Source organism: Ruegeria sp. C9, assembly GCF_056537585.1.
This window is the reverse complement of the sequence record NZ_JBQFRU010000007.1, coordinates 57672-113494: the sequence shown is the minus strand read 5'-3', so window position 1 is coordinate 113494 and position 55823 is coordinate 57672. Positions and strand designations below refer to the sequence as shown.

Here is a 55823-nt window from a genome sequence, read left to right as displayed (position 1 = left end):
ATAGAGGTCCGTCAGATCCCATTCCGGCAAATTGCCCAGATCATCGGCACCGCCGCCTGCATTTGCATCACGGACGGGAAAGGGAAGGTCGCGCATGGAACACCTCGAATAAACTGCGTTGGCAAACATTTAGGCGCGGCACGTCCGGATCACAAGCAAGCTGTCTGGTCAAACCTTAATGACAGGGCTCGGGTTTTGGTTTCGCCGCGGCTGCCGCGAAATGTGCAGCAAGTTGATCAAAGACCGGCCCGCGCACCTCGGGTGCCTCCATCAGAACTTCGTGTTCGCCGTCGGGGATCTCGACCAGAGTACCGCTAGGCCAGTTGGCCATACGTGCCCGAATGGCCTTGCGGTCTACGATCTGTTCATGGCTACCCAAGAAGGTCAGGGCAGGGATCTCGGGCGCGGTCTGCTCCATCAGCCAGGTGCATTCATCCAGCGCCTCGCGCAGCCAGATGGTAGACGGTGCGCCCAAAGCAAGTTCAGGGTGTGCGGCCAACTGATCCTGCATCATTCGGTACATCGCCGGATCGCGTGTCAGCACGTTTCCTTCGAAGGGCTGTGAGGCCACATAGCTCTCCAGCGTGGTGGTGGGCGGTGTTTTCTCGCCCAAGCCCAAGCGTGGCCCCCAATAGGCAGTTAGCTGGCTGAGCGGCTTCATGATTGGTGTAAAGAAAATCCCCCACATCGGGCCCGTAAAGGCGCAGGCCGCAAAATCAGCCCCCTCCAGAACGGCGCGAAGCCCGATAGCCCCGCCCATGGAATGGCCTATGACGTACCAGGGCTTGGGCAACTCCAGTTTTTCGGCCAGTTTCAGTATTGAGCGAACGTCGTGCTGGTAATCCGTGAATTGTTCGATATGACCGATCCGCGGATCATCCAGCAGGCGATCTGCAAGCCCTTGCCCGCGCCAATCGACCGCGAGGCTTGCAAAGCCCCGGTTCACAAATTCCTTGGCGGTATCACCATATTTTTCGATGTATTCCGTGCGACCGGGGAACAGCATCACCGTGCCGTGCGTATCGCCTCCGGGCAGCCAATGTGCCACGCGGATACGTTTGCGATCTTCGGTGATCAGCCAATGCGCCGCACCATCGGCAGGGCCGCCGGCCACGTCTTCGAATAAGGGGGCCGGCGAAAACTCCATCAGGCCAGCACCGAGGCGAGTTTCATGGCGATACCCATGTCTCCGTCAACGCTCAGCTTGCCGGACATGAACGCACCGGTTGGGTTCAGGTCACCGCTGAGGATCTGTTCAAAGGTGTCCGCATCGGCGCTGAGGGTCACATCAGCATCTTCGTCGCTTACCCGCGCACCGCTTGCATCCAGAATGATAGAACCCAGATCGGCAATGGCAAATTTGGCTGACGCATCGAAATCGCCGCCCGACAGTTTCTCATTCAATGCCGCCGCGGCTTTTTCCAGAATATCGCTCATGGTCTTCCTCATATTGTTCATGCGCCGTGAATGGACATCCCCGGTCGCTACGCTACACTGACCATTGTTATGGGTATTGCAATCACCAATCTCAAACGTACCGTCGCGGCACTTGCCGTCATAGTCACGTTTTCCACCAGTTGCATCGCGCAGCAGGCGGATTCGCGGGACGAGGCATCACTGTTGCAGCAACTGGCGCAATCGACGCCCGAACAGGCCATCGGATTGGATCGGCAATTGCAGGCGCTGTGGTCACAATCAGGTTCGGCTTCGGCGGATTTGCTGTTGGAACGCGGACGCGAAGCGCTGGATGACGGGGATGTCGAGGCCGCGCTTGATCATTTGACGGCGCTTACCGATCACGCACCCGAATTTGCCGAGGGTTGGCATGTGCGCGCTTCGGTTTTCTTCGGCATTGACAGGTTTGGCATGGCTGCGGCGGATCTTGAACAGGCATTGACGCTGAATCCGAACAACTACGACGCTATCTACGGCCTTGGCCTCATCTTTGAGATCGTGGGCAAGCCAGAACAAGCACTTGAGGCCTATTCACGTGCGCTGGCTATACATCCCCATCATGAAGAAGTAACCAATGCCGTGAATCGGCTGAAGCCTCAGGTTGAAGGCAAGGCGCTGTAAGTCTTAGGGCGCAGGGGGCAAAGGTGAGCGGGTCATCCCGAATCGTGGCCGTACTTGGCCCGACGAACACAGGTAAAACTCATTACGCGATTGAACGTATGCTGGGGTACCGGACCGGTGTCATCGGTCTGCCGCTGCGACTGCTCGCGCGCGAGGTCTATGACAAAATTGTCGCTATTCGCGGTCCGTCTGTTGTGGCGCTGGTGACAGGCGAGGAACGGATCGTACCGCCGCGCACCCAATACTGGGTCTGTACAGTTGAGGCGATGCCAGAAGGCATGGGCACTGATTTTGTGGCGATTGACGAAATTCAGCTTTGCGTGGACCCCGAACGCGGCCATGTCTTTACTGACCGCCTGTTGCGGTCGCGCGGCACCAATGAAACGCTATTCCTCGGCTCTGACACCATGCGCGGCCCCATCGCGGCCCTTGTGCCCGAAGCGCAGTTCATCCGGCGTGAACGGATGTCTCAGCTGGTCTATTCCGGTTCGAAAAAGATCAGCCGAATGCCTGCGCGCAGTGCGATCGTCGGATTCTCGGTCGACAATGTCTATGCCATCGCCGAGCTGCTTCGTCGCCAAAAGGGCGGGGCGGCGGTCGTCATGGGGGCGCTCAGCCCTCGCACGCGGAATGCGCAGGTTGACCTCTATCAAAACGGTGAGGTTGATTATCTGGTGGCTACGGATGCCATCGGAATGGGGTTGAACCTGGATGTGAACCATGTGGCGTTCTCATCTCTGACCAAATTTGATGGCCGCCGAATGCGGCCCCTGGCCCCCAACGAGTTGGCCCAGATCGCAGGACGGGCCGGGCGCGGAATGTCGGATGGCACGTTTGGTGTGACGGGCGAGGCTCCGCCGCTGGATGAGGGCGTAGCCCAAGCCATTATGGACAGCCGGTTCACGCCTATGAAAAAGTTGAATTGGCGGAATGCCGCTTTGCGGTTCGGCTCAATCGACGCACTAATCGACTCGCTTGAGGTCAGCCCAGACAATGAGCACCTGATCAAAGCGCGGCCAGCTGACGATCTGAACGTCCTGAAATCTCTGTCCCAAGTCACCGAAGTTGTTGCCCGTGCCAGCGATGGACCGTCGATCCGTTTGCTATGGGATGTGTGCAGAATCCCCGATTTTCGTGGCATCAGCCATGCCGAACATGCCAGCCTGCTTGAGGTGATCTATGGCCATCTGCATGAGCGCGGAAGTATCCCCGATGATTTCATGGCGCGGCAAATCCGCCGTATCGACCAAACCCATGGCGACATTGATGCATTGTCCAAAAGGTTGGCATATATTCGCACTTGGACATATGTTGCGCAACGAAACGGTTGGGTGCGTGACGAATCCCATTGGCGCGAGGAAACGCGCACTGTAGAAGACAGGCTGTCGGACGCTCTTCACGACCGTTTGACTCAGCGATTTGTGGACCGGCGCACGTCAGTGTTGCTGCGCCGGCTCAAACAGAAGGAGGCCCTTTTGGCCGAAGTAAATGACAAGGGTGAAGTGACCGTCGAAGGTGAATTCGTCGGTCGTCTGGAAGGGTTCCGGTTTACCCCGGACAAAAGCGCGCAGGGGACTGAAGCGAAAGCCTTGAAGTCAGCCTCTCTGCAAGCACTCGCGCCGCAATTCCATCTGCGTGCCGATCGCTTCTACAATGCGCCCGATACCGAAATTGATTTCACCGATCAGGGTGGCCTGATGTGGGGCGAGTATGCCGTGGGCAAACTTGTTGCCGGTGCCGAGCCTCTCAAGCCTGTGGTCGAGGTTTTTGTCGATGAGGCCGCCGGGCCGGACGTGGAACAGAAGGTTCAGCGCCGCCTGCAGCATTTCATCGACCGCAAAGTGGCAGCCCTGTTCGAACCGCTTCTGAACCTGTCGCGGGATGAAGAATTGACGGGCCTGGCGAAGGGCTTTGCCTTCCGTATGGTCGAGTCGTTGGGCGTGCTGCCCCGTGTGCAGGTTGCGCAAGAGGTCAAGGATCTGGATCAGGACGCCCGTGGTGCGCTGCGTAAACATGGCATCCGGTTCGGTCAATTCACCATCTTCATGCCGCTGCTGCTGAAACCCGCGCCAACGCGCCTGCGTCTGGTACTATGGGCATTGTCCGGCGGCTTGCAGGAGTTCCCCGAAGCACCACCTCCGGGTCTGGTTACCGTTCCGGTCGCCAAGGATGCGCCGCAGGGCTATGACACCATGTGCGGCTACCGCGATGCGGGCGAACGCTCAATCCGGATCGATATGCTGGAACGGCTGGCCGACATGCTGCGGTCCGAGGATAGCCGCGGTGGGTTCGAAGCCAAACCCGACATGTTGTCAATTACCGGCATGACCTTGGAACAGTTTGCAGACCTGATGCAGGGACTGGGTTACAAGGCCGAACGCGGCGAACGTGAGAAGGCCAAGCCGGTCCCCACGGAGCAGCCTGTGGCGGAAGCTGAGGAACAACCCGTCGTCGATGAGACACCGACCGCAAATGCCGAAGCGGATGACGTCGGTATAACCACCGAGGCAGTAGCCGAAGCCTCCGAAAGCACCGAGGCGGCAGCCGAGGCTGCGGCCACTGAGAAATCAGCAGAGTCCAAATTGGATGAGCCCGAAATTGAGGTGTTCTACACCTTCACTTGGGGCCGCCAACGTCAGCAAAACCGTGGTCCGCGTCGCGAGCAGGGGCAGGGCAAGGGCAAGCCGCGTGGTAAACCTCAGGGCAAGCCGCATGGCAAGAAGGGGGGCAAGCCTCAGGGCGCCAAGACCTTCTCGTCACGGCCGCCCAAAAAGGAAAAGGCAATCGATCCCGATAACCCATTTGCGGCAGCGTTGATGGGTCTGAAGGACGGCAACTGATCCGCGATGGCCGAGGCCAAGCTGCGGATCGACAAATGGTTGTGGCAGGCGCGGTTCTTCAAGACCCGTAGCCTGGCCGCCAAACAGGTCAGCGGCGGCCATGTGCGTCTGAACGGAAATCGGGTGCTGAAACCGGCGCAAGCCGTGGCACCCGGAGATGTCCTGACCTTTCCGCAGGGGCGTATTGTTCGGGTTGTACGTATCGAAGCGCTTGGCGTGCGTCGCGGCCCGGCCCCCGAGGCGCAAGCTTTGTACTTCGATATGACCGAAAAGCAGGACGTATCGCCCAAGAATCCTGCGTTTGAGGGAAAAGGTCGTCCAACCAAGAAAGAAAGACGCGCGCTTGATCTTTCTCGCATCCCAAAGGGGTGATCTGACCTTGAAGCGGCGGTCAGACTGGATTAGCTAGTCGCCAAAGCGCAAACGGGAAATCCAACATGACCTACGTTGTCACCGAAAACTGCATTGGCTGCAAATACACCGACTGTGTCGAGGTTTGTCCGGTGGATTGTTTCTACGAAGGTGAAAACACATTGGTCATTCACCCCGACGAATGCATTGACTGCGGTGTCTGCGAACCCGAATGCCCCGCCGACGCCATCCGCCCCGATACCGAGCCGGGGATGGAGCAGTGGGTCGAGTTCAACCGGAAATACTCGGAAATGTGGCCGGTGATCGTGACCAAAAAAGACCCCTTACCCGAGGCCGAGGAACGCGACGGCGAAGAAGGCAAGATGGAGAAATATTTCTCGGAAGCCCCCGGCGAGGGCGGTTGACCGATTCGGCAGCCGGTTACCGTTCATTTGGCATCAATCTGTGCATTAATTAGTTGAGGTAGAAAGGGAATTTCCCATTTACCTTGGCGCGGTCTTTTGAGTGTCGCAAATTTGTGATATACTTAGGACCGAATGATGACTGTGATTGGGATGTGCTCCGTAAGTATGCTCGCTTTGGAGTTCTGAATTTATGACAAATAAGCCGCCTGACGGGGCCATGCAGGGCCTCGGCTGTGGTGCTTTTGTCGTCTCATGTCCCGATCAGAAATGAAGGATGAATATGAATGTCGAAATCGAAAAAGCTTGAGTTCCGCCCGAACGATTATGTCGTCTACCCGGCTCATGGCGTAGGTCAGATCGTATCAATCGAAGAGCAGGAAGTTGCAGGCTTCTCACTTGAGCTGTTCGTGATTTCTTTTGAAAAAGACAAAATGACCCTGCGCGTGCCGACTAACAAGGTCACTGAATCGGGGCTTCGGTCGCTCAGCTCACCGGATGTGATCAGCCAGGCAATGAAGACGCTGAAGGGCAAAGCCAAGGTCAAGCGTGCCATGTGGTCGCGCCGGGCGCAGGAATACGAGCAAAAGATCAACTCGGGCGACTTGATCTCGATCGCCGAAGTGGTCCGCGACCTGCACCGCACCGACGACCAGCGCGAGCAGAGTTATTCCGAGCGGCAGCTGTACGAAGCCGCGCTGGAACGTCTGACACGCGAAGTGGCCGCAGTTTCTGGCGCCGATGAGATTTCGGCTGCCAAACAGGTCGATGAGGTTCTGACCTCACGCGCAGCCTGATTGCGTTCGAGCCAATTTAAGGGTCGTCCCGATATCCGGGGCGGCCCTTTTTCGTGACTAGGCGCTTGGTCTTGTGGTGTGTGTCGGGTATTTTTCTGTAACTGCAGGAAGATACGGGGACATGATGAAGCAAACTGTCAAGTTTCTCTACATCAGCCACGAGCCGATCTCGGTCTGGTTTCGCTATGGGCTGATCCTGTTCGATATCGCCTCGATCATCTTTTTTGTCTCCACGGCGAATATCCCGCACGGGCCTGGGCTGACGGCGGCAAGTCTGGGTGTCGGGCTGATCATCCTAATGGATTTCTGCGCGCGGATGTGGATTTCCAAAGACCGCTGGAAACTGCTGCGTCAGATTTACACGATGGCAGACATCGTTGTGATCGTGTCGCTGCTGCTTGACCCGTTCCTAACCGGCAATCTCGCGTTTCTTCGGATATTGCGCGCATTGCGGCTGATCCATTCCTATCATCTGCTGCGGGATTTGCGCCGAGATAGTCCTTTCTTCCGAACCCACGAGGACGCGGTGATTGCGGCGATCAATCTGATGGTCTTTGTTTTTGCAACCTCGACTGCAGTACTGGTCTTTTTCGTCCCCGAAGATGCGCAGACCCCCTATATCGACGCACTTTATTTCACTATGGCGACCCTGACGACAACGGGGTTCGGAGATATCACGCTGGGCACACCAGCGGGAAAGCTGTTTTCCGTTTTCATCATGGTTGTTGGCGTGGCGTTGTTTGTCCGTCTGGCGCAGGCGATCTTCATGCCGCAGAAAGTGCGCTACAAATGCCCAAGCTGCGGCCTGTTCCGGCACGATCCGGATGCTGTGCATTGCAAACACTGTGGCGCGACGCTGCGCATTGAAACCGGTGGGGCGTCTTAGATTGAGGCTGTCAGCGCCAGGAGGAAGGTGATTTCCGAGGTCTGCTGCGTGGCCCCCAGAATATCACCGGTTTGGCCACCGATCTTGGTCTTGGCGATGCGAGCGACAAAAGCCGCTGCAAGCAGGGCGCAGAGCATCGGCGTGATGGCTGATCCACCCAGCAGCAATAGCGACAGGACGATAGCCAACACGATACCGGCCAGCACCGCAGACAAGGGGGGCGCACCAACCGAATGGCTCAGCCCCGATTTGCGAGCGTTGGGTAGCGCGCGCATCAGCACGGGCATCACGGCGCGTGAGAACAGGCAGGCGGCCAATATGCCCGTCAACAGACCCGCACCGATCAGTGCCATGACAGCAGCAATTCGAAGCAGTTGGCCCAGCAACAGGGCCAGTACGCCGTAAGTGCCGATATGGCTGTCCTTCATGATCTCCAGTCGACGTTCGGTTGTGAAGCCGCCCCAAAGCCCGTCGGCCGTATCGGCTAGCCCGTCTTCGTGCATCGCTCCGGTTGCGATGATCAACGTGGCGACCAGTAGGGCGGCGGTGGCAAGGGTTGGCAGCTGCGCCCAGATTGCAATCCAGGCGACGCCGCAAGCCAGCGCCCCCACAACAAGCCCGGCAAGGGGATAGGCCCAAGTCGCACGCGACTGGCGGGTGAACGCTTGATCGGGCAGGGGTGGCAGGGGCAGGCGCGTCAAAAGGACCAGAGCCAGTGGGATATCCCACAGGGAAAACGGGGCGGTGTCGTTTTTGGTCACTCCCAGGCCTTTCCGGGTCTTGTTGCTTTGCCAGCATTGGTTAAACACACACAACCACTCTGATGCAACGAGGCTTTCCATGCTGCCCGAACTCAATGACCTGAACAGTTTCCGCAATGCGCTGACCGGCGCACCCGGTCCGGACACCGCTGCCAAGCAGGGCGCGGAAGAGCGCAACGGTCAACTAACCAAACCGCCCGGCGCGTTGGGGCGGCTTGAGGATCTGGCGATCTGGTATGCAGGTTGGCGCGGGGATGCGCGGCCTCGGATCGATGCGCCGCAGGTCATCGTGTTTGCGGGCAACCATGGCGTAACTGCTCAAGGTGTCTCGGCGTTCCCGCCCGAAGTGACGGTGCAGATGGTCATGAATTTCGAACATGGCGGCGCGGCGATCAACCAGTTGGCAAAGGCTGCGGGCGCGAAGATGGACGTGCACGCGCTGGAGCTGGACCGTCCGACCGCAGATTTTACCCAAGCCCCCGCGATGAGCGAAGAGGAATTTCTAAGCGCACTGCGCACAGGATGGCAGGCGGTTGATCCGCAGGCCGATCTGCTGGTTGTTGGAGAGATGGGGATCGGAAATACCACGCCGGCTGCCGCCATCGCTTGCGCGCTATTTGGCGGGGATGCCGCCGACTGGACCGGGCGCGGGACCGGTGTGGATGATGCCGGACTGGCGAACAAAACCCGGGTTGTTGCGGAAGGCGTCGCTCTGCATGGTCAGGGCGATGGACTTCATATTCTAAGGTGTCTCGGCGGACGCGAGATTGCGGCTATGGCTGGCGCGATAGCCGCCGCGCGCGTATTGCGGATACCGGTTATTCTGGATGGATTCATCTGCACCGCAGCTGCAGCCTGTCTGGCGCAGATTTCGGAAACAGCGCTTGATCACACCATCGCGGGCCACCAAAGCGCCGAGGGCGCACATGCCGCGATGCTAGACAAGCTGGGCAAAGAGCCGTTGCTGACCCTCGGCCTGCGCTTGGGCGAGGGCTCGGGCGGGGCGTTGGCGATCAACATTCTGAAAAGCGCGGTTGCTTGCCATTCCGGCATGGCGACATTCGCTGAAGCAGGTGTGTCGGACGCCTAAGGCAGGGGCAGGGGGCGCTGCCCCCTTCGTAGCTGGCTAAAAATCACCCAAATTATTTTGGAACAGACGAACGCGGGGGAGATTGCTTGCCTGTTGCGGGGCAAAGCCGTCGGAATGGCGGGTCAGGCAGATTTCTTGGCATGTTCTTCGGCCAATTCCAGCAGGGCGGTTTCAAGATCCTTTTCCAGTTGCCGCGCACGTTCGATATATTTCTTGTTCTCAGCGGTTGGCATGCCGGGGATCCACAGTTCTGCAAGCTCGCGCACCGATCCCCGGTCGTGGTGATAAAAGGTCTGCTCGGCCTGTGCGGCCTCGTATTCACTGAGGCCGATATTCTCCAAAACATAGCGGCCCGCGCGTAGCGACCCGTCGAACATCTCGCGGACAATGTCGTTGGCCCCGGCCTGATACAGTTCATAGACATGGTTGCGGTCGCGGGCGCGGGCGATGATGTGCAGATCGGGCCGCTGGCGGCGGGCATATCCGACGAGACGGGTGACCTGTTTGTAGTCATCCATGGCCGCGACAAGGACCGCTGCCTTTTCGATTCCAGCAGCGCGCAGCAATTCGGGGCGAGTGGGGTCGCCAAGGAAGCCTTTGACACCGAACCGTCGCATCAGCTGGATCGTTTCGATATCGTGGTCCAGAACAACTGTTTTAAACCCACTTGCCTGTACCAGCCGGTTGACGATCTGCCCGAAGCGACCGATCCCGGCGATGATGACAGGGCCTTTTTCGTCGATCTGATCGGGTTCAACCTGCGGATTGCTCTCGCCGAGAAAGCGCGAAAGTACGTCGTAGACGATAAACAGAAGCGGTGTGATCAACATGGTCAGCGCGATGATCATCAACAGTTTTTGCGACAAGCCCGGCGGAATCACGTTCTGCTGCGTAGAAAACGCCAACAAGACAAAGCCGAATTCGCCGGCCTGGGCCAAACCCAGCGTGAACAGCCAGTGATCGCGCCCGCGCAGCTTGAAGGCGCGCCCGACGATGAACAGGATGATCCCCTTGGCCAGTATGACCAGCAAGGCCAAACCGATCAGGTCAAACGGGTCGGCGAAGAAATACCCGATATCGATCCCAGCGCCCACGGTGATGAAGAACAGGCCCAGCAACAGCCCCTTGAACGGCTCAAGGTCGCTTTCCATTTCGTGTCGGAATTCCGAACTGGCCAGAACCACTCCGGCGAGAAACGCGCCAAGAGCGGGCGACAGGCCCACAAGGGTCATCAGGAACGAGATGCCGACCACGATCATTAGCGCCAGTGCCGTATACATTTCGCGCAGGTGGGTGGCGTGGATGAAACGGAACAGTGGGCGGGTCAGGTAGATGCCGGCCAATACGACAAACGCGACGGCGCCAATGGTGACAAGCGTAACGGCCCAGCCGGGCAGACCTTCGACCAGCGAGAGTTTGGCGTGATAATCCGCGTCTTTGGCTATGCCTACGCCACGGCTGATGGAGCCGTCATCTTCGATGTGGATGCTTGCGGGCAGGGCAAGCAGCGGCAGGAAAGCTAGGATCGGGATTACGGCAATGTCCTGCGTCAGCAGGACCGAGAAGGTCGCTCGACCTCCGTTGGTTTGCATCAGGCCCTTTTCGGACAGGGTCTGCAGCACGATTGCAGTGGAAGAAAGTGACAAGGTTAATCCAACCGCCAGCGCCACCGACCACTGATGACCCGCATAGAACGCCACAGCTGCGATTGCGGCGGTCGACAGGCCGACCTGCAGCCCGCCCAAGCCTAACAATTTGTCCCGCATATCCCACAAGGCACGGGGCTCAAGCTCGAGCCCGATCAGGAACAGCATCATCACGACGCCGAATTCGGCCACATGCTGTAGGCTTTCGGTCTCTGCGCCAACTAGCCCCAGAATTGGTCCAATCGCGATGCCTGCGGCCAGATAACCCAGCACCGATCCCAGACCCAGACGGGCGGAAAGCGGCACCGCGATCACCGCAGCTGCCAGATAGATCGATGCCTGATAAAGGAACTCGTTCATTATTGTCCTCTTAAATCCGCTCAGGTTGGGAGCGGCGCGTCGCGTTTCAATTGGTCCATTACGATCTGGCTTTGCACCCGTGCAACTGCAGGATGCGGCAGGATCACTTCGTGAAGCAAGGTATTGAGTGCGGATAAGTCGTCACAATAGACGTGAAGCAGATAATCTGCCTCACCTGTCATCGTCCAGGCGCTGGTGATCTCGGGGCGGGTGTTGACCATGCGGGCGAAGCCTGCGGATTGTTCGGGACCATGAGTGCCCAGATGCACCTGAATGAACCCCTGAACCTGTAGCCCCAGCCTCAGCGGGTCCAGTCGTGCGGTGTACCCAGTGATGTAACCCTCGGCCTCAAGGCGCTGTCGGCGACGGCCCGCCTGACTGGCGGATAGATTCAGCACATCACCCAATTGCTGCGACGTCAGATGCGCGTCGCGCTGCAAAGCTGCGAGTATTCCGATATCAATCCGATCCAGCACGTGCGGCGTTTCCTCAAGATTTGCAATCAATATGCGGAAAGTACGCATCTAAACTTAGTTTATACGAAAACAATGCGCAGAAACAGCACTCATTAAGGCGTATTTTTGAATCAGCAAAGAAATTCCTGTTTTCCGAGGAGACGCGCCATGGGTCCTTTCCCGCATAACGCCCCGAAATCTGTCATCAGCGAAGAAAACCCAGCCGGTACCGACGGGTTTGAGTTTGTTGAATTCGCACACCCCGAGCCGCAAGAGCTGCGAGACCTGTTTGCGCGAATGGGCTTCGACTATGTCGGCTATCACCGCAACACCCCCAAGGTCGAGCTTTGGCAACAGGGTGATGTAACCTACATCCTGAACGCGGATCCTGATAGTTTTGCAGCCAAATTCGTGGCCGAGCACGGCCCCTGCGCCCCTGCCATGGGCTGGCGCGTTGTTGATGCTCAGAAGGCTTATGAGCACGCGATCGCCAAAGGGGCTGAGCCCTATGATGGCGCGGACAAGACCATGAACGTTCCGGCGATCAAGGGCATTGGTGGTTCGCTGATCTACTTCATCGATCAGTATTATGACACCTCGCCCTACAATGAGGAATTTGAATGGCTGGAGCAGTCAAAACCGCGCGGCGATGGGTTCTACTATCTCGATCACCTGACCCACAACGTGTTCAAGGGCAACATGGACAAGTGGTTCAAATTCTATGGCGACCTGTTCAACTTCCGTGAAATCCGCTTTTTCGACATTCAAGGTAAGTTTACCGGGCTTTACAGTCGCGCGTTGACTTCACCTTGTGGTCGCATCCGCATTCCGATCAATGAAGATCGTGGAGAGACCGGACAGATCGTCTCCTACCTGAAGAAGTACAACGGCGAAGGCATCCAGCATATCGCGGTGGGCAGCGACGACATCTACGCCTCGACCGATGCCATTGCCGAGAAGGGTCTGAATTTCATGCCCGGTCCGAACGAGGCCTATTATGACATGTCTTACGACCGTGTGTCCGGCCATGATGAGCCCAAGCATCGGATGATGAAGCACGGCATTCTGATCGACGGTGAAGGTGTAGTTGATGGCGGTGAGACCAAGATTCTGCTGCAGATCTTTTCGAAAACAGTCATTGGCCCGATCTTCTTTGAGTTCATTCAGCGTAAAGGGGATGACGGGTTTGGTGAAGGCAATTTCAAAGCCCTGTTTGAATCGATCGAACGTGAGCAGATCGAGTCGGGTGAAATCTCGGCAGCCTAAACATGAATCAATGAAATCAACCGAGCGCCGTGTCTGACCGACATGGCGCTTTTTCTTTACCCGCGCGGCATCTTGAGCGTGATGTTCTTGCCGCGCTTCTGATAGCGCAACTCGCTGTCGCCGATGGCGATGACATTACCTCCGTCGATGCGATCGCCCACCTTCAGCTTTTTGTAGCGTCCGCTGGGCAGGCGGACCAAAGCACGGCGGTTTGCCGGGGTGCCGTACACGCCGATTAGGTTCAACTTGCGCAGGTTAATCGCGTTGTCGATGGTTGCTTGTCTCGCAACTGACGCGGAAGACGGAATTTTGGGATTGACCGTTCTGGGCTGGAACGAACCAACTTCATCGGCATTACTGGCCACATTTGCGGTCGAGGCCAGCGCTGCACTCCCAGAACTAGGTTGCCGTGTCGCGCGCGCCGTGATGCTGGCAGGCCTGATTTTTGGACGGGGTACCCGTACAACAGCCAGCGCAGTCGGGGTTTCATCGACCTGCGGAGGGGTTTGCAGAGACTCGGGCCGCAGCTTAGGCCGGACCGAGGCCAGCTCTTGCCGGGATCGACCGCCAAGTTGCTGGCGTTCGAATTGATCCACCAGATTTTCCGGGCGTGGCCGTGGGCGAAACGCCGCGAGTCTCTCATCGACCTCTTCTATGACAACGGGTTCTGTTTCGAACCTGGTTGGGGGTTCGGGGGGCACGGATGCGGGACGACCCAGATAAACCATCACACCGGCCGGGTTCAGCGTGCCTTCGGCACTTGGCGTCACAAGTCCGCGTTCATCCAGGTTGAACCGCTGCCCCGCTTGGCCTGGCAAAGAGATCGACTCAAAAGACGCATCTGTGTCGAGGCTGGCAAGTTCGGGTAGTGCGACGGAATCGGTCGACAGGTCCGAGCGATCGACCGATGTGAGATATTGATTATCCACGCCAGCCACAGGCGCTGGCTCCAGGCCTGAAGGTTCAACGGGGGCGGTGCCGGTAAACTCACGAAACTCGGTTCTGCTCTCTGGCAGATCAGCGATGTCTTCGACCTGCTCCGGTTCAATCTTCAGTGCTTCGAGAATGGCCTCGTCCGTGGGGGTGCGCACCGGTTCTTCCTCTGCCACTTCAGGTTCTTGTGGGAGGCTTGCGATCTCGGTTTCCTGAGGTTCGGGTTGTGCCTGCGGTTCTGCCGTCACAATTTCTGGCTCTGGCTGCAGCTCGGGCTCTAACGGTTCGGCCACTTCGACAATTTCGGGGTCAGAGCTGTTGTAATACCAGACACCCAGCAACATTCCAACCACAACCGACGCTGCGATCGCAGGAATTGCAAAGCGTTTCAGATCCGTTCCTGTTTTGGCAGACGAGGGCAGTGTTTTGGTAACAGGCTCAAATGCAGGGGGGGCTGCATCTTCAGCGATGGCGTGAACCGGTATGTCCGGCGTATCAACGGGTTTGGGGGCCGCAATCACAGCGTCCTCATCCACAATGATCGGCAGTTCCAGAAATGGCGCGTCCAAAGTATCGTTGCCGGTTGCGCTGACCCAGAATGCCTCGGGGATAAAGCCATGATCGGTGGCAAATGCGCTGGCTTCGTCCAGCGTTTGCTGGGCCACAGCGGCAACCGGGGTCTCAGTCCCCACGTCGCCCGCGACATAAGCCAGCTCTGATAGCTCATAGGGCGTGGCTGCGGCCAACGTATCCTTGACCTTTTTCGCCGCTGCATCGGTGTCCAAACCATCGGTGTCGACAACCAAGAGGCGCACCTGATCGGATGGAATCACAAGCTTGCAACTCAGGTCATTTTCCAGCGCGAATCCCTGATCCCGAAGGGCCTGCATCTGGTCCGCGAAATCCGACGCATCTAACGGAACGGTTCCAATGCAGTACCAGTCTCCATCCGACTGATGATGCAAGGAAATGCCGTTTTCAGAAAATGACAGCGCAAAGGCGGGTTTCATAATCGCGATGAACCATAATTGTCGGCTTTTATGCAAACGCTTAGATGTCTGCCCGCCGAGATTAGAGCAGGAACTCGCCGAGGGAAAGAAAAAGGCACGTTTCCCCCCTTGCCGTGTACGGGCCCGACCACCCATCTTGAGAGCAAGCATCAAGGAGGGATCATCTTGAAGACACTTGCTTTTTTGGCCGCCATGGCCGCTGCCACCGCGACTCTGCCCGCCCATGCGGAAGAACGTCGCATCTCGGTCAGCGGGACCGGTACGGCTCTGGTTGCACCCGATATGGCAACGATAACACTGGGCGTGACCAATCAGGATGCGCAGGCATCGGTAGCGATGCAGGCGACCTCGGACGCGGTGACGCAGATCCTCAAACGACTGGACGAAATGGGATTGGAGGCGCGCGATGTTCAGACGCGCGATCTTTCGCTTTCACCGGTCTGGTCGGGGCGCAGCAATTCCAGCATTGAGCCACCCAAGATCACTGGGTTCACCGCGTCCAACCGCGTTTCGGTACGCGTGCGGGATCTGGATAATCTGGGCCAGATCATGGATGCGGTCATCAAGGACGGTGCCAATGATTTCGGCGGTCTGAGCTTTGGCGTGCAAGAGCCCAAACCGCTTGAGGCTGAAGCACGGGCCAAGGCTGTGGCAGATGCGACCGAGAAGGCGCAGCAACTAGCGCAGGCGTCCGGGGTTACGCTGGGTCCCGTCCTATCGATCAACGACCACGGCGGAGGTGTTCGCCCGATGGCTCAGATGCGCGAGATGGCTATGTCGGACGCCGGTGGCGTGCCGGTCGCAGGCGGAGAGATTTCCGTTTCGGTCAATATCGCGATGGAATTCGAAATCGCGGAGTAATCTACGATCCTACCCGGGCTTGCAGCGGTTGGCGCTGCCGGCCCGATGCATCGAAATTCCCCGGCGCAAGCCAGTTCTCGAATGCCGCGCGAATGCGCGGCCACTCGCTGTCGATAATCGAAAACCACGCCGTATCCCGGTTGCGTCCTTTGTAATGTGTCGCCTGCCGGAAGACGCCCTCGAACGTGAAACCCAAACGTTCAGCTGCGCGTTTTGATGGCGCGTTCAGGGCGTCGCATTTCCATTCATAGCGGCGATAACCAAGCTCATCGAACACACGGCGCATCATCAGATACATAACCTCGGTCGATTGCGGTTTGCGCTGGAGCAGGGGAGAGAAGTGGATATGGCCTACCTCGATTGAACCCGCTGCTGGTTCGACCCGAAGGTATGAGGCCATCCCCACGGGTACCTCATCCGCGTCGAGCACCGTATGGAACATCGGGTCCGCATCCATGCAGTTTGACTGCGCCCATGCGGTGAAATCCGCCTCAGAGTCGAACGGGCCGTAGGGCAGATAAGTCCAATTGTGGCCGTCCATGTCATTGGCAAACGCCCGGTACAAGCCGGGCGCGTGCCTGTTTACATCCAATGGCACAACGGAACAGAACCGGCCCTGCATCGGTGTGTAAGGTGGCGTGGGGCGAGGAAACTCGCCCGTGACCGAAAAACCGATGGGTTGACCCAGTTCATTTGTGTTGTGCCCGGTCATCGGATCAGGCGCTGGCTTTGGACAGAGCCTGATCGAGATCAGCGATCAGATCGTCTGCATCCTCGATCCCGATGGATACGCGGACCACTCCAGGGCCTGCGCCTGCAGCTTCCTGCTGCTCGGGCGTCAACTGACGGTGGGTCGTCGAGGCCGAGTGGATGATCAGCGACCGTGCGTCGCCAAGGTTGGCCACGTGGCTGAAGATCTCAAGCGCGTTCACCAGCTTTACGCAGGCGTCATAGCCGCCCTTGACCGCAAAAGTGAACAGGGCACCCGCGCCGCGCGGGTAGTGCTTTTTTACCCTGTCGCTATAGGGCGAGGATGGCAGGCCAGCATATGTCACGTAATCCACACGGTCGTCTGCCTCGAGCCACGCTGCTATTTTCTGCGCGTTTTCGACATGGCGCTCCATCCGTAGCGATAGCGTTTCTATCCCCATCAGTGTGTAATGCGCCGCCTGAGGGTTCATCGTCATGCCCAGATCGCGTAGACCGATCGCGATGCCGTGGAATGTAAAGGCGAGCGGGCCGAAGGTCTCGTGGAATTTCAGGCCGTGATAGGCGGATTCGGGTTCGCTGAGCGAAGGAAACTTGTCATTTGCCGACCAGTCGAACTTGCCCGAATCCACGATGCAGCCGCCGGTCACGGTGCCGTTTCCGGTCAGGTACTTGGTGGTCGAGTGAACGACCAGAGTCGCGCCGTGTTCAATCGGGCGGCACAGGTAGGGCGTGGCCGAGGTGTTGTCGACGATCAGCGGAATGCCTGCTGCATCGGCTAAATCCGCCAGCGCACGGATATCGGTGACATAACCGCCCGGGTTGGCGATGGATTCGCAGAACACCGCGCGGGTGTTTTCGTCGATAGCGTCCTTGACGGCGTCCAGATCATCGGTGTCGACAAACTTGGCCGACCAGCCAAAGCGTTTGATCGTCTGGCTGAACTGCGTGACCGTGCCGCCGTACAGACGGGTCGAAGCCACCACGTTGCAGCCCGGTCCCATCAGCGGGAACAGCGCCATGATCTGCGCCGCGTGACCCGAGGAACAGCACACCGCGCCAACGCCGCCCTCAAGCGTCGCCACACGTTCCTGCAGCACCGCAACAGTCGGGTTGGTCAGGCGGGAATAGATGAACCCCACTTCCTGCAGATTGAACAGCGCGGCGGCGTGGTCAGCGTCGCGGAAGACATAAGCGGTGGTCTGGTAGATCGGTGTCTGGCGCGCGCCTGTGGCAGGGTCGGGGCGGGCCCCGGCGTGAATTTGCAGCGTGTCAAAACCGTAGGTGGGTCCGTCAGACATCGAGGAAATCTCCTGTTGGAATGTGTGTTGCTGAATCTCTAGGACATTGGCTCGCCCGGCACAATGTCCGCGTCACCGTAGCCAAAGCCCCTTGGACTTGATCGTTTTGCGAATGACCTGTTCGCGTGCGGGCAGGTTGTTTCGGTCGAACAATGCCCGGATCTTCGCACCCTTGCGCTGTATCACCAGCTTCTTCAGTGGATCATAGCCTTTGAGCACTTTTTTGATCTTGTTCGGGGCCACGACGGTTTCCAATACCTCGACCACATGATCACTTTCGCGGGCGTAGAGCATCGGGAACAGGCGATAGTGGCAGCTGACCGACCCATCCAGCAGGCCCTCGGGCAGGGCATCCCGTCCGCCACCGAAGGAATGGATGACCAGCGGCAAGGCGATCTGATCCAGCCACGGGTTCAGAACTTGCCCGGTCAGTTCGGGGATTTCCTCGTCGCGAATGGCGCGGGCATAGCCCATAAACCGCTCACCAAATTGGCGGGGGCATTTGTAGAAGAAATAACCGGCGTTAAAATACAGGTAGCGCCGCCAATAACCCTCGGGCTGGCTGGGATCGAGAGAGCTTTCGAAATCTAGCCCGAACCGGTCATACAGTGCGCGCCAGATACCCTCATATCCTGGGCCGTAGAGCGTGGGTTTGGGCCATGTTCCCTCGACCCGAAGTGAGGCGCCGGGCTGTTCGAAATCGAACGGGACGTCGGAAATTTCGCCGGTGATCAGAGTGTCGGAGTCGAAAAAGACAAAGGGCTCACCCTCTGGCATCGCCAGCAAAGCTTCGATCTTGTTGCCATTGGGATAGCTCGAGCCAAAAGCATGAGATTCAAAAGGCAGAATCTCGGCACCCAGATGCTGCAGGGCTTCAAGAACTTCCGCATCCTGAATGCTGGGGTTCTGAGGCCAAAGAGGGCCGGGCTGTGGCACCCCCACGAACAGCCGACCTTTGAACCCTGATGAGCTGTGGCGCAGCGAGGCGGCGAAAAGCAATGCCTCGTATTGCAGCCGGTTGTTTTGCCCGATGATGAGGATGTTGAATGTCGCCGGGCTTGCCTGCATCGTGTTGCGCTTTCTGATCGGGCCGGTATTCGGCCGCTGCCTCAACCGGAAGTACAACAAGCTGTGAAGGGCGTCAAAACCCCAAACATGACCGGTTTGCAAATCCGGCTCGTGCTCCCATCTAATGTGACAGCAACGCAGGAGGATTGCATATGCGGGTCAATGCAGATTTCACACAGCGGGTCGCCGTTCACTTTGATCAGACCGAATGGGTCGCGTCACCGGCTGCTGGCGTCGAACGCAAGATGCTGGACCGCATTGGCGAGGAAGTGGCGCGTGCCACAACCATCGTGCGCTTTGCCCCCGGCAGCGCGTTTTCGTCGCATACTCATGACGGGGTGAGGAATATCTAGTGCTGGACGGAGTGTTCCAGGATGAAACCGGAGATTTCCCTGTCGGCAGCTATGTACGCAATCCCCCGACGTCCTCCCATACACCCTCGGCCAGCGAAGGCGCGACTATTCTGGTCAAATTGCATCAGTTCGACCCCGATGACCGCACCGAGGTTCGGCGCTCGATCAACGGGGGCGGAGATATCGATTTGCTCAAGGATGTGCATGAGGATGTCCAGGTGCAAACCTGGGGCGCGGGCGAACATATTGAATTGGACGCCGATAAGGGGTTTGAGGTCTTTGTTATTGAAGGTGGCTTTGCCGAGGCGGGCGAAGAATTTGGCACTTGGGACTGGTTGCGCTTGCCGCCTGGATCACGCTTTGCTGCTGTAGCAGGAGAGGGCGGAGCCCGTGTTTGGATCAAATCCGGCCACCTGGGCGGGATGGTCTGAGCCGCCGCTGCCAACAAAATAGGCAATTTCTGACTGAATCCGGGCCATTCCGCCCGGATTTTTCATTTTTTGACCATTTGGCAAATTTTACCAATTGATAAAAAATCAGATTGTGGCAAGCTGGGGTCCATAACAAACATATCTACAGGGAGTAGAGTGATGGCACAGGGCCAGATGGCACCCGGGATCGTCTCCGGGCGGCTTTCCAGCGATGAGCTGACCTCGAATTTCACCGATCTGCATCCGCCACTGGCCCCGCACGAGGCCGCTGTGGCCGCCGATCGATGCTATTTCTGCTATGACGCGCCATGTGTGACGGCATGTCCTACGGATATCGATATTCCGTTGTTCATTCGCCAGATTCAGGCCGGGCAACCGCAGGCGGCAGGGCAGACCATTCTGGAGCAGAACGTTCTGGGCGGCATGTGTGCCCGGGTTTGTCCGACCGAAACTTTGTGTGAAGAGGCTTGCGTGCGTGAGACGGCCGAAGGCAAGCCGGTCGAGATCGGACGCCTGCAGCGTTATGCAACCGATGATGTGATGGCCTCGGGTGCGCATCCGTTCGAGCGCGCCGCATCAACCGGCAAGACAATTGCCGTAGTTGGGGCAGGGCCCGCCGGTCTGGCCTGTGCGCATCGTCTGGCGATGCAGGGGCACGATGTGGTGATCCACGAAGGCAAGCCCAAGCCAGGCGGTCTGAACGAATACGGGATTGCGGCGTATAAATCTACCAATGATTTTGCACAGGCCGAGGTCGATTGGCTGCTTAAAATAGGCGGGATCGCGATCGAGACCGGTTCGATTCTGGGAGAGACGATTTCTCTGGAAGGGTTGCAGGAGAACTATGACGCTGTTTTCCTGTCAATAGGACTTGCGGGGGTGAACGCACTGCGGGCTGATGGGGTCGATAAAGACGGGGTGCGCCCGGCGGTCGACTTTATCTCGGATGTGCGACAGGCCAGCGATCTGGTTGATCTACCTGTGGGTCGCAATGTCGTTGTGATTGGCGGTGGTATGACTGCCGTAGATGCGGCAGTGAAATCGAAACTGCTAGGCGCTGAGCACGTCACCATCGCCTATCGCCGAGGTCGCGACGCGATGGGTGCCAGCCGGTACGAACAGGATTTGGCGGCGTCGCATGGTGTTCGGATTCTCTGCAATGTTCAGCCGGTGGCCATTCACGGAAATGGTGCCGCAGCAGAGATCGAGTTGGAGTATACTGCGAGCCATGATGGTCGACTGACCGGAACGGGTGAAACTGTCCGTGTGCCGGCCGATCAGGTTCTTAAGGCCATCGGTCAGACGCTTGACGGTGCGCCGGAAGGCCTAACGCTGGATGGCAATAAGATTGCCGTGACCGGGGCGGGACGCACTTCAATGGCTGGTGTGTGGGCTGGCGGAGACTGTGCGGCAGGAGGCGAAGACCTGACCGTGACCGCCGTAGCCGAAGGTCGCGATGCCGCGATGGATATCCACGCTGCTCTGAGCGCGTGAAACTCAAAGACAAAGATGCAGAACTGCATCAGGGAGGCCGGATAAATGGCTGATTTAACATCAAACTTTCTTGGAATATCAAGCCCGAACCCGTATTGGCTGGCCTCCGCGCCACCGACGGATAAGGAGTACAATGTTCGCCGCGCCTTCGAGGCCGGATGGGGCGGCGTAGTGTGGAAGACCTTGGGGGCCGAGGGGCCTCCGGTCGTGAATGTGAACGGCCCACGCTATGGCGCGATTTATGGCGCGGACCGCCGGTTGTTGGGACTCAACAACATCGAACTGATCACAGATCGACCGCTTGAGGTGAACCTTGAGGAAATGGCCCGCGTAAAGGCGGATTATCCAGATCGCGCCCTGATCGCCTCGATCATGGTGCCCTGTGAAGAGGCTGCTTGGAAGGCCATTCTGCCGCGTGTGGCTGAAACCGGTGCGGACGGGATCGAGCTGAATTTTGGCTGTCCGCACGGGATGAGTGAACGGGGTATGGGGTCTGCCGTCGGGCAGGTGCCGGAATACATCGAAATGGTGACCCGTTGGTGCAAACAGTATTACGACCGCCCAGTTATCGTGAAGCTAACGCCGAACATTACGGATATCCGCAAACCTGCGGCGGCAGCGAAGAATGGGGGCGCGGATGCGGTGTCGCTGATCAATACGATCAACTCGATCACCAGCGTCAATCTGGACACCTTCAGCCCCGAACCCTCGATTGACGGTAAAGGCAGCCATGGTGGCTACTGCGGACCGGCGGTGAAACCAATCGCGTTGTCGATGGTGTCCGAGATTGCGCGGGCTGAAGCCACGCATAGGCTACCGATCTCAGGCATCGGTGGCGTCACCACTTGGCGCGATGCAGCAGAGTTTATCTCGCTGGGTTGCGGCAATGTTCAGGTCTGCACTGCAGCGATGACCTATGGGTTCAAAATCATCGATGAATTGACGGCTGGCTTATCAGAATGGATGGATGAGAAAGGCTATGCCAATATCGACGAAGTGATCGGACGCGCAGTGCCCAATGTGACGGATTGGCAATATCTGAACCTCAACTTCATCGCCAAAGCGAAGATCGATCAGGATCAGTGCATCAAATGCGGTCGCTGTTTTGCAGCCTGTGAAGACACCAGCCATCAGGCGATTTCGATGTCGGAGGATCGGGTGTTCGAAGTGATCGACGAGGAATGCGTAGCCTGCAATCTTTGCGTGGATGTGTGCCCTGTAGAGGGGTGTATTTCCATGGAGCCGATGGCCGCCGGAGCGGTTGATCCGCGCACAGGCAAGGTCGTTGATCCTGAATATGCCAATTGGACGACACACCCCAACAACCCCATGGCGAAAGCGGCGGAGTAGTCAGAGATTTTTCGTCGAAAAATCTTGGCGTAGAAAATTCGACGAATTTACTCAGAACAGAATGTCGATGGGTCCGTTGTGGCAGATGATGACATATTGATTGGCGGTGCGGATCAAATGGTATCCGCGCCGTTTCACTTCTGCCTGAAAAGCCGCGTGACCAACCTCCCGTTCGATCCAAGCAACTAAGCGTCGCACAACAGCTCCCGTTCGAGCAGATCGGGACGAGAAAAGCTGGGTGATCCAAGGCTCGGGATCTGAGCGATACGTCATCATGCTCCGAGCTTTTCTCAATAGGGTTAAGTGTCTCTTAAGGTGTAAGCAGTTTTCGATAGAGCGTTTCCACGAACGGAACTGCGCCTTCGAATGGGTCTTCTTCCCCAAGAATTGCCCGGACTTGAACATCGAAATCCGCATAATGCTGTGTCAGTGCCCAGATCGAGAAAATCAGATGATAGGGATGGACTCGTGCAATTTTGCCCTGAGCCATCCAGCTTGTCAGAATCGTGGTTTTTTCATCGACCAGTTTTTTGAGATCGCTGGACAAAGCTTCATGAATGCGCGGCGCGCCCTGAACAAGTTCATTGGCAAAGAGGCGGCTCTCGCGCGGCAGGTCGCGGCTCATCTCAAGTTTGCGTTGGATATAAGACAGTATTTCTTCCAGCGGGTCGCCATCCTCATTCAACGCGTGCAGGGGAGCGAGCCAGACTTCAAGCAGACCCGACAACAGGGCTGTATGGATCGCTTCTTTCGATGGAAAATAATAGAGCAGGTTGGGCTTGCTCAGCCCCGCCTCGGCTGCAATTTGGTCGACGGTTGCGCCGCGAAAACCGTGGGCTGAGAACACATTCAGGGCCGCCTCGAGAATCGCTGCTCGGTTCTTTTGCTGAATCCGGGTTGGGGCGCGGTCTTTGGGCATGTTCACCTGTTGTCCTTTTTTCGGCCAGTTGGGCGTCAATTATGTCGAAAATTCCGGCAGGCCACTGCAATTTCTTGACTGATGTCGAACCCGTGATAGCGTGAGTTTGACCAGATGGTCAAATCAAGACACCAAAAGCGAGCCAAATCGCAAGCAACAGGGAAGAACATGATGGCAGCTCCGGCGCAGAATCTCAGGATCAATGGCGACAGGTTATGGGACAGCCTGATGGAGATGGCCAAGATCGGCCCAGGCGTCGCGGGTGGCAACAACCGTCAGACGCTAACGGACGAGGACGCCGAAGGGCGCGCGTTGTTTCAGAAATGGTGCGAGGATGCCGGTTGCTCGATGGGGCTGGACCAGATGGGCAACATGTTTGCCCGACGAGAGGGAGCGGACCCCGAGGCACTGCCGGTTTATGTAGGGTCGCATTTGGATACGCAGCCCACAGGTGGCAAGTATGATGGCGTTCTTGGCGTGCTTGGTGGGCTGGAGATCATTCGCACGCTGAATGACCTGGGCATCAAGACCAAGCACCCTATTGTGGCCACCAATTGGACCAACGAAGAAGGGACGCGGTATGCCCCGGCGATGTTGTCTTCGGGGGTGTTTGCCGGAATGCACACTCAGGACTGGGCTTATGCACGTGAGGATGCCGAAGGAAAGAAGTTCGGAGATGAGCTGAACCGCATCGGTTGGCGCGGCGATGAAGAGGTTGGTGCGCGCAAGATGTACGCTTTCTTTGAGTTGCACATTGAACAGGGCCCGATTCTGGAAGCTGAGGGTAAGGATATTGGCGTTGTTACCCATGGTCAGGGTTTGAGCTGGACCCAGGTTACCGTGACCGGCAAGGATGCGCATACTGGGTCTACGCCGATGCCGATGCGTAAGAATGCCGGGCTGGCGATGGCGCGTATTCTTGAGAAAGTGGACGAGATTGCATGGTCGCATGCACCTCATGCCGTGGGTGCGGCGGGGCATATCGATGTCTATCCGAACTCACGCAATGTGATCCCCGGAAAGGCAGTGTTCACGATCGATTTTCGCTCGCCCGAGTTGGACGTTATCACTGATATGGAGAACCGTCTGCGAGTCGCAGCTGAAGATATCGTCGAAGAGATGGGGCTGCAGATCGAATTCGAGAAAGTGGGCGGTTTTGATCCGGTGAAGTTTGATGAAGGTTGCGTGGCGGCGGTGCGCGATGCGGCTGAGCGGTTGGGGTATTCGCATACGGATATCATCTCGGGCGCCGGTCATGATGCCTGCTGGATCAACCGGGTGGCGCCAACAGCGATGGTGATGTGCCCATGCGTTGATGGGTTGAGCCATAATGAAGCTGAGGAGATCAGCAAGGATTGGGCTGCAGCTGGGGCGGATGTTCTACTGCATGCGGTCGTCGAGACGGCTGGGATCGTGGAATAGGGGGCTCTGCCCCCGTCGCCCGATGGGCGGCTCCCCCGGGGTATTTTTAGCCAGATGAAGCAAGCGGCGCAGACCGCATCAGGGAGTTTAACATGAGCACTGTAATCAAGAACGGAACCGTTGTGACCGCTGATCTGACCTATAAGGCGGATGTAAAGGTCGAAGGTGGTGTGATTACTGAGATTGGGCCGGACCTGCGAGGTGATAAGGAACTTGATGCATCGGGCTGTTATGTCATGCCCGGAGGGATCGACCCGCACACGCATCTGGAAATGCCGTTTATGGGAACCTATTCCAGCGATGATTTCGAAAGCGGCACGCGCGCAGCGCTGGCAGGCGGGACCACGATGGTTGTGGATTTCGCGTTGCCTAATCCGGGCGAAAGCCTGTTGGACGCCCTGAAGCGTTGGGACAACAAGTCTACGCGCGCGAATTGTGATTATTCGTTCCATATGGCGGTGACCTGGTGGGGCGAGCAGGTGTTTGATGACATCAAAACCGTCATCGAGACGCGTGGCATCAACACCTTCAAGCATTTCATGGCCTATAAAGGCGCGCTGATGGTGAACGACGATGAGCTGTTTGCTTCGTTCAAGCGTCTGGCCGAGTTGGGTGGCACCGCGATGGTCCATGCCGAGAATGGCGATGTGGTCGCTGAACTGAGCGCGAAGTTGTTGGCCGAAGGAAACACAGGGCCAGAGGCGCATGCCTATTCCCGCCCACCACAGGTGGAAGGCGAAGCAACCAACCGCGCGATCATGATCGCGGATATGGCGGGTGTGCCGCTCTATGTGGTGCATACTTCCTGTGAGGAGGCGCATGAAGCCATCCGGCGCGCCAAGATGCAAGGCAAGCGGGTTTGGGGCGAACCTTTGATCCAACACCTGACATTGGATGAGAGTGAATACTTTCACCACGATTGGGAGCATGCGGCACGGCGGGTCATGAGCCCTCCGTTCCGGAACAAACAGCATCAGGATAGCTTGTGGAACGGTTTGCAATCCGGAACACTGAGTGTGGTGGCCACGGATCACTGTGCCTTTACGACCGAGCAGAAACGCTATGGCGTTGGGGATTTCACCAAGATCCCGAACGGCACCGGCGGGTTGGAGGACCGGATGCCGATGCTTTGGACGCATGGGGTGAACACAGGTAGGTTGACACCGAATGAGTTCGTGGCCGTGACTTCAACTAATATTGCCAAGATATTGAATTGTTATCCGAAAAAAGGTGCGGTTCTCGTGGGAGCGGATGCTGATCTGGTGGTTTGGGATCCGGATAAGGCCAAGGTGATCTCGGCCGATACGCAGCAGTCGTCGATCGATTACAACGTGTTCGAAGGCAAGGAAGTGCGCGGGTTGCCCCGGTTCACGCTAACTCGTGGGGCGGTGGCCGTACATGATGGCGAGATTCAGACTCAGGAAGGGCACGGGAAGTTCGTGGCACGTGAGGCCAATACCCATGTGAACAAGGCGCTGAGCACCTGGAAAGAGTTGACAGCGCCCCGGCCTGTTGAGCGGACAGGTATACCGGCAACGGGTGTATAAACCCCTTGGGTCGCCTTTCCGGCGATCCGGGTCTGAGCTTCTTCAAGGCAATGGAATGAATACAGAAAATACTACTCAGCCCGTTATTGAGGCAAGGCAGCTGGATCTTACATTTCAGACGAATGATGGGCCTATTCATGCGCTGAAAGATGTGAACTTGTCAATTGGCAAGGGGGAGTTCGTTAGTTTTATCGGCCCCTCGGGCTGCGGCAAGACGACGTTCCTGCGCTGTATCGCAGCGCTGGAAACACCGACCGGCGGGACCCTGACCGTGAATGGCATGACGCCTGACGAAGCACGGCGAAAGCGCGCTTATGGGTATGTGTTTCAGGCGGCCGGGCTCTACCCGTGGCGGACCATTGCAAAGAACATCAAGCTGCCGCTTGAGATCATGGGCTATTCCTCCTCCGAGCAGGAGGAACGCGTTAGAAAGGTTCTGGAACTTGTTGATCTTGATGGATTTGGCAGTAAGTTCCCCTGGCAGCTCTCGGGCGGGATGCAACAGCGGGCCAGTATTGCGCGGGCCTTGGCATTTGATGCGGATATTCTGCTGATGGACGAACCGTTCGGTGCGCTGGATGAGATTGTGCGCGACCATCTGAACGAACAGCTTCTGGCATTATGGGCGCGCACCGAGAAGACCATCGGTTTCGTAACACATTCGATCCCCGAAGCGGTGTATCTCAGCACCAAGATCGTGGTAATGAGCCCTCGGCCTGGCCGGATCACGGATGTGATCGATAGCCCTCTGCCGAAAGAGCGGCCTCTGGATATCCGTGACACGCCCGAGTTTATCGAAGTCGCCCACCGCGTGCGAGAAGGATTGCGAGCGGGTCATGGGGATGATGTGTGATGGCGGATAAAGGCATCAGACGGGCATCCCGCGAAGATGTGGGGGATTGCGCGCGCATCATCGCGACCTGGGCCGCGCAGACCGATTGGATACCCGAGGAATTGCCAGAAGAAAAGCTGGCGGATCTGATCCTTGAGGCGTTTCCGAACAGGGACATCTGGATCGCAGGTGATCCGATTGATTGCTATATGTCTGTCGATCCGGTCGAACATAAGGTTGGTGCGCTGTATTGTTTGCGCACTGGGCAGGGCATTGGCAAGCAATTGCTGGATAAGGCGAAGGAGGGGCGCGACCATCTTTGGCTGACCACACATGTGCCAAATGTCGACGCGCAACGGTTTTATCGGCGCGAGGGCTTTGTTGAGACGGGAAGAGAGCCTCCGGTGCCACCTGACACGGTGCCTGTCATTCGGATGGAGTGGCACGCATGAAGCAGATCATTGCAGTCCTCACCGTGATCGCCGCCATTGTCGTTGTCTGGTACGCGGCCTGTATTCCTATGAATATCAAAGGGGTTCTGACCGAACAGGAGCGCGCGGGTGCTGAAGTCCAACCACCTTCAGCCAAGGATCGCCGGGACATGGGGGAGATCGGTCTGGCTTTGAACAACGCGTTTGCAATCCCAGCCACATGGGAGCAGGACCGCCCCCGCCTGCCTGCACCCCATCAAGTTGGGATTGAGTTGTGGGAAACCACGATTGAGAAAAAAATCACCTCGAAACGCTCTCTGATTTATCATGGCTGGGTCACGCTGAGCGCTACGATGCTGGGTTTTGCTATCGGAACCGGGTTGGGCATCCTGCTGGCGGTGGGGATCGTGCACAGTCGGGTGATGGATCTGTCGGTGATGCCCTGGGCGATCGTCAGCCAGACCATTCCTATCATTGCGCTGGCTCCGATGATTATCGTTGTTCTGTATTCTGTTGGGGTTCAGGGGATCATTCCTAAGGCGATCATTTCGGCGTATCTGAGTTTCTTCCCCGTCGTCGTAGGCATGGTAAAAGGGCTGCGCAGCCCGGATGCTATGCAGTTGGATTTGCTGCGAACCTACAATGCCAGCCGTTCGCAGGGGTTTTGGAAACTGCGGCTGCCGGCCTCGATGCCCTATCTGTTTACATCGCTGAAAATTGGCGTCGCTGCTTCGCTGGTCGGGGCCATTGTTGGAGAACTGCCGACCGGGGCTGTTGCCGGGTTGGGTGCACGGCTGCTGGCCGGTAGCTACTATGGCCAGACGGTACAGATCTGGTCGGCGCTGTTTGCTGCGGCCATTCTCGCCGCCTGTCTCGTCGGGTTGCTGGGGCTGATCGAGCGGACCGTCCTGAAACGAATGGGGATGGCACAATGATACCTATTGTTGGTGCAATCGCTGTCTGGTTATTGGGTTGGTGGTTGAACAGCCGTCTGGCCAGCGGACCCTATTCTGACACACGGATGGTGCGGTTTCTTGCGCCCCTGATCTTCGGTCTGACCGTGATTGGCATCTGGGAACTGGTGGTGCGTGGACTAGAAGTGCCCTTGGTCATTCTGCCCGCGCCATCAGTCATCTGGGACCGTTTCTGGGACAGTTTGCCAACACTTTGGGCTGACTTTGTTCAAACGATCATCAAGGGAGCACTCAGCGGCTACATCATCGGCTGCGGTTCGGCCTTTCTCATGGCAATTGCCGTGGATAGATGGGATTTCCTGCGCCTCGGGCTTCTTCCCGTCGGCAACTTTGTTGCAGCGCTGCCTATCGTGGGCACCGCACCCATTTTAGTGATGTGGTTCGGGTTCGACTGGCATTCCAAGGCGGCGGTCGTCGTAGTGATGGTGTTCTTCCCGATGCTGGTGAACACGGTGGCAGGGCTGCGCGAAGCCACAACGATGCAGCGCGATCTGATGGAGACCTATGCCGCCACCTATTGGCAGAGCTTCCTGAAACTTCGCCTCCCCGCCGCGATGCCGTTTATTTTCAACGGGCTCAAGATTTCTACCACGCTGGCGCTGATCGGCGCTATCGTGGCTGAGTTCTTTGGCTCCCCCACATTGGGCATGGGCTTTCGGATATCGACCAGCGTCGGGCAATTGTCGCTGGATATGGTGTGGGCCGAGATTGTAGTGGCCGCGCTGGCGGGGACGGCCTTCTATGGCGTAGTGGCGATGATCGAAAAGGCGGTGACCTTCTGGCATCCGTCGCAGCGAGGATAAAGGAATAACTCAACAGACCCCATAAACGGGGCAAACATAAGCAACTAGGAGATATGAAGATGAAGAAGCTACTCAGTGGGGCGGTTGCGGCCTTTAGCCTGGCAGCCAGTGCGACACTTGCTGCGGATGAGGTGACACTACAATTGAAGTGGGTCACGCAAGCGCAGTTTGCGGGCTATTATGTGGCAAAAGACAAAGGGTTCTACGAAGAAGAGGGGCTGGACGTCACCATTCTGCCCGGTGGTCCTGATATTGCGCCCACACAGGTGATCGCAGGTGGTGGAGCAGACGTTACGGTGGAATGGATGCCGGCTGCACTTGCCGCGCGCGAAAAGGGTCTGCCTCTGGTGAACATCGCGCAGCCTTTCAAGAGCTCGGGCATGATGCTGACCTGCTGGAAAGATGCGGGGATTGCCTCGCCTGAAGATCTCAAAAATCGCACGCTGGGAGTCTGGTTCTTCGGCAACGAATTCCCGTTCATGAGCTGGATGAGTCAGCTGGGAATCGGTACCGATGGCAAAAGCGACAGCGGTGTCGAAGTGCTGAAACAAGGCTTTAACGTCGACCCGCTGCTGCAGCGTCAGGCCGATTGCATCAGCACCATGACCTACAATGAGTATTGGCAGGTCATTGATGCCGGTGTCACGCCTGAAGAACTGGTAACCTTCAAATACGAAGATCAGGGCGTCGCCACGCTTGAGGATGGTCTATATGTGCTTGAAGAAAATTTGAGCGATGCGGCCTTCACCGACAAGATGGAACGGTTTGTCCGTGCCTCGATGAAGGGTTGGAAATACGCCGAAGAGAACCCGGATGAAGCCGCCGAGATCGTTCTCGAAAACGATGCGACCGGCGCCCAGACCGAAGAGCATCAAAAGCGCATGATGGGCGAGATTGCCAAGCTGACCGCAGGGTCGAACGGGGCGCTGGACCCAGCCGATTTCGACCGCACGGTTGATACCCTGCTGGCGGGCGGATCTGATCCGGTTATCACCAAAAAGCCTGAAGGGGCATGGACACATCAGATCACCGACGCTGCGCTGAACTGAACCAGCTACAGCAAAAGACGTGCCAATCAAACGCGGCCCCGTCAGGGCCGCGTTCTTAGTTTTGAATGTCGAATTTGTGCCTGTACTTGCTGGCCAGAACCTTTAGTATTTCTCTGTAATTCATAGCATTTTGTCACAGCATACGGCATGAATGGTAGAATATGCAGGGATTTGCATCAGAATTCACTCAGGCGCTCTCGCTGATCCTCGAAGGGGATGCAGAGCTGTGGGCAATTGTGTTGTTGTCGCTGCGTGTTTCGATCTTTGCTGTTCTGATTTCGGCGGTCATCGGGATGCCTATTGGGGCAGCTTTGGCCGTCGCGCGGTTTCCGGGACGGCGGGCGTTGATTATCCTTGTGAACGCTCTGATGGGGTTCCCACCAGTCGTCGTCGGTTTGCTGGTCTACCTGATGTTGTCCCGATCCGGTCCTCTGGGGGTGCTGGAACTTCTCTACACCCCCACCGCAATGATCATAGCGCAGGTGGTGCTGGTGACGCCGATCATGGCCGCACTTACCCGGCAGGTAGTCGAGATGCTGGCCGAGGAGTATTCTGAACAGCTCCGCTCGCTCGGCGTATCGCGGTTGGCTTCGATCCCGGTGCTGTTGTGGGACGCGCGTCTGGCACTGGTCACCGCATTACTGGCCGGGTTTGGCCGGGCAATCGCCGAGGTTGGGGCGGTGATCATCGTCGGCGGCAATATCAATCACGTGACGCGTGTGATGACGACCACGATTGCGCTTGAGACTTCGAAGGGGAATTTGGCGCTGGCGCTGGCCTTGGGTGTGATCCTGATCGGTTTGGCCGTGGCGGTAAACGCGATGGTCAGCGCGTTGACCCTGCGGGCCGAGCGGGAAGGGCTGCGCCATGCGTGATGTCGTGACCGAGGCGCCGGGTATGTTGGAGGTCCAAGGGTTGCACATTGCACGCGAAGGCAAGGTGCTGCTCGATGTCCCGCATTTGTGTTTGGATGGCCCGGGTCCGACCATGATCTTGGGCCCAAACGGCGCTGGCAAAAGTCTGTTGCTGCGTTGTCTGCATGGTCTGATTCAACCCGACAGCGGGCGTGTCTGTCAGGACGGTGTTGTGTTGAATGCAGCCCACAAAGCGCGGCAGGCGATGGTGTTTCAAAGCCCCGTGCTGCTGCGCCGCTCGGTCGCGGCCAATCTGGACTTTGTGCTAAAGCGGAAATCGATGCCCCGTGCCCTGCGCAAGCAACGTATCGAAGCTTTGCTGGCCGAAGGTGGACTGGATGGCAAGGCACGTCAGTCCGCGCGTTCGCTGTCTGGTGGCGAGGCGCAAAGGTTGGCGATCCTGCGCGCGTTGGCCTTAGACCCCAAGACCTTGTTCCTGGACGAACCCACCAGCGCATTGGATCCAAGCGCCATGCAGATGATCGAGCGGATGGTCCTGCGTGCCTCGGCCCGGGGTGTGCGCATCGTGATGGTGACGCATGACATCGGGCAGGCGCGGCGCCTGGCATCTGACATCGTGATGATGCAGGCAGGGCATGTGGTTGAACATGGGGGGGCACAGCAGGTGCTGGAAACCCCAAAAAGCAACGAGTCGCGCCGGTATCTGGCTGGCGGTCTGGTAACCTGATTAACAGAGATGGAGACTTCGAATGATCCCTGATTTTGTTCGGGCTTCAATTGTTGCGCTTGGACTGACCACAGGCGCAGGTTTGGCGGAAGAACCCTTTATCGTCGTGCAATCCACGACCTCGACGCAGAACTCGGGTCTGCTGGACTATATTCTGCCAGGGTTTGAGGCTGAAACAGGTATCGATGTACGGGTTGTGGCCGTCGGGACCGGTCAGGCGATCCGGAACGCAATCAACGGCGATGGCGATGTTCTTCTGGTTCACTCCAAGCCCGCTGAAGAGCAGTTTGTAGCGGACGGTTGGGGTGTCGAACGGTTCGATGTCATGTACAATGATTTTGTATTGGTTGGCCCAAAATCTGATCCGGCCGGAATTGCCGGGGGCAACGACATTGTAACCGCTTTGACCGCTTTGGCCGAAGCGAAACTGCCGTTTGCCTCGCGCGGTGATGATAGCGGCACTCACAAAGCCGAGATGCGCTATTGGGAGGCGAACGGCGTTGACCCGACGGAGGCCTCGGGGACTTGGTATCGCGAGACCGGATCGGGGATGGGGGCAACGCTGAACGTGGCCAGCGGCATGGACGCGTATGCTCTGACCGACCGGGCGACTTGGTTGTCTTTCGGAAACCGGGGCAATCTGGAGGTCTTGGTCGAGGGCGATCCGCGCCTGTTTAACCAATATGGTGTAATCCTTGTGAACCCTGAAAAGCACACAGGCGTCCGCGCCGCTGCCGGGCAGAGGTTCATCGACTGGCTGACCGGTCCTGATGGGCAGGCGGCGATTGCGTCTTACACGCTGGATGGTGAGCAGTTGTTTTTTCCAAACGCACAGTAAGTTCGCCTTGGGTTGGCGCAACAAGGAATGGACGACGGATCAGCCACTGGCGCCGTTGTGGTGGATCCGACCCAGATTTGCGAGATCATAGCCGCCTAGTTCATCAGCGCGTTCGATAAAACGCTCGGATTTCAAAAACTGGGTCAGCGTCTGCATGGGGACCTCGAAGAAGGCGCGGCGCCAGATTGCAAGGTCCAGACGCTCGGAATGGGTGGGCACGAAACTTAGCCCGTACGGGCGCGCCAGTGCACCGAGGCCAAAACCAACCTCTGCCTTGCCGTCACGCAGGGCGGTGGCCAGCTCTTCTTCTGTGCGGGCGCAAACAGGCAGGGTGTTCAGATCATCACGACCCAGACCGTGGGCGCCGAGCAGTGCATCGAACAGACGCTGGCTGGCGGCGCTGTCTTGCCGCAGAATGATCCGTCTGCCTTTCAGATCCTGAAACCCCGAGATGTCCGAGGTGCCGGGTGCCAGCAACAGGCCGCGCTGCCGGTTGGCAATCTGATAGAGGATCACAGGTGCTTCGCCCATCGTGTCGCGCAGGGTCTGAGTGTTGAAGCTTTCTGGTTCGTGGATATGCAAAGCCGCCGCCTGTGCGCTGCGCTCCGCAAGACGATTCAGCCCGTCGAAAGACCCATCATAATAAGTCGCAAGCCCAGAGCCGCTTTCCCGCAAAGCCCAGTCCAGCAGGGGATCGTGGCTACCTGCCACGATCGGCGGCAGGGGTGGTTCGACGACATCGGGGCCAGAGCGTGAGGCGTTGAGCCACGCTATGATCTCGGCTTTTGGGAACAACAGCTTGCCCATGGCGCGTACACACGGGATTTCGCCCGAGGATGCCAGATCATAGGCCTTCCGCTCACCAATGCGCAGCAGATCCGCCAATTCGCGGGTGGTCAGGTATTGCGGCATTCAGTCGAGGCGTACAGCCGAACCGGACGTCTTGTCGGCGGCGCTGAAACCGAATTGATCCAGCGTGTAAGGAGCGGCGACAGTGATCACGACCATCGCGGCGACGGCGGTCAGAAAGGCTTTCATGTTCTCCTCCGGCTCAATCCTGCGGTGCGGTGGCGCTGCGCAGGAACGCGACCAGATCTAACCGGTCCTGTGCTTGCGTGATCCGCTGCATTGGCATCTTTGACCCCGGAATGTAGTGGTCCGGGCCTTCGTCGAAAAGAGCATTTATTGTCTCTTCATTCCAAATAATATCAGAGTCTTGCAGCGTATCCGAGTACAAATAATCGGGCAATGTGCCCGCCTTCCGCCCAAAGATGTCGTGCAAGGTAGGGCCCGCACGTCGACCTCCATCCGGCGTCAGGCTGTGACAGATCGAACACTTGCGTGCAAATTGCCGTTCTCCGTTGCCCATCTCGCTTGGGTCTTTCAGAAAGCTGGGTTCGGCAGCGGCCATCTGTTCGCTATCGCCCAGCGCTGAAACGGGCCAGCTGTACATTGCCTCATCAATGCCGCCTGCGTGAAGATTTTGACCATCTGCAGAAAAAGCGAGCGCCCAAACCGGACCGCGCAGGGTGGCACGGAAATCTTGTGCAATGCGCCATTCGAAAGTGTCGATGACCATTATAAAGCCTTCACCATCGCCGACAGCCAACAGCTTGCGATCGGGGCTCAATGCCATGGCGAGGATCGGGCGCCGATCCAACGTAAAGTCATGTTCTTCTTCGGTGGTGAGGCTCAGGATGCGTGTCACTCCATCGACGGTACCGTAGCCGATCCAGTTGTCATGTGCGTTCAGGACCAATTCATTGATGCCAAAACCATGCTCAATCAGGCGATTTGTTTCCTGAGCGCTGGCGACATCCCAGATACGCAACGCTCCGTCGACACCTGCCGAATAAAGCTGCTTTCCGTCCGGCGTAAAAACAACTGCATTCACCCCGCTGCCGATTGGCCCAAGCAGGGTCGGCTCGGACCCGTCCACCGGCCACAGGCCGATGGTGCCATCCCAGCTGGCCGTCGCGATATGAGTTTTCGACGCTGCAATGCCGATAATCTTGCCTTTGTGCTGCCCGACTACATCCCCGCCGGGCCAGCGGCGGAGGGTGAAGTCATCCCCGGCAGAATAGATTGCAGTGCCATTGAAAACGACCGAGTTCACTGCCGCTTCGTGCCCCTCCAGCCATTCCGGTGTCTGTCCGGTCCAGAGACCGACCGAATTGTCGAAACTGGCCGTTGCGATACGCCCATCCGGCGCCGAAGCGATCCCCATGATCGGCCCGCCATGGCCTTTGAGCGTGAAAAACTCGGACCAGGCGGGCAGGGGGGTCAAAACAAGCGCAAGAGCGAGCCAGCGCATCTATTCTGCAGGTGAGGCCGCTGCCTTGCCCGCCTCTTTTTCTTGCACCTCTTCCAGCCACAGCGAGTGGTGCTCGCGTGCCCATTGTTCTTCGACTTCACCGGTGCCCATGGCGTCAAACGCACCCTCCATGCCAACCGAGCCAAGGTAGATATGGGCGATGATGATGGCGATGAACACGTAGGCGACCATGACATGCCAGACTTGGGCATATTGCATCTCTTCCTGCGGTGACATCTGCACTGGCAGGTTCAGACCCAACGCCTGCGGAATACCTGTCGAGTTGGCGATTGAGAAGGTTTTGGCGAACATCGGCAGCTCGAACGGGAATAGCAGCGACAGGCCTGACAGGCTGATAGAGACACCCAGTAGAATGCAAGCCCAGAAGATTATCTTTTGACCCGCATTGAATTTCTTGGCTGGTGGATGGCTGTCTTTGGTGAACAAGCCCCCTCCGGCGGCCAACCATTTCAGGTCGGTCTTGTTGGGGATGTTATGGGCAATCCAGTTTATGGTGATGATTATCAGACCCAACATGAAGGCCCATGCGAGGTTGTTGTGAAGCCACTTGCACCCTTGCGCGATAGTGGCGAACCCTTCTTTGCCAAAGACCGGGATCAAGAAATCGCGGCCATAAAGGGTCAGTAGGCCTGTGATGCCGAGCACAAGGAACGACCCGGCAAAGAGCCAGTGACCGAAACGTTCGAAACTATTGAAACGAAGGACCGTGCGGCCGGTTTTTTCTCCGTCGATGCGGATTTTTCCTCGGATCAGAAAGAAAAGCACAATGATCGCAAGCATTCCGCCCAGAATGTAGGTTCCATATTCACGCAACGGGCCAGTTCGGAAGTTCAACCACCACATGCCGCCGTCTTGAATCAGCACGCTGTCCGCAGGTCCCTGGGATGAAACGGTGACGTCCGCAGATCCGTAACGCAGCGCGCGGTAGACGTCACTGTCAGAGGCAACACCGCGGGTGCCGAACTGTCCCAGCAGGCCTTCAACATTGCCCTGACCGGTGTTTTCAGACCTGTAGCTGTTGTCGACCTTCTCGCCACGCTGGCGGGCCAGAATGTCCTCAAGCGTGGTCGCGCCGCCGGTTGTAGACCGGTCGGTCGAATCCGCAGGGGCGGCCCCCTCACTGGTTTGAGCGCCCGCAACTTGGGTCAGCGTTAGCGAAAGCAGGAAAGCGATGAATAAGCGCAACATCGGAACCTCAATAAAAATCCAATGCAGGATGACCCACATCTGCGGGTCATCCGTTTTGCTTTAGTAGACGGGGTCAGCCGTCTTTCTGATCGTAGGCCGTGCCCCAACCCCAAGCGCCCGAACCAAATCCGCGCGCGACGACACGCTCACGGTAAATAGCCGAGACCACGTCGCCATCGCCGGCGAGCAGGGCCTTGGTAGAACACATCTCGGCGCAGATGGGCAATTTGCCCTCTGCGATCCGGTTGCGTCCGTATTTGGCGAACTCTGCGGTCGAGTGCGTTTCCTCGGGGCCGCCAGCACAGAAGGTACATTTGTCCATCTTGCCTCGCGATCCGAAGTTGCCCGCCTGCGGGTATTGCGGCGCGCCGAAGGGGCACGCATAGAAGCAATAGCCACAGCCAATGCACAGGTCCTTGGAGTGCAGGACGACCCCTTCTTCGTTCTGATAGAAGCAGTCGACCGGGCACACCGCCATGCAGGGCGCATCCGAACAATGCATACAGGCCACCGAGATCGAGCGTTCACCCGGATTGCCGTCATTGATCGTCACCACCCTGCGGCGGTTGATGCCCCACGGCACCTCGTGCTCGTTCTTACACGCGGTTACGCAGGCATTACACTCGATGCAGCGTTCAGCGTCGCAGAGAAACTTTGCTCTAGCCATTATCGTCCTCCTTACGCTGACCAGATTTTGCAGAGAGTCGCTTTGGTCTCTTGCATCTGGGTCACTGAATCATAGCCATAGGTCTGGGCGGTGTTGGTACTTTCACCCAGCACATAGGGGTCTGCACCGGCAGGATACTTGTGCCGCTGGTCTTCGCCCTGGAAATGGCCGCCAAAGTGGAAGGGCATGAAGGCGACACCGGCGCCGACTCTGTTAGTCAGCATCGCCATCACCTTGACCTTGCCGCCCTCAGGACCTTCGACCCAGACCTGTGATCCGTCCCGAATACCAAGGTTGTTGGCATCGCGCGGATTGATCTCGACGAACATGTCCTGCTGGAGCTCAGCCAGCCACGGGTTCGACCGCGTCTCATCGCCGCCACCCTCATACTCGACCAGACGACCAGACGTGAGGATTATCGGGTAATCCTTTGAAAAGTCGTTCTTTTGGATCGACGCATAAAGGGTAGGTAGACGATAGGCCTGACGGTCATCGTAGGTTGGATAGTCCTCCACCAGATCGCGCCGGTTTGTATAGAGCGGCTCGCGGTGCAGTGGGATCGGATCCGGGAAGGTCCATACGACCGCGCGTGCCTTTGCGTTCCCGAAGGGCGCACAGCCATGGGCAATCGCGACCCGTTGGATACCGCCGCTAAGGTCGGTTTTCCAGTTGGTCTCTGGTCCCGCAACGGCGTCGATGGCCGCACGTTCCTCAGCCGTCAGGTCACCGTCCCAGCCAAGGTCCATCAGCATCTGCATCGTGAATTCCGGATAACCATCCTGGATTTCCGACCCAACGCTATAGACCCCTTCGGCCAGCAGGTTGTCACCATCCCGTTCCACGCCGAAACGGGCGCGGAAGGTCAGGCCACCTTCGGCCACCGGTTTGGACATATCATACAGGTTTGGTGTCCCCGTATGACCCATCTCAGCCGTTCCCCAGCAGGGCCAGGGCAGACCGTAATACTCGCCGTCGTTGGGGCCACCAATGGCTTGCAGCGTGGTTCTGTCGAACGTGTGCTGGTTGGCCATATGGCTTTTCAGACGTTCCGGCGACTGACCGGTATAGCCAATTGTCCAAAGGCCGCTGTTGAACTCACGCGTGATGCTTTCAACATTCGGGGTTTCGGGATCTTCCATCTCGATATTGCGGAAGAACCGATCCGCCCAGCCGAACTTGTTGGCGAACTTGGCCATGATGACCTCGTCCGGCAGGCTTTCGAACAGAGGTTCGACCACGCGGTCCCGCCACTGCAGCGATCGGTTCGAGGCCGTGACCGAGCCACGGGTTTCGAACTGCGTACAGGCGGGCAGCAGATAGACGCCATCGGTGCGGTCATGCAGCACGGCCGAGACGGTGGGATACGGGTCGATCACGACCAGCATGTCCAGCTTCTCCATCGCCGTCTTCATTTCCGTCATCCGGGTCTGCGAGTTGGGCGCGTGGCCCCACAGAACCATGGCGCGGACGTTGTTGTCCTGATCCATGTTAGCTGGGTCTTCGAGAACACCGTCGATCCAGCGGGAAACCGGGATGCCGCGCTCATTCTGCAGCGGTTTATCCTTACCTTCCTTATCCTTGATCGTGGCGAACTGGCCTGCAAGCCACTCGGGCTCTTCACCCCAGACTCGTGCCCAGTGACCCCATGCGCCTTTGGATAAGCCATAGTAGCCGGGCAGGGTGTGGGACAGAACACCAAGGTCCGTCGCGCCTTGCACGTTGTCATGGCCGCGGAAGATGTTGGTGCCACCACCCGAGGTGCCCATGTTGCCAAGCGCAAGCTGAAGCACGCAGTAGGCGCGAGTGTTGTTGTTGCCGTTGGTGTGCTGCGTACCACCCATGCACCATACAACGGTACCGGGGCGGTTGTTCACCATGGTCCGTGCGACGCGGCGCAGCTGCGAGCCGGGCGTGCCGGTGACACGTTCAACCTCATCCGGGTTCCACTTGGCAACCTCTTCGCGGATCTGGTCCATGCCCCAGACACGGGTGCGGATGAACTCTTTGTCCTCCCAGCCGTTGTCGAAGATGTGCCACAGGATACCCCAGATCAGCGCAACGTCTGTGCCGGGGCGGAAGCGGACATATTCATCCGCATGGGCCGCGGTGCGCGTAAAGCGCGGGTCGCAGACGATTAAAGGCGCATTGTTCTGCTCTTTCGCACGCAGGATATGCAGCAGCGAGACGGGGTGCGCCTCGGCCGGGTTACCACCGATGATGAAGATGGCCCGGCTGTTGTGCATGTCGTTGTACGAATTGGTCATGGCGCCGTAGCCCCATGTATTCGCAACACCCGCGACAGTGGTCGAGTGGCAGATACGGGCCTGATGGTCCACGTTGTTCGTGCCCCAATAGGCGGCGAACTTGCGGAACAGATAGGCCTGTTCGTTATTGTGCTTCGCAGACCCCAGCCAGTACACGCTGTCCGGCCCGGATTCTTCGCGGATGCTCATCATGCCATCGCCGATCTCGTTGATCGCCTCTTCCCAGCTGATGCGCTTCCACTCGCCACCTTCCTTTTTCATCGGATATTTCAGGCGGCGCTCGCCATGGGCGTGCTCGCGGACCGAGGCCCCTTTGGCGCAGTGTGCACCCAGGTTGAATGGGCTATCCCAGCCGGGTTCTTGCCCGATCCAGACTCCGTTCTGTACCTCGGCAACGACCGTGCAGCCAACCGAGCAGTGAGTGCATACGGATTTGATATTCTCAACGGCGGTGTTTGCCGCTGTCTGGGCGCTGGCTGGCGTCACGGTTCCACCCGTGGCGCTGATCGCGGCAAGGCCGCCGATCGTCAGGCCCGAGCCACGCAAGAATGCGCGGCGATCGACGGTTTTCTCGCCGACCTGGGACAGGATACTTGTCCGCTGGGGGCGTCTCGCAACCCCGTTGGTCTTTTTCCTAAGCATTTCTTTCCTCCCTTGCTGGCCATGTAACCCATGGCTGGCTTGGTACTTCGCGAAACCGACTTCAGGGCCAATCGCAACCGTCAGTCGGGTATGACTACGTCCGGGTCAGAACCGGGCGCTGTCGAGGTATGCGCGCGTGTGCGCGGTGTCCTGCATCCGGGTTTCGTCCGTCGGCAGTTCGGCTGCTTCGGCTTTCCCAGACAGGCTGGCGGCGGCTACAGCAGCGGGCGCTGCGGTTCCGGCCAGTTTCAGGAAGTCGCGGCGGGTTGCGCCTTCTTCCTTGGTCTTGCTCATGGGCTCCTCCTGTCCCAATTGCGGTTTGGTGCCTAAAGGCACCGGCGAGTGGCGGGCTAGGCCGCCGTCATTCGAAAGGCTTCACGTTCGATCTCCATGAACACCCGACCAGCCGTGCCGACCGAGGCGTAGAGAACCGAGTTCTCGGCACCTTCCAAATCCGAATAGAAATGCGCGGCCCAGGGCCCAATATGTTTGCTCCAGAACGCCTTTTGATCTTCCAGCGTGGCGGGCGCGCCGAACCGACCGACGATCATGCCCGCCATCATTTCCATTAGCGAGGCGATGTTGTCTTCGGGTTCATATACATTCTGCGCCCGGGTGATGCCCCGCGCGGCCATGTCATTGCGCAGCTGCGCCAGGGGTTTTTCGTTCAGAAATCCCGTCAGGTAGAAAGAGGCATAAGGCAGCAGTTCGCCTCGGCCCAATCCGATGAAAAGTGCGTTGAATTCGCGCTCTGCGGCGGCAGGCTTGGTCACCTTGGCCACCCGTGCCATTGCCTGAATGGCCTGACCTAGATCCGAGTCATCACCGCTTAGCCCGGCCATCTGATCCAAAAGCAACTGATCGGGTGGACCGGCCAATAGCAGGCCAAGAAAATTATAGAAATCCGCACGCAGACGATCCTCAGTTGAGATATCCAATGTTTGCGCGTTGTCTGCGGTCATAGAGTTATCCTTCGAATTCGAATTTCATACGGCGTGGAGCAGGGGTGAGTTCGATTTCCGCTGGCTCTTCCATTTCAACCATCTGTGGGGCTTCCGGTTCTGGTTCGACGGCGTTGATCGGTTCTTCACCTGACTCGATCGCCTCGGGCATGTCAGCTTCTGTTTCTGCTTCGGACACTTCTGCCTCGGCAGCGAGCGCTTCGACATGCGCCAACATACCCTTGCCAACCTGATACGCGGTCTGGATGTTCTCAATCACGCAGGCCGCATCGGTATAATCCTCGCCGTAATCGACCAGCCCGTCGACATTGGCCAGAACAGGATTCAACCGCCATAGGCGCCGCAAGGCGCGGCGGCGCAGACGGTCAGGTACAGCTTTGGCCATGAAGCCCGAGACATCATCGCCGGCTTCCAGTGTATCGGGATCGGGCAGATCAAACTCGGCCAGAATTTCAGCGTCGCTTTTTTCCTCCAGCTCAGCTTGCCGCGTTGTGATGATCTGTTCCTCTGCGGCCAGAGCTTCTGCTTCGGTCTCGGCCTGAACGGCGGCCTTGCGGCGGAACCAGAAATCGCGGGTCTGGGTCATTGCAGCACCCGACGCGGAGCCCGGTAGACATCTGAATCCTGCCGGATTCGTGCATCGCCCTTGCCGTCTTCCACCAGATCGGTGCGTTTCTTATCCCGTTTACGTTTTATGAACACCTCGTCCTGATGATGCTGCAAGGTGAAATCGCGGAGCCATGCAATCAACCCTTCGGTCATCGGAATCTTCTCAACGATCTCTTCGCCGGTATCCGCATAATCCTGCCCCTCGAACGGTGAGGCGGTGATCAATACGGCATTCAGGGGTGTTTCGCCTTTCAGCTCATCCCGCAAAACCAGGTACAGCGAAGGTTGACCGTCCGACAGGTTGACCATGTAGGCTTCGGTTTCATCGGCCCAGAGGGTGAGGGGCAGGGTGGCTGCATGGTATTCGATGGCCTCACCTTCACGTCGCAACTCTTGCCAGTCGGCAGGCCCTGCACCTGGCAAAACAGCGACCGCGCGCCAGTTCCAACGCGCCCAGCGTGTCACCCCGGGTGTTCTGCGCACGACGACGCCAATTGTCATTTCAGTCCGGCTTGCGGCCTTGGCCACTGGCTCCTCCCCGGAAGGCTCTCCCCTGCCTTCCATTGATGTACTATGTTACATAAATTGGCGACCTGCCAAGTCTAGTTTCGCCTAATATGAGACATTCAGTTAGAGTTTATTTCCAACTTCAGGTTTTGATGGCGATTTGTGATGAAAAATAATGCACATATCGGGATTTTCTCTGATGCTTCGCATTGCCTCGGCGCGGATTGGGTCTAAGCTGCTGATGGGGCAGAACGCAGCGTCGGGAGGGGAAATGGCCAGCAAGCTCATATTGTGTGATTGCGAGGGGACGCAGTCCCTGAACGCAGATGGTATTTCTGCAGCCTGCGATACGGAGTGCTCGAAGGTGCATACCGCCCTTTGTACGCGCCAGATTCAAACTGCCGCCGAGTTGATGACGGGCGATGAGCAGGTGGTGTTTGCTTGCGCTCAGGAAAGTGCAGTTTTTAGCGAGCTTGCCGAGGAACTGGGTGTTGAAGCCCCCGGATTTGTCGATCTGCGCGACCGAGCTGGCTGGTCCGAACAGGGGACCGATGCAACCCCCAAAATGGCTGCGCTCGCGGCTGAGGCATTACTGCCGCAGCCAGTGACTCCAAGTTTCGATGTCATCAGTGAAGGTACCTGCTGTATTGTGGGGCCCGGAGAGGTTGTCTTTCCGTTGGCCGAACAGCTGTCCGCTGTGTTGGCCGTGACTGTGCTTTTGGTTGACGATGCAGAACCGCTAAGCCGCAACTATGACGTTGCGCGCGCACGAATACGCAGACTGACCGGCGCGCTGGGCGGATTTGTTTGGCATCTGGATGAAGTGCAGCAACTAGATCCCGGTGGACGCGGAGAATTTGGTTGGAGCGCACCCCGTGACGGTGCAACGTCGCGCTGCGACATTGTTGTTGATCTGATCGGAGCAGCACCTTTGGTTAATGCCCCCGAAAAGCGCGAGGGGTACTTGCGCGCTGATCCCCGCGATGCGGTGGCCGTCGCGCGTCTTGCTTTTGAAGCGGTGCAACTGGTCGGGACCTTTGAAAAACCGCTCTATGTCCGATTGGATGAGACGCTTTGCGCCCATTCGCGAGCGGAACAAACGGGGTGTTCAAACTGTCTGGACGTCTGCCCGACCGGTGCGATCACACCGGCTGGCGATCATGTAGCCATTGATCCGATGATTTGCGCCGGGTGCGGTGAGTGTTCGGCGTTGTGCCCGTCGACTGCCATCACATATGAAGATCCTCCGGTCTCGGCGGTATTGTCGCGGATGCACATACTGGCCCGGACCTTCCGGCGCGCGGGCGGCGTTGCACCGCGACTGCTGGTGCACGACGCCCATGGGGCGCAGATGATCCGGATGGCGGCCCGGTTTGGACGAGGACTGCCAGCGGATGTCATTCCGCTGGAGCTGAACGTGGTTTCGGGCTTTGGACATGCCGAGATGCTCGCAGCGCTGGCGCATGGCTTTGCGCGCGCCGATATCCTGATTAGCCCTAAGACCGAACGGGACGCGCTTGATCGTGAATTAGAGCTGGCTCGGGCTATCGCAGTGCAAGACGCACTGAGTCTGATCGATGAAACCGACCCGGATGCGCTGGCAGATCTGCTTTATGCGCAAGATGTTCCGCAGCCATTGATTGATCCGGTGCTTCCACTGGGTAATCGTCGTCAAATAGCGCGTCTGGCGGGGCAAGCTTTGAACCCGGAGGTCGAGGTGCCGCTGGCCTTGCCCGAGGGCGCGCCTTATGGCGCGATTGCAGTGAATACCGACACCTGTACATTGTGCCTGAGTTGCGTGTCCCTTTGCCCATCGGGGGCGCTGATCGATAACCCGGACAAGCCGCAGTTGAATTTCCAGCAGGACGCCTGCCTGCAATGCGGGATTTGCCGAACGATCTGCCCAGAACAGGCGATCACACTAGTGCCCCAGCTTGATCTGAGCGACCAAGCGCTGTCACAACAGGTGCTGAATGAAGAGGAACCCTTTGAATGCGTCGAATGCGGCGCAGCGTTTGGCGTTAAATCAACGGTTGAGCGGATCATGGAAAAGTTGTCGGGCACACATCCGATGTTCGCGACCTCGGATCAGGCGCGGATGATCCAGATGTGCGACAATTGCCGGGTGAACGCCCAGTTCCATAGCGCTGACAATCCATTTCAATCCGCCCCCAGACCACGGGTTGTCACAACGGATGATTACCTTTCAAAGCGCAAGGATCACTGAAGTTGCAGTGGCGCGCCCAGATCGGCGGCGCGCATGGCGGTCACGAAAGCCAGAATTGCTTCGAGGTCATCCAGGCTCATCTCGACCGGATGGATCGGCGAGGGGCGCTCGGGCGGGAAAGGTTCGGTGACGCCCTCGATCTGCGTGAAAGCTGGGTGTGGGTTCAGGGCAAAGAACGCCTGAAACCGTTCCGACCAGTCGGGCATTGCGCGCAGCACTGCGAAAGACGGGGTCGAACCCAGCCCGTTCATCCGATTCTTTGGGCCGATTACGTGGCACCGGCCACAATGGGTCATCGACAGATCTTCGCCAAGCAGCGCGTTTCCGTCGACCACGACCTCTTTGGTAACAGTGGCAGTTTCGAAACTTGCGCTAAAGGGCGTGCCCTCGTCGGGGATGAAGTTTTCAACCGTCCGTCTGCCAATGTCGGAAAGTAGCCATTCACGAAACCTTACCTGCTTGGCGCTGTCGTCGATTCGTAGATGATAGACCACCCCGTCACGGGCAAAGACCGGATCGCCGGGCGAACTCGGGGCCAGTGACATGACGCCGCTTTCATCCGCAACAACACGTATTCCGGTCTTGAGAGAAAAGCGCGGAAGAATATGTTGCAAAAGACCTGAGTTTGTCACCTCATCCGGGGCGGCAAGGCCCAATGCCTCTTGCGACCAAGAGGGGGTGGCGGTGAGCGTCAGGCTCAGGCACAACAGGACAAAGCGCATGGTTAAGCCTAACGGCGGCTGACCCGATGCGTCAAATGTACAAAATGAGACGGAGACACATGCAATGAGCGGCGACTATATTCTGTCGATACGCAAGGCGCCCAGCGTGGGGCGGATCAAGGGGAATACGGCATGAGCATCCGTGATGCAGTTCTAGCGAACTTGAAGAAGATTACCGATCCGGTTTCTGGTCAGGATATTGTGAGCGCGGGTATCGTGCGTGCATTGAATGTTGAAGGCGATACCGTTCGGTTTGTGCTGGAGATCGATCCCAAACAGGCCGAGAAGATGGAGCCCGTTCGCGCCACAGCCGAACAGGCGGCGCAGATGGTTGATGGTGTTTCAAAGGTCTCGGCAATGTTGACCGCGCATTCGGACAAGGCACCGCCTGATTTGAAGCCCAAGCCCAAGCCCTCACAAACCGGACCGCAGGCCGTTCCCGGTGTGGACCGGATCATCGCGGTTGCGTCGGGCAAGGGTGGCGTGGGCAAGTCCACCGTGTCGGCCAACCTTGCCTGTGCGCTGGCTGCTGAAGGCCGTCGCGTAGGCCTGTTGGACGCAGACGTATATGGCCCTTCACAACCCCGGATGCTGGGTGTGTCGGGGCGACCGGCCAGCCCAGATGGCAAGACGATCCTGCCGCTGCGCAATCACGGTGTCACCATGATGTCGATGGGGTTAATGACCAACGAAGGGCAGGCGGTTGTCTGGCGCGGCCCCATGCTGATGGGCGCCTTGCAGCAGATGATGAGTCAGGTGCAATGGGGCGCATTGGATGTGTTGATCGTTGATCTGCCCCCCGGAACCGGCGATGTGCAACTGACGCTGAGCCAGAAGTTTCAGGTGGATGGAGCCATTGTCGTCTCAACCCCACAGGATGTTGCTTTGATCGACGCCCGCAAGGGGATCGATATGTTCAACCAGCTCAAGACGCCCATTGTTGGGATGATCGAAAACATGTCGACGCATATTTGCTCGAATTGCGGACACGAAGAACATGTCTTTGGCCATGGCGGTGTTGCCTCAGAAGCCGAGGCGCTGGGCGTGCCATTGCTAGGGGAAATTCCGCTGCATCTGGATATCCGAGTTGCCGCCGACGGGGGTGCCCCCATCGTGGTCAGCAAACCTGACAGCCCGCAAGCCGAAGCCTTCCGCAAGATCGCCCGCGACATGATTGCCAAGGGCAAAGCGTGACCCAGCCGGTCTTTCCCCCATTGCTCAAAGGGCAACCTGCCAAGGCTGGCGAAGACCCGTTCGAGCGTGCCCAGGCGATGGCAGCGCTGGGCTGTGACGCGGGAACTGTGGTCCACAATATTCAGGCGGATCGTCTGCGCGTTGCGATTGTATTCGCGCCCGAGGTACCGTTGCAGGATGCTATGGCGATGCTGCCGCTTTGTGCTGTCGGGTTCCAGAATGCGCTGGGAGCGCTGGCCCCGCCCGAGGTCGCGGTGCACTTGGGTTGGGATGGGCTGATCTGTGTAAACGGTGCAAAATGTGGGACAATAAAAGTCTCAGCCTCGTCTGCCGAGGTGGATGAGGTTCCCGATTGGCTGATCGTTGGTTGGGAACTGGCCTTGCTTCAAACCAGCGATGCACCGGGGGAAACACCGGATGTTACCTCGCTCTATGATGAAGGATGCGCCGAGGTTTCTGCGACGCAGTTGGTCGAGAGCTGGTCGCGTCACATGTTAACCTGGTTGAACCGCTGGAACGAGGACGGTAACGCGCCGCTTCACGCTGAGTGGATGGGGCTGCTGCGCGGTGTCGGAGAACCTATTGGAGAAGGGGGTGTCTTTCTGGGCACCGATGAGCGCTTCGGTATGCTGATCCGCGACGGCGCGAACACACATATACGCCCGCTGACAGAATTATTGGAGACCGCCAGATGAAACTCGCCCGTGCTATCCATTTTGATGAAAGCGATATGAACGTGTTTCATTCACCCGCAAGAACCGGTGAATGGTGCATCTCGGGCGGATTCGAGTTTTCGAACTGGAGTGAGGCTGATCTGGAAGGCAAGGCGCGTCAGGCCTTTGCCAATGGATGGCTGGGGCTTGAAACCTTCGGGCGCGTTACACTTGTTGCCGTCACACAAGTCGAGCAGGCCGAGATTGACCAGATCACGCAATATCTGGCCGAGCATTTCGTGCAATTCTACGGCGCGCCTTCGGTTGAAGCCGCGTTAGAAGTGGCGCAGGCCGAAGTCTCACATATGTCCGAGCTGTGCGAAGATCATGCCCCGAACACATTGCTGACCGTCGTCCGAGAGCTGACGGGGGCAGGGGTGCACGAGGCATTCCGAGTGATCACCCCGCAAGAGACGCAACTTGAAGCGTTGGCCGTCCACGGCTCGCTGGACGATTAGATCAGATCGGCGAAGCCGCCGAATTGTCCGCGCTTGAAGATCAGCCCCTGACCTGGGCGATGCATGACCTGTTCAACATGACCAACAAGGATCAGGTGGTCACCTGCCTCATGACGGGCCGACAGGCGGCAATCGAAGCGGGCGAGGCATTCCGCAAGTCGGGGGCGTCCGGCGTCATCCTCCTGCCAATCCGCATGGGAAAAATCGAACCCGTTTCGCGCGAATTGCAATGCTTGGTCGTGCTGGTCCTGCGCCATTACGTGGATCGCGTAATGTTCGCAGTTGTGGAACGCGTCGTACCGGTTCGAATCCCGATCAAGACACCACAGGACCAGCGGCGGGTCCAGCGATACAGACGCAAATGAGTTCACCGTTATTGCTGCGGGGCCCTCGGAAGTATTTGTGGTCACAACGGTGACGCCGGTGCCGAAACAGCCCAGGGCCTCGCGAAAGGCAAGGCTTTGCTCGGGGCTGGGAATGAAAGTTTTTTCCGTCATCGCGCGCTCGTACATGGGCCTGTCTCAGGTGCCACGCGACGCCGGGATTGTCCACGGAAAGCTGCGGTGATTTTAGGAATTTCTGGTCAGTTCAGGTCTTCAAGCAACCGTCCGTGTTTGCGAGTCTCGGTGATGACGTCGCCAAAGGTCACCAAATTACGGGCCGTAAGCATCGGTAGCATCCGAACCAGCACTTCGGCGGTCGCGACGGCATCACCCAAAGCCGTGTGACGCAGGGCTTCGGGAATTGTTATGCCAAGCCGTTCGCAGACCGCGTCCAGCGTATGCGTTTCGCTTGCCCCGAACAGCACCGCCGACAACAGGACCGTATCCAGAATGGGGTGGCTCCATTCCACCCCCATACGCTCGGCATGGCGGCGCAGGAAAGCCATGTCGAATGGTGCGTTATGGGCAACAATGACGGCATCCCGGGCAAATTGGTGAAAGCTGCGACCGGCCTCGGCAATATCAGGCGCACCCTGAACCATCCGGTCGCTAACCTTATGCACTTTGGTTGAAGCTGGGGGGATCGGGATGCCGGGATCGACCAGGGTATCAAGCCGTTCGCCTTCGACGATCTTACCCTTTACGACGCGCACCGCACCGATCTGTACGATCTCATCCTTATGCGGGAGCAGGCCCGTGGTTTCGGTGTCAAAGACTACGAAGCAGAGGTCCAACAGGGGTCTATCTTCAAACGCGTCGTCACCGGGTGTGTCGAGAAGTTCGAAATCGTAAACCAGCGGGCGGGCCGCGTCGGGGTCGATCTGCGCAGCACTGTCATCGAAAACCAGCATGTAACCAGGGGCATCGCCCAATGGTTTCATACGGGCCGAATAGGATTGCCGCCCATCAACACTGGTCAGCGTGCAATGGACGTCTTTCCCGGTCTTGACCAGCTTCGCATAAGAATCCGTCAGGCCCGTCGCTTCGAGATAGTCAAACAGCGACGCGTTCAACCGGGGATGTGCGATCTGTGCCAGAACCTCAGCCGCCTGCGCGTCATATAGAACGATCTGATGCTTCGGTCCGGCTAAAAGCATTGCAACCGGAATCTCGGTCAGCAGCGCCGTTAGACGTTGTTTTTCCGAGGCCAGATGGGCCGTTTCCGCGGCCACGGCCTCAGCCGTGGTCATGGCGTTGGCAGCCAGTTGTTCGGCCAGTCCAGCGGCGGCGGGGGCCAGATCGCCCAAATAACGCGCCGCCTGAAGGTCCAAATCCGTGCTGACCCCGGCGTGTGCGCGCGCCCGGAGTTGGGCCGAGAGCCGCTCGATCGGTTTTGCAACGTTGTCATCAAAAAGAAGCCAGACTCCGGCAACTAGCGCCAACATTCCAAAAGCGATCAGTATCTCTGCGAAGATGAACGCATCCATAAGGGCAGGATCACTTGCCCTCTGATAACCGACCCACAAAGCCAGGGTGCTGATGATCAGCCCTCCTGCCGCAAGTAATAGGAAGAACAGGAACACCCTCAGGCGCAGGCTCAGATGGTTCAACATGGTCAGACCCCGCAGGTTGCCTCGATCACCGGATCTTCAGCGTCGATCTTGATCCAGCTGGCGTTCAGCAAACGTCCGTCATCGGCGAATTCGGCCCCGTCTGCCAGGTTGGCGCGGCTGTTTTCGGCGCAGTTTACAGCGACCGGCATCTTCGAGACCGGTGCCCAGCGTCCAAAGAAGTAAAGATCGACCAGACGCTCGTCCGGCAAATTGGCATTTGTGCGTACCGATGTGGCGTCGATCGCAGCAAAGCGGTCGACAAAGGGCACAGCGTACGTCCAAGGGCGATAAAAGGCGCGGCTTTCCACCTCCTGCACGATGGTGAGGCTGTCGGGCAGTTGGTCGCGCGTACGGTCATACCAAGAATACTCGCTGGTAATCGTCATACCGATCATCCCCGCACCTGCCGCAACCGGCGCGGCCCATTTGGGCAAGCGGCCCCCGGTCAGCTTGTTCACCACCATCACGACACCCGCAAAGGCAAAGCCTGCAAAAATCGTGCCGATCAGTTCCAGAAACATGTGATTTCTCCGTTCATTTCCAGTTTCTTAACCCAGCATTCCTTTGCCATGGCCAACCGCTGATTGCATGGTTTTTACCACGACAAAGGCATCGCGGAGATGACTTCGCTCAAAGTCCGACAATTCAGCGGGTGGCAGGTAATTGTCCGGTGCATCCCCGGATTTAACCAGACGCACTTGATGTTCCAATCGGGTCTCAGCGATCAGGTCATATGCGTCCAGTAAATCGCGTGCGCCAGACGCGCTGAGCACACCCGCAGCCTCGGCGGCGCTAAGACGGGCGCGGGTGTTCGCTTCGGTTAATTGTCCCTGCAGGCTGTAGATGCGTGCCAGATCCACGACAGGCACCACGCCATTATGCTTGAGGTCGAGCGTATTGCGATGCTCACCCGAACGTATGGTGGCGAATCCACGCAGCAGGCCCAGAGGAGGGGTGTGCTTGAGCGAGTTCGAGATCATATGCGCTACAAAGATCGAATTCGCATTGGCTGCCGCCAGCGTATCGGCCTGCAGGTCTGTGAACAGATCGAAGGACCCTCCGATAGGCCGCAGGTCAAACATCACCGAGGCCAGCATTTGCGCCTCAGGGTTGGGTTTGGCGATCCAGCCATTGAAATACTCGCGCCAGACACGCACGGGCTGGCACCAGCGAGGGTTGGTCGCCATCATGTCACCGGGGCAATAGAAATAACCGCAGGTATCCAGCCCGTCTGAGACGAATTTGGCCAGCGCAGCGAAGTAGGCCATATCACCGTCTGCCACACTGTCATCAAGCATCAGGCAATTATCCTGATCAGAAACTCCGGTCTGTTCCTGCCGTCCTTGCGAGCCGCAAGCAAGCCACAAGTAGGGCACTGGCGGCGCACCCAGTTCAGCCTCAGCCAGTGCCAGCAACCGCCGCGTCGCAGTGTCTGCGATGTCGGTGATCAGCCGTGTAACGATCTCGTGCCGGTTGCCACCCGCGACGAGTTGGACCAGCAGTTGTGGTATCTCAGCGGTGACTTGAGCCATCTCTTGCGGGCTGTCGGCGCGGGCAATTCGTCCTACCAACTCGGCAGAATTGACCGCCTGATAGCGGGTGAGGTCGGTTTGGGTTACGATTCCGACCAGCTTACCGGCCTCGGAAATTGGAATATGACCGATGCCACGTTCCATCATCACGTGTAATACGTCCGAGCCGATATCTGTCGGGGCAAGAATGATTGGATCGGCGGTCATGATCGCCGAAACCGCGGTGTCAGCGGGCATCGCCTCGGCGACGTATTTGCCGGAAATATCGCGGAGGGTTGCGATGCCCAACAATCTGTCCCCTTCGGTCACGCAAAGCGATGAGATATGGCGGTCGCGCATGATCTGCGCGGCGTTTTGAACCGGAGTATCGGGCGGGCAGGTGGCAGGGTCACGAGCCATCAGCACATCAATTGCACTGGTAGCCAGGCTTTGCGGTCCGCTCCGCCCACCGCGTGAACGGTTAAAGAACTTGGACACCACATCGTGACCTTCGATCAGGTTTTTCACAAGGTCTGGCGGCAACATGATCAACACTGACGGCGTGTGCGCGCGCGCATGTGTGGCGGCTTTGCCGTCCTTCAGCAATCCGCGCTCACCAAAAGAATTGCGCAATCCCAGATGCGAAACGACAGCGCCGTTCTCATCGGTAATTTCTACCTGTCCTTCATAGATCACAAAGACGCCGGGCAGAGCGTTGCCCAACTGGTAAATGCTGCCATCGGCATCGACTTCGCGCACTTCGATCTGCTTGGCCAGATCGTCCAAAGCATCATGGGGCAACGAGTCATAGGGGTGTACAGACTTCAGAAACCGGGTGATTTCGTCATGGGACAGGGGCATTTACGCTCTCCGGAGTTCCGAACAAAAATCCCGCCCGGTGGTGTGCCGGGCGGGAACAGTAAGTCGAAAGATGCGATCGAAGACAAGAGCCGCCGACCGCATCACACTCAGTGATCCTGAGCTGCGCCCGCACCACGGGGAATGCGAATGCTTTCGACCATATCTTTGATCTCCTGCGGAGTCTCTTTGGTCATACCGGCAACGACGTAGGCGACACCGAAGTTGATCATCGCACCGATGGCGCCGAACGAGGTCGACTTGATCGGACCCAGAAGCGGATCAGCATCGGTGAACGAGTTGGTGCCCGGAATGAACAGCCAGCCCTTATGCAGGAAGATGTAGACCAGGGTTACGGTCAGACCAGCCAGCATACCTGCAACCGCGCCGGTGTTGTTGATGCGGGTCGAGAAGATCCCCATCATCAGCGCCGGGAAGATCGAGGCAGCCGCCAGACCGAAGGCCAAGGCCACGGTTTGTGCCGCAAAGCCCGGAGGGTTGAGACCCAGGTAGGTTGCAACAACGATGGCTACAGCCATTGCAATCCGTGCCGCCAGAAGTTCACCCTTTTCAGAGATCGACGGGTTGATTGCACCTTTGACAAGGTCATGGGACACAGCCGACGAGATCGCCAGCAGCAGGCCCGCAGCGGTTGACAGAGCAGCCGCAAGACCACCAGCAGCGACCAGACCAATCACCCAACCTGGCAAGTTGGCAATCTCAGGATTGGCCAGAACCAGGATGTCGCGGTTGAACTTGGTCAGCTCGTTACCGACCCAGCCTTTTTCTTCGGCGATTGCAGTCATCGCCTCGGATTTGTCGTTGTAGTACTGGATCTTGCCGTCGCCGTTCTTGTCTTCCCAATCCAGCAGACCGGTTTTCTGCCAAGTGGCCATCCAGTCGTAACGCGGATCATTGTCGATTTCCTCGACCGAAACAGCACCACCTTCGATGCCACCATTGGGCCACATCATGTCGGTGATGTTCAGGCGCGCCATTGCGCCAACCGCAGGGGCGGTCAGATACAGCAGAGCGATGAAGACCAGCGCCCAGCCTGCCGACCAACGTGCGTCAGACACTTTGGGAACGGTGAAAAAGCGCATGATGACGTGCGGCAGACCAGCTGTACCGATCATCAGCGACAAGGTGAACAGCACCATGTTCAGCGTGTTCGAGTGGTGAGCCGTGTAGTCGTTGAAGCCCAACTCGGTCACGATGGCGTCCAGCTTAGTCAGCAGGGGTTCACCGCTGGCTGTGTCACCAAACAGACCCAGCGCCGGAACAGGCGTGCCGGTCAGCTGCAGCGAGATAAAGATAGCCGGGATGGTATAAGCGGTGATCAGCACGCAGTACTGAGCGACCTGAGTGTAGGTCACGCCCTTCATCCCACCAAACACCGCGTAGGCAAACACAACGCCCGCACCGATCAGCAGACCAGTGGTGTTGGACACTTCGAGAAAGCGGCCAAAGGCCACGCCAACACCGGTCATCTGACCGATCACGTAGGTCACCGACGCAACGATCAGACAGATCACCGCAACGATACGTGCAGTCTGGCTGTAGAAACGATCGCCGATGAATTCCGACACGGTGAACTTGCCGAACTTACGCAGGTAGGGCGCAAGCAGCAGGGCCAGCAGCACGTAGCCACCGGTCCAACCCATCAGGAAGGTCGAGTTGTCGTAGCCGGTAAAGGCAATCAGGCCCGCCATCGAGATGAACGAGGCCGCAGACATCCAGTCCGCCGCTGTCGCCATACCGTTGGTGACCGGATGAACGCCGCGACCGGCGGCATAGAATTCCGATGTGGAACCCGCACGGGCCCAGATCGCGATGCCGATGTAAAGCGCAAAAGACGCGCCCACAAACAGCAGGTTGATGGTAAACTGATCCATGCCTATTACTCCTCGTCCACGCCGTGTTCAGCGTCGAGCTTGTTCATGCGCCAGGCGTAGTTGAAGATCAGCACCAGAAAGACCAGGATCGATCCTTGCTGAGCGAACCAAAAGCCCAGATCTGTACCGCCAACGGCGATGCCGGACAGCAGCGGACGCAGCAGAATGCCGAATCCAAACGACACCAGCGCCCAAATCGCGAGGCTGATGTAGATGAGGCGCAGGTTGGCCTGCCAATAGCCCTTGTCGGCTTCAGCAGTCTGCGCGGAGTTTGTTGAATGATCCGCCATCGCGGGTTCCTCCTTCGCTTCCCTCATTGGCGGCCCATTGCCCAACTCCTCCAGTGCGGTGGGCCGCTTCTCGGTTGTGCCAAACGCCCCGTGACGTCAGGCATAACTTCTCTGGTCCGCCAAGGCGGGTCCATTGAAGTATTCTGATTTAGGATCAAAGCCCTAGGGCTTATCTCCTCCCCTTATTTCATGACCTCGCCGACAATCCCTTGAAGGTCTTGCGCGATGTCGTCGATCTGGCCCATGGCATCGATGCCTTTCAGCACACCTTGGGCTTGATAGTAGTCAATCAGCGGTGCGGTCTGCGCGTGATAGGCCGCCAGACGCGACGCGACCGTCTCGGCATTGTCGTCGGCGCGGCGTTTGAATTCTGTGTGTCCGCACTTGTCGCATTTGCCGTCTTCGACGGGCAGCTTGTACGTGTCGTGATAGCCCTCACCGCATCCAGCGCAGGTGTAGCGACCCGAAATCCGCGTCACCATCTCGGCGTCTTCAACTTCAAGGCTGATGGCCGCGTTGATCTTCTGATCTGAAGACGCGAGCAGACCATCAAGAGCCTCGGCCTGGACTGTGGTCCGGGGGAAACCATCTAGTATGACGCCCTTGGCGCAGTCCGGTTCTGCCATGCGGTCGCGCAGGATCGCGATGACGATGCCGTCGCTGACAAGATCGCCTGCCTCCATAACCGCTTTGGCAGCATTACCAGCCTCGGTACCTGCGGCGACCGCGTCACGCAGCAGATCACCGGTGCTGAGTTGTACAAGCCCGAACTTCTCTTCAAGCATACGAGCCTGCGTACCCTTCCCGGCGCCCGGAGGGCCGAGAAGGATCAGAACAGCGGGGGATATGGTCGTGGCAGCGTCCATCACATCCTCACTTGTTTGCCCGGTTTTCGATCAGGTCTTCGACCACTGACGGATCGGCCAGGGTCGACGTATCGCCAAGCGAACCAAAGTCGTTCTCGGCAATCTTGCGCAGAATTCGGCGCATGATCTTGCCCGAGCGAGTCTTGGGCAGGCCGGGGGCCCACTGGATCACATCAGGCGAGGCAATCGGGCCGATCTCGGTCCGGACCCAGGTGCGCAGCTCTTTCAGCAACTCATCCGACGGCTCGCGGTCATTCATCAAAGTGACATAGCAATAGATGCCTTGCCCTTTGATTTCATGGGGGTAACCAACCACAGCGGCCTCGGCGACGGCGGCATGGGCGACCAGCGCGCTTTCCACCTCGGCCGTGCCCATCCGGTGGCCGGAGACGTTGATTACATCATCGACGCGGCCAGTGATCCAGTAATCGCCATCCTCATCGCGACGGCAGCCATCGCCGGTGAAGTAGTAGCCTTTGTAGTCCGAGAAATAGGTCTTCTCGAACCGCTCATGATCGCCCCAAACAGTGCGCATTTGACCGGGCCAGCTGTCTTTGATGCACAGAACACCCTCAACGCCATTTCCCTCGATCTCAACACCGGATTGCGGGTCCAGAACCACCGGCTGGATGCCGAAGAACGGTTTCATCGCCGAGCCGGGCTTCATCGCATGCGCACCGGGCAGGGGGGTCATAAGGTGACCGCCGGTTTCGGTCTGCCACCAGGTGTCAACAATCGGGCATTTACCTTTGCCAACAACTTCATTGTACCAGTTCCAGGCTTCCGGGTTGATCGGCTCGCCGACTGTGCCCAGCGTCCGGAGATCGCTCAGGTCGCATTTCTCGACGAACTCGGTACCCTGACCCATCAGAGCGCGAATTGCCGTCGGAGCGGTGTAGAACTGGTTCACCTTGTGCTTTTCGCACACCTGCCAGAAGCGTGATGCATCCGGATAGGTCGGCACGCCTTCGAACATCAGTGTGGTCGCGCCGTTGGCCAGTGGACCGTAGACGATATAGCTGTGGCCGGTGACCCAGCCAACA

56 protein-coding genes and 1 pseudogene (2 of these 57 cut by a window edge) are annotated in these 55823 nt (G+C 58.1%); 26 read left to right on the top strand and 31 right to left on the bottom strand.

Translation table 11 applies throughout. The annotated features are described in order from the left end of the window. The 3 genes from ACR0NE_RS18235 to ACR0NE_RS18225 form a co-directional block, all read right to left on the bottom strand. Positions 1–96, bottom strand: partial view of a M3 family oligoendopeptidase gene (locus ACR0NE_RS18235; RefSeq protein ID WP_170595928.1) — the start only. 1725 nt of this gene lie to the left of the window's left edge; only the first 96 of its 1821 coding nucleotides appear in the window; it begins with the start codon at positions 94–96; the stop codon falls past the left edge of the window. A 79-nt stretch (positions 97–175) separates the two neighbouring features. After that, on the bottom strand, positions 176–1147 hold the full coding sequence (locus ACR0NE_RS18230; protein ID WP_170595926.1) for an alpha/beta hydrolase: 972 nt from the start codon (positions 1145–1147) through the stop codon (positions 176–178). Continuing rightward, positions 1147–1437 carry an SCP2 sterol-binding domain-containing protein gene (locus tag ACR0NE_RS18225; RefSeq protein ID WP_170393409.1) on the bottom strand — a complete coding sequence of 97 codons (291 nt, stop codon included), beginning with the start codon at positions 1435–1437 and terminating at the stop codon, positions 1147–1149. Before ACR0NE_RS18225 ends, ACR0NE_RS18230 begins: the two co-directional genes overlap by 1 nt. A 30-nt stretch (positions 1438–1467) precedes the next feature. Here ACR0NE_RS18225 and ACR0NE_RS18220 point away from each other — a divergent pair, with 30 nt between their 5' ends. From ACR0NE_RS18220 to ACR0NE_RS18195, 6 genes are all read left to right on the top strand, one after another. Then, on the top strand, positions 1468–2076 hold the full coding sequence (locus ACR0NE_RS18220; RefSeq protein ID WP_170405089.1) for a tetratricopeptide repeat protein: 609 nt from the start codon (positions 1468–1470) through the stop codon (positions 2074–2076). 23 nt (positions 2077–2099) lie between these two features. Then, positions 2100–4916, top strand: coding sequence for a helicase-related protein (locus tag ACR0NE_RS18215; RefSeq protein ID WP_170595924.1), 2817 nt, complete (start codon positions 2100–2102; stop codon positions 4914–4916). A 6-nt stretch (positions 4917–4922) separates the two neighbouring features. Further along, a complete protein-coding gene (locus ACR0NE_RS18210) occupies positions 4923–5288 on the top strand; it encodes an RNA-binding S4 domain-containing protein (protein WP_170393403.1) in 366 nt (121 codons plus the stop codon). Between the two features lie 65 nt (positions 5289–5353). Then, a complete protein-coding gene (gene fdxA, locus ACR0NE_RS18205; RefSeq protein ID WP_010439399.1) occupies positions 5354–5692 on the top strand; it encodes a ferredoxin FdxA in 339 nt (112 codons plus the stop codon). 284 nt (positions 5693–5976) lie between these two features. Then, complete coding sequence (locus tag ACR0NE_RS18200; protein ID WP_010439402.1) at positions 5977–6486, top strand: CarD family transcriptional regulator; 510 nt, start codon at positions 5977–5979, stop codon at positions 6484–6486. A gap of 124 nt (positions 6487–6610) precedes the next feature. Further along, positions 6611–7372 (top strand): ion channel, encoded by a 762-nt coding sequence (locus ACR0NE_RS18195; RefSeq protein WP_170596119.1) that lies wholly within the window; start codon positions 6611–6613, stop codon positions 7370–7372. Here the strand turns inward: ACR0NE_RS18195 and cobS are convergent. Next, positions 7369–8133 (bottom strand): adenosylcobinamide-GDP ribazoletransferase, encoded by a 765-nt coding sequence (gene cobS / locus ACR0NE_RS18190; protein WP_480459392.1) that lies wholly within the window; start codon positions 8131–8133, stop codon positions 7369–7371. The two genes, ACR0NE_RS18195 and cobS, sit on opposite strands and share 4 nt — an antisense overlap. A 79-nt stretch (positions 8134–8212) precedes the next feature. Here cobS and cobT point away from each other — a divergent pair, with 79 nt between their 5' ends. Further along, positions 8213–9223: a nicotinate-nucleotide--dimethylbenzimidazole phosphoribosyltransferase gene (cobT, locus tag ACR0NE_RS18185; RefSeq protein WP_170595920.1), complete on the top strand. Its 1011-nt coding sequence runs from the start codon at positions 8213–8215 to the stop codon at positions 9221–9223. Between the two features lie 122 nt (positions 9224–9345). Here the strand turns inward: cobT and ACR0NE_RS18180 are convergent, their stop codons facing one another. Continuing rightward, complete coding sequence (locus tag ACR0NE_RS18180; RefSeq protein WP_170393396.1) at positions 9346–11229, bottom strand: monovalent cation:proton antiporter-2 (CPA2) family protein; 1884 nt, start codon at positions 11227–11229, stop codon at positions 9346–9348. A 20-nt stretch (positions 11230–11249) separates the two neighbouring features. Further along, positions 11250–11753 (bottom strand): Lrp/AsnC family transcriptional regulator, encoded by a 504-nt coding sequence (locus ACR0NE_RS18175; protein ID WP_370644441.1) that lies wholly within the window; start codon positions 11751–11753, stop codon positions 11250–11252. 99 nt (positions 11754–11852) lie between these two features. Between ACR0NE_RS18175 and hppD the strand changes: the two genes are divergently transcribed. Then, positions 11853–12950 (top strand): 4-hydroxyphenylpyruvate dioxygenase, encoded by a 1098-nt coding sequence (hppD, locus tag ACR0NE_RS18170; protein WP_170510921.1) that lies wholly within the window; start codon positions 11853–11855, stop codon positions 12948–12950. Positions 12951–13006: 56 nt separating this feature from the next. On the opposite strand, the gene ACR0NE_RS18165 is transcribed toward hppD, so the two are convergent. Next, positions 13007–14893, bottom strand: coding sequence for a hypothetical protein (locus tag ACR0NE_RS18165; RefSeq protein ID WP_170595918.1), 1887 nt, complete (start codon positions 14891–14893; stop codon positions 13007–13009). Between the two features lie 165 nt (positions 14894–15058). Between ACR0NE_RS18165 and ACR0NE_RS18160 the strand changes: the two genes are divergently transcribed. Then, positions 15059–15754, top strand: coding sequence for an SIMPL domain-containing protein (locus ACR0NE_RS18160; RefSeq protein WP_170595916.1), 696 nt, complete (start codon positions 15059–15061; stop codon positions 15752–15754). 1 nt (position 15755) lies between these two features. Here the strand turns inward: ACR0NE_RS18160 and ACR0NE_RS18155 are convergent, their stop codons facing one another. The 3 genes from ACR0NE_RS18155 to ACR0NE_RS18145 all read right to left on the bottom strand — a co-directional run bounded on the left by ACR0NE_RS18155 (position 15756) and on the right by ACR0NE_RS18145 (position 18831). Beyond that, the gene (locus ACR0NE_RS18155; protein ID WP_170595914.1) at positions 15756–16466 is read right to left on the bottom strand and encodes a GNAT family N-acetyltransferase; all 711 of its coding nucleotides are present in this window, start codon (positions 16464–16466) and stop codon (positions 15756–15758) included. Between the two features lie 4 nt (positions 16467–16470). Continuing rightward, entirely contained in the window at positions 16471–17763 is a 1293-nt protein-coding gene (locus tag ACR0NE_RS18150) for an O-acetylhomoserine aminocarboxypropyltransferase/cysteine synthase family protein (RefSeq protein WP_170595912.1), read from the bottom strand. Between the two features lie 72 nt (positions 17764–17835). After that, positions 17836–18831, bottom strand: a complete 996-nt coding sequence (locus ACR0NE_RS18145; RefSeq protein ID WP_170595910.1) for a hypothetical protein — start codon at positions 18829–18831, stop codon at positions 17836–17838. 152 nt (positions 18832–18983) lie between these two features. Here ACR0NE_RS18145 and ACR0NE_RS18140 point away from each other — a divergent pair. The 3 genes and pseudogenes from ACR0NE_RS18140 to preA all read left to right on the top strand — a co-directional run bounded on the left by ACR0NE_RS18140 (position 18984) and on the right by preA (position 22459). Then, positions 18984–19615, top strand: a pseudogene (locus tag ACR0NE_RS18140) (cupin domain-containing protein). A 159-nt stretch (positions 19616–19774) separates the two neighbouring features. Continuing rightward, on the top strand, positions 19775–21109 hold the full coding sequence (locus tag ACR0NE_RS18135) for an NAD(P)-dependent oxidoreductase (protein ID WP_170595909.1): 1335 nt from the start codon (positions 19775–19777) through the stop codon (positions 21107–21109). Between the two features lie 45 nt (positions 21110–21154). After that, complete coding sequence (gene preA / locus ACR0NE_RS18130) at positions 21155–22459, top strand: NAD-dependent dihydropyrimidine dehydrogenase subunit PreA (protein WP_170595908.1); 1305 nt, start codon at positions 21155–21157, stop codon at positions 22457–22459. Positions 22460–22510: 51 nt separating this feature from the next. Here preA and ACR0NE_RS18125 read toward each other — a convergent pair whose 3' ends face one another. Next, a complete protein-coding gene (locus tag ACR0NE_RS18125) occupies positions 22511–22732 on the bottom strand; it encodes an N-(5'-phosphoribosyl)anthranilate isomerase (protein WP_480459387.1) in 222 nt (73 codons plus the stop codon). Between the two features lie 37 nt (positions 22733–22769). After that, positions 22770–23378 carry a TetR family transcriptional regulator C-terminal domain-containing protein gene (locus ACR0NE_RS18120; protein WP_170393378.1) on the bottom strand — a complete coding sequence of 203 codons (609 nt, stop codon included), beginning with the start codon at positions 23376–23378 and terminating at the stop codon, positions 22770–22772. 171 nt (positions 23379–23549) lie between these two features. Here ACR0NE_RS18120 and ACR0NE_RS18115 point away from each other — a divergent pair, with 171 nt between their 5' ends. The 10 genes from ACR0NE_RS18115 to ACR0NE_RS18070 all read left to right on the top strand — a co-directional run bounded on the left by ACR0NE_RS18115 (position 23550) and on the right by ACR0NE_RS18070 (position 32876). Beyond that, a complete protein-coding gene (locus ACR0NE_RS18115; RefSeq protein WP_170595906.1) occupies positions 23550–24800 on the top strand; it encodes a Zn-dependent hydrolase in 1251 nt (416 codons plus the stop codon). A 92-nt stretch (positions 24801–24892) separates the two neighbouring features. After that, positions 24893–26347: a dihydropyrimidinase gene (gene hydA, locus ACR0NE_RS18110; RefSeq protein ID WP_170393377.1), complete on the top strand. Its 1455-nt coding sequence runs from the start codon at positions 24893–24895 to the stop codon at positions 26345–26347. A 55-nt stretch (positions 26348–26402) separates the two neighbouring features. Beyond that, positions 26403–27200: an ABC transporter ATP-binding protein gene (locus ACR0NE_RS18105; protein WP_170595905.1), complete on the top strand. Its 798-nt coding sequence runs from the start codon at positions 26403–26405 to the stop codon at positions 27198–27200. Continuing rightward, positions 27200–27631, top strand: a complete 432-nt coding sequence (locus ACR0NE_RS18100) for a GNAT family N-acetyltransferase (protein ID WP_170393374.1) — start codon at positions 27200–27202, stop codon at positions 27629–27631. The genes ACR0NE_RS18105 and ACR0NE_RS18100 overlap by 1 nt, the downstream gene beginning before the upstream one ends. Next, entirely contained in the window at positions 27628–28545 is a 918-nt protein-coding gene (locus ACR0NE_RS18095) for an ABC transporter permease (protein ID WP_170405143.1), read from the top strand. Before ACR0NE_RS18100 ends, ACR0NE_RS18095 begins: the two co-directional genes overlap by 4 nt. Next, positions 28542–29387: an ABC transporter permease gene (locus ACR0NE_RS18090; protein WP_170393370.1), complete on the top strand. Its 846-nt coding sequence runs from the start codon at positions 28542–28544 to the stop codon at positions 29385–29387. Before ACR0NE_RS18095 ends, ACR0NE_RS18090 begins: the two co-directional genes overlap by 4 nt. A gap of 59 nt (positions 29388–29446) precedes the next feature. After that, on the top strand, positions 29447–30436 hold the full coding sequence (locus tag ACR0NE_RS18085; RefSeq protein WP_170393369.1) for an ABC transporter substrate-binding protein: 990 nt from the start codon (positions 29447–29449) through the stop codon (positions 30434–30436). A gap of 161 nt (positions 30437–30597) precedes the next feature. Beyond that, complete coding sequence (locus ACR0NE_RS18080; protein WP_170421167.1) at positions 30598–31311, top strand: ABC transporter permease; 714 nt, start codon at positions 30598–30600, stop codon at positions 31309–31311. Then, positions 31304–32038, top strand: coding sequence for an ATP-binding cassette domain-containing protein (locus tag ACR0NE_RS18075; RefSeq protein WP_170595904.1), 735 nt, complete (start codon positions 31304–31306; stop codon positions 32036–32038). The genes ACR0NE_RS18080 and ACR0NE_RS18075 overlap by 8 nt, the downstream gene beginning before the upstream one ends. A 22-nt stretch (positions 32039–32060) precedes the next feature. Next, positions 32061–32876: an extracellular solute-binding protein gene (locus tag ACR0NE_RS18070; RefSeq protein ID WP_170595902.1), complete on the top strand. Its 816-nt coding sequence runs from the start codon at positions 32061–32063 to the stop codon at positions 32874–32876. 39 nt (positions 32877–32915) lie between these two features. Here ACR0NE_RS18070 and ACR0NE_RS18065 read toward each other — a convergent pair whose 3' ends face one another. The 10 genes from ACR0NE_RS18065 to ACR0NE_RS18020 all read right to left on the bottom strand — a co-directional run bounded on the left by ACR0NE_RS18065 (position 32916) and on the right by ACR0NE_RS18020 (position 42071). Next, positions 32916–33788, bottom strand: a complete 873-nt coding sequence (locus ACR0NE_RS18065; protein ID WP_170595900.1) for a helix-turn-helix transcriptional regulator — start codon at positions 33786–33788, stop codon at positions 32916–32918. Further along, positions 33789–33914, bottom strand: coding sequence for a hypothetical protein (locus ACR0NE_RS18060; RefSeq protein WP_255612119.1), 126 nt, complete (start codon positions 33912–33914; stop codon positions 33789–33791). A gap of 13 nt (positions 33915–33927) precedes the next feature. Continuing rightward, positions 33928–35190, bottom strand: a complete 1263-nt coding sequence (locus ACR0NE_RS18055) for a c-type cytochrome (RefSeq protein WP_170595898.1) — start codon at positions 35188–35190, stop codon at positions 33928–33930. Then, entirely contained in the window at positions 35191–36399 is a 1209-nt protein-coding gene (locus ACR0NE_RS18050; RefSeq protein WP_170510449.1) for a formate dehydrogenase subunit gamma, read from the bottom strand. 73 nt (positions 36400–36472) lie between these two features. Next, positions 36473–37066 carry a formate dehydrogenase FDH3 subunit beta gene (fdh3B, locus tag ACR0NE_RS18045; RefSeq protein WP_037307340.1) on the bottom strand — a complete coding sequence of 198 codons (594 nt, stop codon included), beginning with the start codon at positions 37064–37066 and terminating at the stop codon, positions 36473–36475. An 11-nt stretch (positions 37067–37077) separates the two neighbouring features. Further along, on the bottom strand, positions 37078–39972 hold the full coding sequence (locus ACR0NE_RS18040) for a formate dehydrogenase subunit alpha (RefSeq protein WP_170393362.1): 2895 nt from the start codon (positions 39970–39972) through the stop codon (positions 37078–37080). A 105-nt stretch (positions 39973–40077) separates the two neighbouring features. Further along, complete coding sequence (locus ACR0NE_RS18035) at positions 40078–40266, bottom strand: ubiquinol-cytochrome c reductase iron-sulfur subunit N-terminal domain-containing protein (protein ID WP_170393361.1); 189 nt, start codon at positions 40264–40266, stop codon at positions 40078–40080. Positions 40267–40322: 56 nt separating this feature from the next. Beyond that, positions 40323–40934: a molecular chaperone TorD family protein gene (locus ACR0NE_RS18030; protein WP_170393360.1), complete on the bottom strand. Its 612-nt coding sequence runs from the start codon at positions 40932–40934 to the stop codon at positions 40323–40325. A 4-nt stretch (positions 40935–40938) separates the two neighbouring features. Further along, positions 40939–41520 carry a DUF3306 domain-containing protein gene (locus ACR0NE_RS18025; protein ID WP_170595896.1) on the bottom strand — a complete coding sequence of 194 codons (582 nt, stop codon included), beginning with the start codon at positions 41518–41520 and terminating at the stop codon, positions 40939–40941. Further along, entirely contained in the window at positions 41517–42071 is a 555-nt protein-coding gene (locus ACR0NE_RS18020) for a DUF3305 domain-containing protein (protein ID WP_170510438.1), read from the bottom strand. Before ACR0NE_RS18020 ends, ACR0NE_RS18025 begins: the two co-directional genes overlap by 4 nt. Before the next feature lie 250 nt (positions 42072–42321). On the opposite strand from ACR0NE_RS18020, the gene ACR0NE_RS18015 reads away from it, so the two are divergent. Further along, positions 42322–44277 (top strand): 4Fe-4S binding protein, encoded by a 1956-nt coding sequence (locus ACR0NE_RS18015; RefSeq protein ID WP_170596117.1) that lies wholly within the window; start codon positions 42322–42324, stop codon positions 44275–44277. On the opposite strand, the gene ACR0NE_RS18010 is transcribed toward ACR0NE_RS18015, so the two are convergent. After that, positions 44271–44999 carry a cytochrome c family protein gene (locus tag ACR0NE_RS18010; protein ID WP_170405173.1) on the bottom strand — a complete coding sequence of 243 codons (729 nt, stop codon included), beginning with the start codon at positions 44997–44999 and terminating at the stop codon, positions 44271–44273. The two genes, ACR0NE_RS18015 and ACR0NE_RS18010, sit on opposite strands and share 7 nt — an antisense overlap. 132 nt (positions 45000–45131) lie before the next feature. On the opposite strand from ACR0NE_RS18010, the gene ACR0NE_RS18005 reads away from it, so the two are divergent. Genes ACR0NE_RS18005 through ACR0NE_RS17995 form a run of 3 tightly spaced genes read left to right on the top strand, consistent with a single transcriptional unit; the run spans position 45132 to position 47364 of the window. Further along, a complete protein-coding gene (locus tag ACR0NE_RS18005) occupies positions 45132–46193 on the top strand; it encodes an Mrp/NBP35 family ATP-binding protein (protein WP_170393356.1) in 1062 nt (353 codons plus the stop codon). Then, positions 46190–46888, top strand: coding sequence for a biotin/lipoate--protein ligase family protein (locus tag ACR0NE_RS18000; RefSeq protein WP_170595894.1), 699 nt, complete (start codon positions 46190–46192; stop codon positions 46886–46888). The genes ACR0NE_RS18005 and ACR0NE_RS18000 overlap by 4 nt, the downstream gene beginning before the upstream one ends. After that, positions 46885–47364 carry a DUF6505 family protein gene (locus ACR0NE_RS17995; protein WP_170595892.1) on the top strand — a complete coding sequence of 160 codons (480 nt, stop codon included), beginning with the start codon at positions 46885–46887 and terminating at the stop codon, positions 47362–47364. The genes ACR0NE_RS18000 and ACR0NE_RS17995 overlap by 4 nt, the downstream gene beginning before the upstream one ends. On the opposite strand, the gene ACR0NE_RS17990 is transcribed toward ACR0NE_RS17995, so the two are convergent. The 8 genes from ACR0NE_RS17990 to acs all read right to left on the bottom strand — a co-directional run. Continuing rightward, positions 47361–47861, bottom strand: coding sequence for a flavin reductase family protein (locus ACR0NE_RS17990; protein ID WP_170595890.1), 501 nt, complete (start codon positions 47859–47861; stop codon positions 47361–47363). The two genes, ACR0NE_RS17995 and ACR0NE_RS17990, sit on opposite strands and share 4 nt — an antisense overlap. A gap of 86 nt (positions 47862–47947) precedes the next feature. After that, the gene (locus ACR0NE_RS17985; protein WP_170421193.1) at positions 47948–49360 is read right to left on the bottom strand and encodes a 3'-5' exonuclease; all 1413 of its coding nucleotides are present in this window, start codon (positions 49358–49360) and stop codon (positions 47948–47950) included. A 2-nt stretch (positions 49361–49362) separates the two neighbouring features. Next, positions 49363–49881: a hypothetical protein gene (locus tag ACR0NE_RS17980; protein ID WP_170393351.1), complete on the bottom strand. Its 519-nt coding sequence runs from the start codon at positions 49879–49881 to the stop codon at positions 49363–49365. Positions 49882–49908: 27 nt separating this feature from the next. Next, positions 49909–51732, bottom strand: coding sequence for a DUF294 nucleotidyltransferase-like domain-containing protein (locus tag ACR0NE_RS17975; RefSeq protein ID WP_170595888.1), 1824 nt, complete (start codon positions 51730–51732; stop codon positions 49909–49911). Positions 51733–51839: 107 nt separating this feature from the next. Then, entirely contained in the window at positions 51840–53624 is a 1785-nt protein-coding gene (locus ACR0NE_RS17970) for a sodium:solute symporter family protein (RefSeq protein WP_170393349.1), read from the bottom strand. A gap of 5 nt (positions 53625–53629) precedes the next feature. Further along, positions 53630–53914 (bottom strand): DUF4212 domain-containing protein, encoded by a 285-nt coding sequence (locus tag ACR0NE_RS17965; RefSeq protein ID WP_010439512.1) that lies wholly within the window; start codon positions 53912–53914, stop codon positions 53630–53632. A gap of 182 nt (positions 53915–54096) precedes the next feature. Beyond that, positions 54097–54780 (bottom strand): adenylate kinase, encoded by a 684-nt coding sequence (locus ACR0NE_RS17960; protein ID WP_170595885.1) that lies wholly within the window; start codon positions 54778–54780, stop codon positions 54097–54099. Between the two features lie 7 nt (positions 54781–54787). Next, positions 54788–55823: the 3' portion of an acetate--CoA ligase gene (acs, locus tag ACR0NE_RS17955; RefSeq protein ID WP_170595883.1), read on the bottom strand. 929 nt of this gene lie beyond the right edge of the window; the window shows 1036 of its 1965 coding nt (coding positions 930–1965); the start codon falls outside the window, past its right edge; it ends in the stop codon at positions 54788–54790.

What these genes read in the sequence shown, in the direction of transcription:
- ACR0NE_RS18070 (WP_170595902.1), top strand. Translation starts at nt 32,061, where the DNA reads ATGATCCCTGATTTTGTTCGGGCTTCAATTGTTGCGCTTGGACTGACC.
- ACR0NE_RS18155 (WP_170595914.1), bottom strand. Translation starts at nt 16,466, where the DNA reads ATGACCGGGCACAACACAAATGAACTGGGTCAACCCATCGGTTTTTCG.
- ACR0NE_RS18060 (WP_255612119.1), bottom strand. Translation starts at nt 33,914, where the DNA reads ATGAAAGCCTTTCTGACCGCCGTCGCCGCGATGGTCGTGATCACTGTC.
- ACR0NE_RS18065 (WP_170595900.1), bottom strand. Translation starts at nt 33,788, where the DNA reads ATGCCGCAATACCTGACCACCCGCGAATTGGCGGATCTGCTGCGCATT.
- ACR0NE_RS18030 (WP_170393360.1), bottom strand. Translation starts at nt 40,934, where the DNA reads ATGACCGCAGACAACGCGCAAACATTGGATATCTCAACTGAGGATCGT.
- fdxA (WP_010439399.1), top strand. Translation starts at nt 5,354, where the DNA reads ATGACCTACGTTGTCACCGAAAACTGCATTGGCTGCAAATACACCGAC.
- ACR0NE_RS18035 (WP_170393361.1), bottom strand. Translation starts at nt 40,266, where the DNA reads ATGAGCAAGACCAAGGAAGAAGGCGCAACCCGCCGCGACTTCCTGAAA.
- ACR0NE_RS18175 (WP_370644441.1), bottom strand. Translation starts at nt 11,753, where the DNA reads ATGCGTACTTTCCGCATATTGATTGCAAATCTTGAGGAAACGCCGCAC.
- ACR0NE_RS18040 (WP_170393362.1), bottom strand. Translation starts at nt 39,972, where the DNA reads ATGCTTAGGAAAAAGACCAACGGGGTTGCGAGACGCCCCCAGCGGACA.
- ACR0NE_RS17980 (WP_170393351.1), bottom strand. Translation starts at nt 49,881, where the DNA reads ATGTTTCTGGAACTGATCGGCACGATTTTTGCAGGCTTTGCCTTTGCG.
- ACR0NE_RS18230 (WP_170595926.1), bottom strand. Translation starts at nt 1,147, where the DNA reads ATGGAGTTTTCGCCGGCCCCCTTATTCGAAGACGTGGCCGGCGGCCCT.
- ACR0NE_RS18225 (WP_170393409.1), bottom strand. Translation starts at nt 1,437, where the DNA reads ATGAGCGATATTCTGGAAAAAGCCGCGGCGGCATTGAATGAGAAACTG.
- ACR0NE_RS18005 (WP_170393356.1), top strand. Translation starts at nt 45,132, where the DNA reads ATGAGCATCCGTGATGCAGTTCTAGCGAACTTGAAGAAGATTACCGAT.
- ACR0NE_RS18115 (WP_170595906.1), top strand. Translation starts at nt 23,550, where the DNA reads ATGGCAGCTCCGGCGCAGAATCTCAGGATCAATGGCGACAGGTTATGG.
- fdh3B (WP_037307340.1), bottom strand. Translation starts at nt 37,066, where the DNA reads ATGGCTAGAGCAAAGTTTCTCTGCGACGCTGAACGCTGCATCGAGTGT.
- ACR0NE_RS18080 (WP_170421167.1), top strand. Translation starts at nt 30,598, where the DNA reads ATGCAGGGATTTGCATCAGAATTCACTCAGGCGCTCTCGCTGATCCTC.
- ACR0NE_RS18050 (WP_170510449.1), bottom strand. Translation starts at nt 36,399, where the DNA reads ATGTTGCGCTTATTCATCGCTTTCCTGCTTTCGCTAACGCTGACCCAA.
- ACR0NE_RS18075 (WP_170595904.1), top strand. Translation starts at nt 31,304, where the DNA reads ATGCGTGATGTCGTGACCGAGGCGCCGGGTATGTTGGAGGTCCAAGGG.
- ACR0NE_RS17970 (WP_170393349.1), bottom strand. Translation starts at nt 53,624, where the DNA reads ATGGATCAGTTTACCATCAACCTGCTGTTTGTGGGCGCGTCTTTTGCG.
- ACR0NE_RS18195 (WP_170596119.1), top strand. Translation starts at nt 6,611, where the DNA reads ATGAAGCAAACTGTCAAGTTTCTCTACATCAGCCACGAGCCGATCTCG.
- ACR0NE_RS18210 (WP_170393403.1), top strand. Translation starts at nt 4,923, where the DNA reads ATGGCCGAGGCCAAGCTGCGGATCGACAAATGGTTGTGGCAGGCGCGG.
- ACR0NE_RS18015 (WP_170596117.1), top strand. Translation starts at nt 42,322, where the DNA reads ATGGCCAGCAAGCTCATATTGTGTGATTGCGAGGGGACGCAGTCCCTG.
- hydA (WP_170393377.1), top strand. Translation starts at nt 24,893, where the DNA reads ATGAGCACTGTAATCAAGAACGGAACCGTTGTGACCGCTGATCTGACC.
- ACR0NE_RS18180 (WP_170393396.1), bottom strand. Translation starts at nt 11,229, where the DNA reads ATGAACGAGTTCCTTTATCAGGCATCGATCTATCTGGCAGCTGCGGTG.
- ACR0NE_RS18095 (WP_170405143.1), top strand. Translation starts at nt 27,628, where the DNA reads ATGAAGCAGATCATTGCAGTCCTCACCGTGATCGCCGCCATTGTCGTT.
- ACR0NE_RS18150 (WP_170595912.1), bottom strand. Translation starts at nt 17,763, where the DNA reads ATGTCTGACGGACCCACCTACGGTTTTGACACGCTGCAAATTCACGCC.
- ACR0NE_RS18105 (WP_170595905.1), top strand. Translation starts at nt 26,403, where the DNA reads ATGAATACAGAAAATACTACTCAGCCCGTTATTGAGGCAAGGCAGCTG.
- ACR0NE_RS18085 (WP_170393369.1), top strand. Translation starts at nt 29,447, where the DNA reads ATGAAGAAGCTACTCAGTGGGGCGGTTGCGGCCTTTAGCCTGGCAGCC.
- ACR0NE_RS17960 (WP_170595885.1), bottom strand. Translation starts at nt 54,780, where the DNA reads ATGGACGCTGCCACGACCATATCCCCCGCTGTTCTGATCCTTCTCGGC.
- ACR0NE_RS18165 (WP_170595918.1), bottom strand. Translation starts at nt 14,893, where the DNA reads ATGAAACCCGCCTTTGCGCTGTCATTTTCTGAAAACGGCATTTCCTTG.
- ACR0NE_RS18055 (WP_170595898.1), bottom strand. Translation starts at nt 35,190, where the DNA reads ATGCGCTGGCTCGCTCTTGCGCTTGTTTTGACCCCCCTGCCCGCCTGG.
- ACR0NE_RS18090 (WP_170393370.1), top strand. Translation starts at nt 28,542, where the DNA reads ATGATACCTATTGTTGGTGCAATCGCTGTCTGGTTATTGGGTTGGTGG.
- ACR0NE_RS18025 (WP_170595896.1), bottom strand. Translation starts at nt 41,520, where the DNA reads ATGACCCAGACCCGCGATTTCTGGTTCCGCCGCAAGGCCGCCGTTCAG.
- ACR0NE_RS18220 (WP_170405089.1), top strand. Translation starts at nt 1,468, where the DNA reads ATGGACATCCCCGGTCGCTACGCTACACTGACCATTGTTATGGGTATT.
- hppD (WP_170510921.1), top strand. Translation starts at nt 11,853, where the DNA reads ATGGGTCCTTTCCCGCATAACGCCCCGAAATCTGTCATCAGCGAAGAA.
- preA (WP_170595908.1), top strand. Translation starts at nt 21,155, where the DNA reads ATGGCTGATTTAACATCAAACTTTCTTGGAATATCAAGCCCGAACCCG.
- ACR0NE_RS17990 (WP_170595890.1), bottom strand. Translation starts at nt 47,861, where the DNA reads ATGACGGAAAAAACTTTCATTCCCAGCCCCGAGCAAAGCCTTGCCTTT.
- ACR0NE_RS18200 (WP_010439402.1), top strand. Translation starts at nt 5,977, where the DNA reads ATGTCGAAATCGAAAAAGCTTGAGTTCCGCCCGAACGATTATGTCGTC.
- ACR0NE_RS17965 (WP_010439512.1), bottom strand. Translation starts at nt 53,914, where the DNA reads ATGGCGGATCATTCAACAAACTCCGCGCAGACTGCTGAAGCCGACAAG.
- ACR0NE_RS18145 (WP_170595910.1), bottom strand. Translation starts at nt 18,831, where the DNA reads ATGCAGGCAAGCCCGGCGACATTCAACATCCTCATCATCGGGCAAAAC.
- ACR0NE_RS18100 (WP_170393374.1), top strand. Translation starts at nt 27,200, where the DNA reads ATGGCGGATAAAGGCATCAGACGGGCATCCCGCGAAGATGTGGGGGAT.
- ACR0NE_RS18125 (WP_480459387.1), bottom strand. Translation starts at nt 22,732, where the DNA reads ATGACGTATCGCTCAGATCCCGAGCCTTGGATCACCCAGCTTTTCTCG.
- ACR0NE_RS18135 (WP_170595909.1), top strand. Translation starts at nt 19,775, where the DNA reads ATGGCACAGGGCCAGATGGCACCCGGGATCGTCTCCGGGCGGCTTTCC.
- ACR0NE_RS17995 (WP_170595892.1), top strand. Translation starts at nt 46,885, where the DNA reads ATGAAACTCGCCCGTGCTATCCATTTTGATGAAAGCGATATGAACGTG.
- cobT (WP_170595920.1), top strand. Translation starts at nt 8,213, where the DNA reads ATGCTGCCCGAACTCAATGACCTGAACAGTTTCCGCAATGCGCTGACC.
- ACR0NE_RS18010 (WP_170405173.1), bottom strand. Translation starts at nt 44,999, where the DNA reads ATGCGCTTTGTCCTGTTGTGCCTGAGCCTGACGCTCACCGCCACCCCC.
- ACR0NE_RS17975 (WP_170595888.1), bottom strand. Translation starts at nt 51,732, where the DNA reads ATGCCCCTGTCCCATGACGAAATCACCCGGTTTCTGAAGTCTGTACAC.
- ACR0NE_RS17985 (WP_170421193.1), bottom strand. Translation starts at nt 49,360, where the DNA reads ATGTTGAACCATCTGAGCCTGCGCCTGAGGGTGTTCCTGTTCTTCCTA.
- ACR0NE_RS18120 (WP_170393378.1), bottom strand. Translation starts at nt 23,378, where the DNA reads ATGCCCAAAGACCGCGCCCCAACCCGGATTCAGCAAAAGAACCGAGCA.